Here is a 54,609-nt window from a genome sequence, read left to right as displayed (position 1 = left end):
ATCCGCGGCAAGTGCGGGAACGCGCACTCCAACTGGCGCAAAGCAGCATAGAAATCAAAACGTGCCGGGTGCGCTTCAAGGGCATCGAGCAGGGTCAGAGGATCTCGCATCGGCCCACCCGTGCTGGCCACTGCATGATCACTCCACGCGTGGTGCTTTTGATCAATGTTTCGGTGAAGCAATTAAGCGACACGTACGTGGCAAAAAACTGCTCCAGCACCGCCCCCAATACAAACACGCCGGCACCTTCGAACGCCGCTTCGTCCAGGGTCACGCAGACCTGCAAACCCCGCCCGTAAGTGATCGGCCCCGGCAATGGCAGGCGCCGCGCAATGCTCTGGGCACTCACCGAGCACAGGCCTTCGATCTGTTTGTGGGCCACCTCATCTTCGACACGGCAATACAGCCGCAACAGGTCGCGAAAGGCGTTGGCGCCCTGCTCCTTGTCCTGGCCCAGCAATGACAGGTAATTGAGGGACAAGTGGCTGACCAGCCGCCATGCCGTTTCGCCTTCGGCAAAGGATGGCGCGGGCATCGTGGGCCCGGTCATGCAACGCACCGCCTGCACTGGCGCGCCGGACTCAACACTGAAATCGGTACGGCCCCCGCCCACCGGCATGCTCAGCACCAAGTCGCGATTACTGCACAGGGTATCGATACCCAACTGGCGCAGATCACTGCTGTGAGGGGCGTCAAACGCGTCCACCAGGGACAGGAACACTTCGCTGCCCAGGTAGCTGGAGCGCGGGCCCTGGCGTTGCTGCTGCTCGGACAACACGCGCGCATCGCGGCGCACCTGGTAATAGGCGTTCGGCGGTGTGTGCCCTTGCAGGTCATTGGCGCGGTAAAACGACTCGAAGGTTTGGCTCGCCTGGGTATCACTGCCATAACCGGTCACGCCATCGATCTGGTAGATCTCGTAATCCATCGGACGGGTACGGTCAGGGACCACATGGTACTCCGCTTGCTGATCAGACAGGTGCACGCGCTCGGCGCGCATCGGGAACAGGTTGATCGCCGGGCTGCAGTACAAGGCGAAGTTGGCGGCGCTGAGACCTTGCTCCAGCAACGGATCGAGCTTTTTGAACAACACGATCACGTCCAGTTGCTCTGCGGTGCACCGGCTGATGCTGCTTGCCAGCCCGGTCACCTGCGCAAACATGAAACGCTCGGGCATGGCGAAGTATTCCTGCAACAGCCGATAGCCCTGAAACGAACGCGGACCGCAGGGCAGCAACGCTTCGCTATCGCTGTACCCGGCGCTGCGAATCGCGCTTTTGGGCAAGAAGTGGTGCCAGTCCACAGGCGCCTGTACGGGCATCACCAACACCCCGACCGCCTGGGCAAGCAGGTGTTCGAGGATGCGCGCGGGCATGGCATCGCCGCCACGCATGTGCAGCGGCAACTGATCAAGCGCCAGGTCGCTGAATACCAGGCCGGCACCGGTCCGAAGGCGCAGGCGCAAGGCGGCATTGACCGGGCCGAGACGCGACAGGTCGACACCCGCGACTTGGCTGCCACAGGCAAAGTAGCGCGCCTCTACCAGTTCTACTGGCCACAGGGTCACGTCGTGGGCGGTGCGAAATTCGCAGGCCGTTTGCTCACCTTTGCCCAGTTGGCTGTGCAGTGCAGTGCCACGGGGCACCTTGAAACCGGCGGCCAGGCTACCCTCGCTCAGGTCCGGCTGAAGCTGCACCACCGCCATCGATGGCGTGGGTGCCAGGTATTGTGGGTGGACCAGTTCCAGCAGGTGATTGGTAAAACGCGGGAACTCGGCATCGATCTTCAACTGCACCCGCGCCGCCAGAAAGCTGAACCCCTCCAGCAAGCGCTCCACATAGGGATCGGCGCAGGCGTAGGTTTCCAGGCCCAGGCGACCGGCGACCTTGGGGTAGTCACGGGCGAATTCGGCACCGCCCTCCCGTAGATGAGCCAGTTCACGTTCGTAATAGCGCAGCAGTTTGGCGTTCACCGCACGTCCCTTGTCTCGATATCGAATAGCCGAGCCTCACCTGCTTCCAGGTCGAGTTCGGTCTTGAGGTACAGGCGCTCGGGCAACGGTTGGCCCCACAGTTCGCCGTGAATTTCAAAGGCCATCTGGTTCGGGCCCGCTGCTTTACCGGACGGTGCGACCGGTATCACGCGCACGCTGTCACGCAAAATGCGTGGTTCAAAATCCCAGATTGCCTGACGAATACGCCGCCCCAATGCTTCACGATCCAACCCGGCGGCGGTTTTGCCGGCCAAGTCCAACAGGCCAAAATTGAGCACCGATTGACTGGCCAACGGGTAGGCACTGAGGTCGCGAAAACTGCCCAGGCTGCTGCTGTTGAGCAGCCAGCCGAGATCGCGCAGCACCGCCTTGCGCAAATCGCGCATGGACAACACGCGTTTGTCCCGTGGCTCTACGACCTGCTCGCGGTCGTCATCGCTCAGACGGTCAAGCAACGACGGCTGCAGGCGCTCCCGGCTAGTCAGCTCCCCCATGATTGATTGCTCCTGTAGTGAGCGGGCTTGTCGAATCGTCGCACCGCCCGCGCTGGGCTGCGAAGCGGCCCCAAAACCGGAAAACTGGGCTCTACCTGGCAGAACGCGTCGGCCAAATTAGGGCGGCTTCGCAGCCCAGCGCGGGGCAAGCCCGCTCACTACAAGGCTCAGATGGTTTGGTTCTTTTCCAGGTCCCACCTCTTCGGCGTGCCGGTTTTCACGGTGTCGCCGGCGAAGGCGTTGAACTCGTAGCTGATGGTGGTGAAGTTGATGGCAATGCTTTCAGTCGGGCGCTCGCCGTTACTGCTGGCGGAGTAGGCGCTGATGATCGCGCCGCCCAGGATGAGCTTGAGAAACACCTGCTGTTTCTTGTCCGAACCGCCAGTCTGGATGAAGTGGATTTCGGCATCCCCCAGGCTCTTGCCGCAGACTGCTTGCATAAACAGATCGGCAGAGGACAGGTCGGTAACCCGGGTCAGGGAGATTTCCGAAAACGATGGATTGCTGGTGTCGCGGTCGCCGCCGCCACTGGTGGAAATAGCCCGGCCCACGCCCATTTGAAGCGCGTCGAGGGTGATCCAGTCTTTGTGCGCGTCAACGGTGGAGGTGCCTTTGATTGGGGTGCCAGTGAAGTTCATCAGGATCATGCGGATTACCTTTCAGGTGGGTTAATTTGATTTGGTAGATGGCAGCTTCGAGACCAGGCGCAACGACACGGTCAGGCCTTCAAGCTGGTAGTGCGGGCGTAGGAAAAACTTGGCGCTGTAGTAGCCTGGGTTGCCTTCGATTTCCTCCACCACCACTTCGGCACCGGCCAGCGGTTTGCGCGCCTTGTCAGCGTCGGAGGCCGTGGCCGGGTTGTGCTCCACGTAGCGACCGATCCAGTTGTTGAGCCAGGTCTGCATGTCGTCACGCTCTTTGAACGAGCCGATCTTGTCGCGCACGATGCACTTCAAGTAATGCGCGAAACGGCAAGTGGCAAACAGGTACGGCAGGCGCGCGGCCAGATTGGCGTTGGCACTGGCGTCTGGGTCGTCGTACTCGGCGGGTCGGTGCATCGACTGTGCGCCGATAAAGGCCGCCAGGTCGCTGTTTTTCTTGTGCACCAGGGGCATGAAGCCGTTCTTCGCCAGCTCCGCTTCACGCCGATCGCTGATGGCGATTTCGGTTGGGCAGGTCATGTCCACACCGCCGTCGTCGGTCGGGAAGGTATGCACCGGCAGCCCCTCCACGACACCACCGGATTCGATGCCGCGAATCTGCGAGCACCAGCCGTAGTGCTTGAACGAACGGTTGATGTTCACCGCCATGGCGTAGGCGGCGTTGGCCCAGGTGAAGTCCTTGGCGCCAGTGGCGCTGGTGGTTTCTTCGAAATCGAACGAATCCACCGGGTTGGTCTTGGCACCATAAGGCGCGCGGGCGAGAAAGCGCGGCATTGCAAGGCCCACATAGCGCGAGTCCTCACTGTCGCGAAAACTGCGCCAGGCTGCGTGCTCCGGGGTCTGGAAGATCTTGGTCAGGTCACGCGGGTTGGCCAGTTCCTGCCACGACTCCATGAGCATCACGCTGGGGTCGGCGGCGGTGATCAGTGGGCAGTGGGCCGCAGCACTGACGCGCGCCATCTGGGTCAACAGCTCCACATCCGGCGCGCTGTTGTTGAAGTAGTAATCGGCGACGAACGCACCGTAGGGCTCACCGCCGAACTGGCCGTATTCCTCTTCATAGAGTTTCTTGAAGAGCGGGCTCTGGTCCCAGGCCACACCCTTGAACTTGCGCAGGGTCTTGTGCGCTTCGCTCTTGGAAATATTCATCACCCGGATCTTCAACGATTCGTCGGTCTCGGTGTTGTTGACCAGGTAATGCAGGCCACGCCAGGCGCTTTCAACGCCCTGGAATTCCGCGTGATGGAGGATGTGATTGATCTGCTCAGTGAGTTTCTGATCCAGCGCAGCGATCAACCCCTCGATAGTGCCCAATACGTCATTGGGTATCAGGCAGGTGCCTTGCAATGCCTGCTCAGCCAAGGTACGTACGGCAGTTTCCACGGCTTCCTGGGCCCTGTCGGTCTTGGGCTTGAACTCTCTTTGCAACAGGTTTGCGAAGTCGCCGGTGTCGAACTCAGCTGTGACTGGCGACTGTCCGGTCTGTTCCGATTGTGTAGCGGACATGGCGTTATCCTTCAATTTTTGGCAAAAGCGTCCTCGTGCCGGGGCAAACGAGGCTCCGGCAAGGTGAGCAGTCAGTCAGTTATTCCGGTTGCTTGGGCGCAGCGCTCAAGGCTTGCATCACACTCGGATCGGCCAGCACGCTGGCCAACAGCGCCTCGGCGCCGACCTTGCCGTCCATGTAGGTCAACAGGTTGGATAATTGGCTACGGGCGGTGAGCAATTGGTTGAGGCTTGGCACCTTGCGGGCGATAGCGGCCGGGCTGAAGTCGTCCATCGATTCGAAGGTGATCTCTACCGGCAGGTTGCCTTCGCCGCTGAGGGTATTGGGTACCTGGAATGCCACGCGTGGTTTCATGGACTTGAGGCGTTCGTCGAAATTGTCGACATCGACCTCAAGGAACTTACGCTCGGCCACCGGCGGCAAAGGGTCGGCGGGGTTGCCTGAGAGATCGGAAAACACACCCATGACAAAGGGCAATTGCACGGTTTTTTCCGCGCCGTAAACCTCCACGTCGTATTCGATCTGGACACGTGGCGCTCGGTTGCGCGCGATGAACTTCTGACTGCTTTCTTTAGCCACAAGACTGGCTCCGCTGAGTGAGATTGATCAAATGGATCAGTTGTCGCTGTCACGCGTACCGCTGACCACCGCCAACTGGGCAAGACCATCGGGAGCGAGGTCCTGCAACAATTCCATGAAGTTCTTGTCGATCAACTGCTTGGCCCGCTGCAGCAGGAACGGCACCGGGCTGGCAGGCTCGTGTGCCTGGAAATAGCGGCACACGTGGTCGATGGCTTGACGCGCGTCTTCGCGATTATGGATCTCGCCACGGATGAGCGGCGGCGTCGGCATACCAGCGCCAACCGCAGGCACATCGATTGGCGGTGGGTCACGCCGAGTGACGTGCAACGCACGCCGCAACAGAGTGACCAGACGGCTCAAATCGATGGCGCGATCGACACCAACCCTCTCCGTCAGTAAATGTTCGATCTGTATGCTCAGGGCCAGGGCCTGTGTCAAAGCCTGGGCAGTGGCACTCAGCTCCCGAGGGTCGGCCTCGGCCAGGGCGCCCTCAAGCATGGCCGGGCTGAGATCACAGTTTTGCTCATCAATGGCCAGATCTATCTGCCGCAGATTCAGGGTCCCAACACTGCGGGCGCGAACCAGTGGCGCATCCAGCAGATCACGCAGCAGACCGCCGGGCTCGCACAGGAACGCCAGGATATTGATGCGCAGCAGCGGATCGTTATTGTCGAGGGGGTCGAGTTGGGGGTGCAGGCCGTCCCAGCAGTTTTCCAGCAACCCATGGATCAACTGCAGGCCGGCAGCCAGGCCCGCAATGCCGTGCACGTTGAGCTGCGCACGGGTCAACCAGATGGCCAGTCGCAAGTCACGGCTGCGCTCCAGCAGCGGCAAGGCGAGCAGTGTCACCCGCTGCCAATTGGGGTCGATGGCCTGGGTGATGGTGTCGCCGTATTGCACCTCGGGTTTACCCAAGACCTCCTCTTCCAGTTCCAGGAATTCGGGGGCATATTCGATGTTGCGGCCACCGCCACAAGCCTCGGCCAAAGGCTGGGCAAGCGCGGTCAAATCCAGTGGTGGAGCTTCACTAGGCAGGTGCATCGCAAATCACTCATTCAAATTGCTCTGGAAGCAGAACTAACTTGCGAAGATTTATAGGGCAATGGACCACGAAGAAATGTAAGCGGATTCACGCAGAACTGTCGGATTTTACTCTGCGTGAACGTGAGAATTGACTATCCGGGTTGTAGTAATTCCCGAGGACGACTGATGGCACCAGTAGGACGCGAGGGTTTCCCCTCACATCCAGGAAGGCGTCTTAAAACGCGATACCCACCTTGAAACCATACTCATCACGCTTGAGCTTGGTGTTGTCCGCCACGTCCGAGTCTTCATCAAGCTTGTATTCGGTACGCGTGTAGTACAGGCCCGCCACCACCGGCAGGTCGCCGTTGCGGTTCATCAGCAGGCTGACTTCGGCGTAGGGGTTGGTGCGGTCCTTGAGGTCCACAGTGTCGCTGCCCAAGCCGTCCACCTTGATCTTGGCGCGGCTGTCGAGCGTACGACGCGCACCGGCTTCGACGCGCAGGGTCATGTCATCGAACTGATGGTTGTAACCCAGGGCCGCCTTGGCAAAGGGCGATTTGCTGGTGAGCTCCAGGTCGTAATCGTTGGAGTCCAGCTCGTAACGGGTCCAGCTGTAGCCGCCGCCCACAATCACGTCAACCGAATTGCGCGCATCCAGCGCAGCGCGCCAACCAAGGTCCAGGTCGGCCTGGCCGTCCTTGAGCTTGTTGTCGCTTTTCTTACCGTACTTGGCCTGGATACCGGCCTGGTAGATAAAGCCGGATTCGGCGGTGAGTTTGTTGCCAAAGTTATAGAAAAGACCGACTTCGGGCATGTCGTCCTTGTCACTTTCGCTGCCGCCTTCAAGCTTGAAGTCGTTGTAGCTGCCCAGCAGGCCAAAGGTCGAAATCGGCGCGGTGGACGGTGCGGCGAACACCACGGCTGGCGCAGCGACCAGCGCCAGCAACGAAGAACCCTTGAGGACTTTTCCGAATAGCTTGGACATCGTTTTACATCTCCTTGTCTGGTGAGCAAATTATTCAGGAACCGCTTCGAACCCAGGTAAAGGGAAAAGGTTCGGAATAATTTGCACGGATTTGGAGATAAAACGGTTCAGCGATGGCTCTATCTCAATATTTTCAGGAGTTAGCCAGCACCAAGCCATCAAAGGCTTGGCGCAGTTGCGCATGCTCCGGCACGCGAATGCCAAAAGTCTCCTGCAGCAAGGTCAGCAGCTCATCGGCACTCTGGGCCGTGTGTTTCTCGCTCGGTCGATCCAGGTAGTGCACGGCGTAGTTGGCATTGTTCAGGGTATGGCGTTTACCCTCGGCCAAGCGTGCAACCTTGAGCTGGCCTACGAACGGTGACTCCGGGTGCGTGGACACGTACCAATTGCCGATGGTGTAGTCGATATCCCCCTGCATTTGCAGGTCGAACACATACAGCCCCCGCCACTCCTCAGCGACCTGCGCCCACAAGGTGTAACTGCCCTGGCCGTCGAATGTCAGCCGATACGGCTCATGGGCCGTGGGCTGCACCGCTTCGCTGTCCAGCAACAACGGACTGCTGGGCACCATGCCGCCAAAGCCGACATCCGTGATGTAGCGCGCACCGTCCAGAGTCACCAGACTCAGGCGATGAGTACGCGCCGTGTGCGCATCTGCCGGACCGCCCATCACTACTCGGCCGGTGATACCACGGGCGTCGAAACCCAGTTCCTGCAGCAACGTCAGGAACATCTGGTTCAACTCATAGCAATAGCCGCCCCGCCCATCCAGCAGCACTTTCTGCTCCACGCTGGGCAGATCGATGGGGACCGGCAGGTGCAGCAGCGTCGACAGGCTTTCAAAGGCAAAGGTGCAGACGTGGCGCAGTTGCAGATCCTGCAGGGTTTGCAGGGTGGGCGGCGGCGGCGCGTCGTAGCCCAGGCGTTGCAGGTAGAGCGAGCGATGGGTCAGACGGGACATTGCACAATCCTTGGGCACGGGGCGAAGGCATCACTATGCCGCGCCTGCGTGCAGATTGTCATTTTGAATGAACCTTTTTGAACGCCCTCCTATCCATTGATAACAACACAGGGAGGCAACATGAGCACCGCAAAAATCTACACCATTAACTATCAACTGCACGGTCAACCGAAGTCCTTTGTGGTGCGCGCCGAGGTGATGAACAACGCCGAAGCCTGGCACTGGGCGGCGGTGGATGCGGATATTGCGCATGTGAGCCGCGTGGGACGCGTTGGGCATGAACAGGTGAAGAAAACGACTCGACCTTGGGCGGAGAAGTTTGGGATTACCGAGGTCACGTGGATCGCGCCTAAATGAACCATAAGCCCCGCACGACGGCGGGGCTTGGCTTACTTCTTCAGGTCGCCCAACGGATCGTAGGGCGGCTTTTTTTGAGGCGCCTGTTGCTTGTCCAACGGCGCGATGGCCGGACCGACCGGGTCCACCTGAGGATCGGATACATCCGGCGAATCCGGATCAAACCCCAACTCATCCTTACCACTCCCATGCTCACCCGAATGCGGGCCTTTCGCAGGATTATTCACAGCAATCTCCTCGCTTACAGTGGGCGGGCTTTGTCGTGCAGGTTTTCCAGGCTTTCCTCAACTTGCTCCACGTCGTCGTCCTGACGCTCCGCCGGGTCGTTGGGACGCAACGCATCGTTGTCGCGCTCCTCTTCGCCGGGTGTGCGATCAGGATTCGGGGTGCCGGGTGGCGGCTGTTTGTATTCGGCCATGATGGTTCACCTCAATGGGTCTACACAGGTTTAGAGAAACCGCGATGAAGCATCGTTCAACTTGTTTGCCCAGGCATGCGAAGATGCCACCCCGCACTTTCTGGAGACTTGAACCGGATGTTCGAACTCAAACCCTGCGACCCCGTCACTTTCCGCCAGCAAACCCGCCGCAGCACGTTGATCGTGGCCGTGCTGTTCCTGGTGCTGGCCATGGTGCTGTCGACTCTGGCAGTAATGCTGTTCGGTGAACCTGGCGGCGATAACTTTCGCTTCAATGTGGGCGGTGTATTTGCCGGCGTGCTGATTACCGTGGCGCTGGTACGGGGCCCGTTCTGGACACAGCCGTGGCTGGCGGCGGCGGTGTACGGCTGGCAGCTCAAGCGCTGCCTGATGAGCGTGACCAATGTGATGCACAAGGTCACTGAGCGGGTGCAGGTCAATGATCCGACGGCGATCAAAGTGCTGCGTTTCTATCATCTGGGGCTGACGCAGATGCACGAACTGGACGCCAACTCCAGCGCCCAGGCGCAGATGGTGAGTGAGATCGAAGCGCATAAGGCGAGGATGCAGGCGCTGGGCATCGATACCGAGCAAACGCGCTTTGACCCCGCATGGATCGAAACGCTGAAAAGCGTTTGAATGCTCTGCCTGATGTACGCTAATCCAAATGTGGGAGCGGGCTTGCTCGCGAAAGCGGTGGGTCAGTCAAAGATGTTCTAACTGCCCCACCACTTTCGCGAGCAAGCCCGCTCCCACATTTTTGAGTGGCTTACACCGTAGGAACCTTTGCTCGCCAGCAGAACACCGCGCTCACGGCAATCGCTGCGCCGGCCACGCCGAACACCCAGGGTGCCGAGGCTATCGGCAATAGCAGGCCGGCCAGCAACGGCCCCAGGCCCGCACCGATATCCCGCCAGACCGCGTTGGACGCCAGTGCCGAAACGCGCATCGACCCCGGGTTACGCTCGGCCACCAACGTCGTCACCAATGGCAGTTGCAACGCGCGCAGCACCAGCACCGCCGCTGCGCCGACAATCACCCAGTAGCTGCCAAATGCGCTCAGGGCCACGGCGCTTAGGAACGAAAACAGCAACAGCATCGAGGTGGCGCCAAAGCGCTGTGCCGCCCTGCCACCCAAGGGGCTCAAGAGCATTTCCGAGACATACCGCAACGCCATCAAGCCGCCAGCGATCAGCACCGCATCACCGCCCAGAAGCTTCTGCGCCTGGATCGACAGGCCGAAGATAAACAGCCCATCCAGCGCCACGCCTTCGATAAACGACCACATCGCCACGCTGTCCGGCCATTTGAAGCGCCGCCCCGGCGTGCTGTGCAGATTGTGGCCAAGTGTCGGCAAGCCGCGCGCCATCCACAAACCCACCAGGCAGCAACCCGCCAGGATCAGAAAGATTGGACGTGGCCCGGCCCACAGTGTCAGCCACCCACCCAGGGGCAGCGCGAGCATCGGCCCAAGGGCGATCAATGCCCGCGAACGCCCGGCTCGACGTGCGGCGCCCGTCGGTTCAGAAGTGGCCAATACCTGGGTCGACAGGTTCAGCGCTGCAAAACACAGGCCCCACACCAATCGCAGGCCGAGCAACGCGGCGAAGCCGGACAACATCGAATTACCCACGGCACACAGCGTCGCGGCGCCGGCGGCGATCATGCAGGTGAGACGGTCACCGTTGCGCGCGTAGAAATTGAGCACATGCCGGTAACCGAAAATCCGCACCAGGCGATTGGCGGCCAGCAGCACACCCGCCTGGGCCAAGGTGATACCGAAGGCCTGGGATTCCATGGGCAGCAGCAGGTAGAGCAACACGTCGCTGGGTAGGCACAACGCCAGGGTCAACGCGGCGCGGCGGGACTGGGTGTCGGCGGTGCGGAGGGCCTGACTGGTCATAATTCTGAAACATTCCGAAATATTCAGGCCGCCACGGTAGCCTTAATCACGCCCTTTTCCCATAGGGCAGCAAGCGCAAACCACTGGCAGCAGCGCCCACCAGAGCAAATCCGCAGCCCAACCACAGGGCATATTGCGGGCCGCTGCCCAGGGACAAGTGGAAACACAGCGCCACCAACGATGCCCCCAACGTCTGCCCCAGTAGACGCGAAACCGCCACGATGCCACTGGCCCCGCCACTGCGGGCAAGCGGTGCGCTGGTCATCAACGCCTTGAGATTAGGCGACTGGAAGAAGCCGAAACCAGCGCCACACAACGCCATGCGCCAACCGATATCGAAAGCCGAGGCGCCGCTTTCCAACGTGGCCAACGTCGCCATGCCCGCGCTGAGCAGCAGCAACCCGATGCCACACAGCACGCCCAACGACATGCGATCCGCCAGGCGACCCGCCACCAGCGCCATCACCGCAACAACGGCCGGCCAAGGCGTCATCAGAAAACCGGTTTCCACCTGGCTATGCCCTAACACCGCCTGTAACAGGAACGGCAACGACACAAATGCCAGGCCTTGGGCACTGAATGCGCAAATCGCAGTCAGGGAAGACAAGGCAAACACCGGCCGCTTGAACAGGTCCACGGCCAACATCGGCGCCGGGTGATCGGCCTGACGACGCAATAGCAACACGCCGCACACCAGCGCCACAGCGATCAGGCCCAGCGTCAACGCACCTTGGGCGCCGTGCACCGCAGACCCCAAACCCAGCACCAGTAGGGCAAACAACCCGGCACACAGCAACGCGGCGAAACGGTCGAACGCGTGTCCGGTAATCGGCAGCGCCGGCAGTGAGCGCACGCCCAGTACCAGCGCCAGCAACCCCAACGGCACATTGATCAGGTACAGCCAATGCCAGGTCGCGACCGACAGAATCGCCGAGGCAACAGTCGGCCCCAGCGTAAACGCCAGCCCCACCACCAGCGAGTTGTAACCCAGGCCCCGCCCGAGCATTTTCGACGGGTAGATATGCCGCAGCAGCGCAGTGTTCACGCTCATGATCGCCGCCGCCCCCAGCCCCTGCATCACTCGCGCAACGGTCAGGGTGACCAACGAGCCGGCCAACCCGCAGAACAGCGATGCGACGATAAACACCAGCAGCCCACCGAGGTACACGCGGCGATGGCCCAGCGCTTCACTTAACGACGCGAACGGCAGCACCATGGCGATAGTCGCCAGCTGATACGCATTGACCACCCAGATCACCGAGGCGGAGTCCGTACCGATGCCCTCGGCCAGGGTAGGCAATGCGGTGTTGACGATGGCCGTGTCCAGGGTCGCCATGCCGATCCCCAGAGAGATCGCGATAACAGCCGGCAGGCGTTTGTTCAGGGGCAACCCATCGGCAACAGAAGACATGAATGGTCCGCGCAGGTAACAAAGGCCATTAGATTACGGGGAGTCGGGATTTTTTTCAGTGAGGGATTGCTTGGCTGTCGGATTTTTCATGTTCAAGCCCTACAACCCTGGACGTTTATTAAAGGAAACCCCCTACATTTTTTGCGCAGCATTGTTTGCAACCTTGGCGCCTCTCTCCCTCCCCCGAGACCCAACCGATGCACAACAATCGCGACAAGGCTCCCTCTGACGATCGTCGCAACTTCTTGCGCCTGGCCACTGCCAGCGCCGGGGCCCTGCTGTTGTCGGGGGCGCTGCCGAACGCTATCGCCCATGCAGCGGCGCCCACGCCACTCACGGTAGTCAACCCGGAGCAAGCCTTGGCGCGGCTGATGGAGGGCAACAAGCGTTATGCCGCCCACGTGACAAAACGCCGTGACCTGATGGTCGAGCGCGTTGCGCTGGTAGACAGCCAGCACCCCTTCGCTGCAGTGCTGGCCTGCGCGGATTCAAGGATTGCCCCCGAATACGTGTTCGACACCGGCCTGGGCGAGCTGTTTTCGGTCAGGGTTGCGGGCAATTTCGTCACTGACGAAGGGCTCGCCAGCCTTGAGTATGCAATCGCGGTACTCGGTACACCGCTGATCCTGGTGCTGGGGCATGACAGTTGTGGCGCCGTTGCTGCCGGGGTCAAGGCCGTCAAGGACAACGCCACCTTCCCCGGCAAGATCCAGGGGCTGGCCGATGCGCTCAAACCCTCGGTGAGCAAGGTGTTGCAAGCTCCCGGCACTCTGTTGGATAACGCGATTGCGCAGAACGTCCGGGACACTGTGGCCCGGCTTAACAGTGAATCCCAGCTGCTGGCCGATGCCATTGGCGCAGGAAAGCTCACGATCGTCGGCGGCATTTACCGGCTGCACAGCGGCGCCGTGGAGTTGATCGCCTAATCAGGTCCGCCAGTATCCGGCCTTGGCCATCAACCTGACCGCCTCGGCAAAACCCGCCTGGGGTACGGTGTTCAACGTCAACAGCGCCACGCAGCGGCTCGGTTTCAGGCCAGCCGCTTGGGTAGCCACACGCCCGCCCTGCCCGGCTCCGGCCAGCACGGCTTCAGGGATATGCAGGGCGTTCATCAGCTCAAGCACATCCTGGCCAAGCACCGCATCGTCCTGCTCACGCAGGTACGGAACAATCACCCGAAACCCCTGGGCTGCCAACGGTGCAGTCACCTGGGCAAACACCTGCCCATCTGCGGCCAACAGGATAATCGCGCGCCCTTCCTCCGGTCCGAACTGTTCATAGCGGATCTCCCGGTCATCATCGGTACTCACCCGCTGCTCCGCCAATGCCGGTGCTGCTGCCACCACGGCGGCCAACAGCAAAAAACCACGACGATCAAACATGACTCACCCCCACGATCAATTCACTGCCCAGCCAAGTGGCCAGGTATTCACCGGCTTGCGTTACGCCTGCCTCTTCCCCTAGGCACGTCACCAGGAACTCACACAGGCCCGCGAAGCTACCGTCGGCCTGCAGGTGCAACAAGGCCTGCAACTCCAAGGCATCCACCTGACGCAGGCGCGAGGTGAACTGGCGGCGCCAGACCAGCAGCCCACCGGCGTGCGGCAGCATCACCGCGTCGGGCGCCGATGCTTCCTGCCACAGCGCCGACCAGATGGCTTCAGCGTTGGTGGTCAAGGCGCGACAACGCAGCGACGGAGTCAGTTGCAACACTGCCGTATCCCAATCCACGCTGGCCAAGGTTTCCAGCGGCAAGGCCTGGGCATCGGCGGCGACAAACGCTTCATTCAATGCCCCTTCGATCCAGGCCAACTCCAGTACGTCCGGGTTACGGGGAAATACTACGTTCAATGTCGCGTGAAACCCTTCGGGATAGGCGTCAAGCGTCCAGGCATGGGGCGGTTGCTGATCGATATGCGTAATGCAGGCTGCCAAAAACGCCTCCTCGCCAACCCAACGCCGCACGTTAGGAAACGCTTGCTCCAAGCACCCCACCAGTTGCGCGCGGTAGTTGTTCTGGTACACCGCCAGGCCTGCGTGGTTATTGCCCAGGCGCTGCGCAGACTCATCCGCCGCACTCACCAACCAATGGCGAAACGTGTGTTGCCACTGCGCCAGGTTCATCGCTGCGCTCCTAAGGCACGGGCCATGCCCAGCTCTTGCAGCAACTCCGCCAGTGGCGGGATTTCATCATCGCGCTCGATCATGGTTGCCACCGGGCCCAGCCTGGCCATGGCCTGGGCATACAGTTCCCAGACGCCTGCGCACACCGGGCTGTCATGGCTGTCGATCAACAGCCCACGGCCCTGGCTATGCCCAGCCAGATGTACCTGGCGCACCCGCTCGGCAGGGATGCCATCCAGAAACGCCAGCGCATCGAATCCATGGTTACTGGCGCTGACAAACACATTGTTGACGTCCAGCAACAGTTCGCAGCCGGTGCGTTTGGCCATGGCGGCGATAAATTCCCACTCGCTCATGGACGCGCCCTCGAAGGCGAGGTAGCTGGACGGGTTTTCAAACAGCATCGTGCGGCCCAGCAGGTCCTGGGCTTGATGGATATTGGCGCACACCCGGTCCAACGCTTCGTCGGTATAAGGCACGGGCAGCAAGTCATGGGAATTGAAGCCGCCACTGCGTGACCAGCTCAAGTGATCGGAAACAAACAGCGGGTCGATTTCATCGACCAACGCTTTGAGGCGGCGCAGGTAGTCGGCATCGAGTCCTTCGGCAGTGCCAATGGACATCGACACCCCATGCAGCGCCACCGGGTAGCGCTCGCGGACCTGGCGCAGGATGTGCCGGGGCTGGCCGCCGGCGACCATGAAGTTCTCGGAGATCACTTCGACAAAATCCACAGGCACGGTGGTTTCCAGGAAATCGCAGTAATGCTCCTTGCGCAGCCCCAGGCCGTAGCCTGAAAAGTGTGGGTTGGGTGTCGGCATGAGGGTTTCTCGATTGAACCTGTAGGGGCGAGCTCTTTGTGGCGCCCTCACCACAAAAAACCGCCCCTGGTGGAGGTTTGGTTATTTCGGCTCAGTCAGGGTGCCACCAGCCTTGAGGCACTCGGACGGCGTCTTGACGATCACGCCCTCGCCCTTGCAGCTGTTGAGGCCCTTGCAGTCGTTCTTGGCGGTGGCACACAGGCTGGTGCCTTTGCAGGTGTTGACGCCGTAGCAACGGCCGGGTTTTTCCTGCTGGTCGGCGGCGCTGGCAGCCGTGGCGAACGACGCAGACGCCATGGCGATCAAGGCAGCGGCAGCAGCGAGGCTCAAGCGGGTTTTCAGTGCAGTGTTCATGGGTATTGCTCCAGGGTGTGATGGGTTATTTGATAACGGAAGCCGCGTCTTCGATGACCTTCGCCACAGCCTCAGGCTGGGAGATGTACACCGCGTGGCTGGCTTTGATTTCGGTGACCTTGGAACCGGCGCGCTTGTACATCCAACGCTGCAGGTCGGGGCTCAGGGCGCGGTCTTCGGTGGACACCACGGCGTAGGTCGGTTTGTTATGCCAGGCGGCGGCCCACACGGTGCCGCCGAACAGCGTGGTGGTGGCCGGCACTTGGGAAGCGGCCATGAAGTCGGTGCGGTTGGTGGTCAGGTCGGCGGCAAAATCCGCGTTGAACTTGGCGCGATCGAAAAACAGGTGGCCGTCACGGCTCGGCTTGATGTCATCGCTTGGGGACGGCATGGAGCCGATCAACTGGGCCATGTTCTCGCCTACTTCCGGTTGCAGGGCCGAGACGTAGACCAGCGACTTGACCTTGCCACGGTCGCCGGCAATCGAGATCACCCCCCCGCCGGAACTGTGGCCCACCAGCACCACTGGGCCGACTTGCTGCTCCAGCACCTCACGCGCCTCGGCCACATCGGCGGCCAGGCTCTCGTGGCCCTGGTGCACCACGGTGACCTTGTAGCCCTTGTGAATCAGGATGTCGTGCACCACCCGCCAGCCGGAACCGTCGACAAACGAGCCGGGCACGATCACCACGCTTTTACCGGTGCCGGGCTGCGGTGCATCAGCGGCCTGTGCCAGTACGGGAACAGTCATGGCCACGGCTAGGGCCAGGGAAGAAAGCATGCGCATAAAAAGTCTCCATCAAAGTGATAAACGTTTGCCCGCTAACAGGCGATCCAGCGACCAAGCCCCGCCGCCCTTCGCCAGCAACGGCAGCAACAGGCCCGCCCAGGTCAGGTGCACCGGCCAGGCATCGGGGTACACAAACACCTCGATCACCAGCGTCATGCCCAGCAGCGCTGCGGCTGCCGGGCGGGTCAGCAGCCCCAACACCAACAGCAGTGGGAACAGGTGCTCGGCGTAGGTCGCCAGGTGTGCCGCCCACTCCGGTGGGATCAGCGGCAAGGCGTATTCCGAACGGAACAGCGTGTAGGTCGACGGTTTGAGCTCAAGAAACCCGGTGACCTTGGTGCGCCCCGACAGGAAGAACACCGCCGCGATCCCCAGGCGCGCCACCAGCAACAGCAGCGCTTCGGGCAACAGCCGCTGGATCACGGTTGCTCCGTCAGGCTGCCGTAGCCTTTGGGGGTCTTGATCTGGGTGCAGGTGCCTTTGTCCACCAGCACCCAAGCGTTGCCTTGGTAGTCGGCGGTGGCGGTGCCGGCGCACGAGGTGCCCTTACCGGCGGCGCAATCGTTGGCACCGGCCAGGGACACGCCGAAGCATTTTTCCTGGGGCTTGGCCTCATCGGCATGGGCCACCGCCGCGAAGGCGCTGAGGGACAGGGCGAGGGTTGCAGCGAGGGCAGCGTAAGGACGCTTCATGGGGTGAGTCTCCTGGCTTGTCTGAAGAAACCAGGGCGCGGTAGGTGCGCCAGCTGGTAGGCAGATTTAAAGCCAGGCGTGTATCCGGTCTGTGTCGCGAACCGCCCGCAAGATCATGGCGGTGTATCAGAGGGGCCCGGGGACACAGTGTGATACACAGCCATAAAAAAACGCGCCATGACCGTCGGGGTCATGGCGCGTTTTTTATGGCTTGGGGGTGAGTGATCAGCTTGCCACTGCACTCAGGTCCAGGCGCCCCGCGTTGATCGGCGGGCACCAGTAATAACCACCGGTCAACGGCGTGCTGATGCGATACAGGCCGTCGACGATCCCATCTTCCAGCCCGCTCATGCGGCGCAATTGCGCTTCGAATGCATCAAACGAATGACCGAACGCGAGGAACATCAAACCGGCCTGGCCGTTCTCGGCCCATGGCATCGAGCGGCGCACCACGAAGGCTTCCGGGGTGAAGCTTTCCTGGGCGGTGCGCTTGGTGTGCGCGGATTCGGGGGCGTCGTCGAGTTCTTCGTTGTCGCCATGGCGGCGGCCGATGATGTGGTCGCGCTCCTGGGCTGGCAGTGCGGCGAAACCGTCGAGGTCGTGCTGCCATTGCTGGATCGCGGCAAAGCTGGCGCCACTGTCGGTCAGGGCGGCTTCAACGGCGGCATCGTCGTGGGGGTTTTCGGTGCCGTCTTCGTAGTCGGTGAGGTCGAAACCGGTCTTGTAGCGGAAGCCTTCGGTCATCTGCACCAGGCTGAACGCCGGGGCCAGGGCTTTTTCAAACGCGCGGCTGCGCAGCAACAGTTCACCGCGGTCTACACCGTGCAACCACACCCACAACGCGTGCTGGGTGGATGGGTTATGCGCGCCGGGCCCACTGACCGCAGGGAAGCTGCGCAGGCCATCGATGCGTGCCCCCAGTGCGGTTACCAGCGGCTCGCCAAAACCAACCACTGCCGCCGAATCGGTCAACTGCACCAGCGCGTCCAGCGCAGCGGGTACGGCAGCCAGGGAATCCACGGCAAAAAACAGATGGCGTGCCTGCAACGGCACCGGTGCGGCAAGAATGCCCGGCTGGTAGTGACTCATGTGAACTCCTTCAAGAAAGCCGCGCAGTTTAACCGGCGATCAGCGCGCTGCGTAGGAGAAAGCGCACAAGCCTTGCCATAGAGCCCTGTGTTGGGTGACTCTCTAGTCATGTTTTGCAACTATTCCAGGGGTAGCGACATGACCACCAGCAACCTGCTCGCCCAGCTGTTTCCAGCCTCCGCCGCCGATATTCCCGAACAATTTCGCCTGGCGGCGCCCATTGAACAGCGTGATTACCTGGTCGACGGCCAGTTGCAGGTGTGGAACGGCCCGTTGGCCCAAGTGCAGAGCCCGGTGCAGCTTGGCGATACACGGGTGCATATCGGCAGCACGCCGCTGCTGGATGCCGAGACAGCCCTCACCGCCCTCGACGCTGCCGTGCGCGCCTACGACCGAGGCCAGGGAGAGTGGCCGACGATGCGCGTGGCCGATCGTATCCAGCACGTCGAGGCGTTCTTGCGCCGCATGCGTGAACAACGCGACGCGGTGGTCAAGCTGCTGATGTGGGAGATCGGCAAGAACCTCAAGGACTCGCAGAAAGAATTCGACCGCACCTGCGACTACATCACCGACACCATCAATGCGCTCAAGGAGCTGGACCGCCGCTCCAGCCGCTTCGAGCTGGAACAGGACACCCTCGGTCAAATCCGTCGCGTGCCGTTGGGCGTGGCGCTGTGCATGGGCCCTTACAACTACCCGCTGAACGAGACGTTCACCACGTTGATCCCGGCGCTGATCATGGGCAATACCGTGGTGTTCAAGCCGGCCAAGCTGGGCGTGCTGTTGATACGCCCATTGCTCGAAGCGTTCCGCGACAGCTTCCCGGCCGGGGTGATCAACGTGATCTACGGCAGCGGCCGCGAAACCGTCAGTGCGTTGATGGCCAGCGGCAAGATCGACATTTTTGCGTTTATCGGCACCAATAAGGCCGCCAGTGACTTGAAAAAGCTGCACCCCAAGCCCCACCGCTTGCGCGCGGCATTGGGCCTGGACGCGAAAAACCCTGGCATCGTGTTGCCCGAGGTGGACCTGGACAATGCCGTGAGCGAGGCAGTCACCGGCTCCCTGTCGTTCAATGGCCAGCGCTGCACTGCGCTGAAAATCCTGTTTGTGCACGAAGACGTGGTTGCCAGCTTCATCGAGAAATTCAACAAGAAACTGGCCACACTCAAGCCCGGCATGCCTTGGGAAGACGGTGTGTCGCTGACCCCGTTGCCGGAAGTGGGCAAGGTGGATTACCTCAATGGCCTGGTGGCCGATGCTGCGCAGCACGGCGCGCAGGTGGTGAATGACAATGGCGGCACCAGCCGAGGTTCGTTCTTCTACCCCGCGGTGCTGTACCCGGTGAACCCAAAGATGCGCGTGTACCACGAGGAACAGTTTGGCCCCGTGGTGCCGATCGTGCATTACCGTGACCTGGAGACGGTGATCGAATACGTACTGGACTCCGATTTCGGCCAGCAGCTCAGCATTTTCGGCACCAACCCTGAGGAAGTCGGGCGCTTGGTGGACACCTTTGCCAACCAAGTCGGCCGTATCAATATCAACGCCCAGTGCCAACGCGGGCCGGACACCTTCCCATTCAACGGCCGCAAGAACTCGGCCGAAGGCACGCTGTCGGTACATGACGCGTTGCGCGTGTTCTCGATCCGTACCCTGGTGGCGACCAAGTTCCAGGAGAGCAACAAGGCGTTGGTCAGCGATATTCTGCGAAACCGTGACTCGAGCTTCCTGACGACCGACTACATATTCTGAGTGCGACGCTGATTGAAAATGTGGGAGCGGGCTTGCTCGCGAATGCGGAGTGTCACTCAACACATCAGTGACAGAACCACCGCATTCGCGAGCAAGCCCGCTCCCACATTTAGATCGAGCACATCCCTGATATCGAGGCCCCTTAACTACCGATGAACCTGCCCATGTTTGCCCGGCGCCTGTTGCGCCCGCTGCTCGACCCGTACCGCCGCTACCGCCATGCCAAGCTGATCCACGCGGTGCGCGTGTCCATCGGCCTGCTGGCGACGATCCTGCTGACCACCGGCATCAACCTGCCCCACGGCGAGTGGGCGTCGGTGACCATGCTGATCGTGATCGGCGGTTTGCAGCACCACGGCAACATCGGCAAAAAAGCCGTGGAACGCGCCTATGGCACGTTGATCGGCGCCAGCGTGGGTCTGCTGTTGGTGGTGCAACAGGCGTACCTGGGCCAGCCGCTGCTGACATATCTGCTGATGTCTGTGGTGTGCGGGTTCTTTTCCTATCACGCCATCGGCAAGGGCGGCTACATCGCGCTGCTGTCGGCGATTACCGTGTTTATCGTCGCCGGGCATGGCGACAACCCGGTGTCGGACGGGCTGTGGCGCACCGTGGATATCCTGATCGGCATTGTGTTGGCCCTGGCCTTCTCGTTCGCCTTGCCGTTGTACGCCGTGTATTCGTGGCGCTACAACTTGGCCAGTGCATTGCGTGATTGCGCCGAAATCTATAGCCGGATCATCAGTGGCCGGTCGGTGACTGATGATGAACACTTCAAGCTGCTCAACCGTTTGAATGCGGCGATGCTGCAACTACGTTCGCTGATGCCCTCGGTGTCCAAGGAAGTGCGCATCTCCATGACGGAGCTGGATGCCATCCAACGCCATCTGCGCATGTGCATCAGCACCCTGGAGATTCTCGGCAATACCCGCCCAGACCCTCGGGACGAACAGGCAATGGCACGGATGCAGGTGATGCTGAAAGCCGAGCACCGGCAGATCCGGGTGCAACTGGTGGGAATGGCGCGGGCGCTGAAGTCGGGAGTGACGGAGCGGCTGGAGCGGCCGAGTCATGCCGCCATTGAACCCGCGCTGGATGCGCCGGTTTACAGCGCGTTGGATGGCTACCGGCTATTGACGTTGCAGCTGGCGCAAAATGTGGATGGCATGCGCCAGCGGCTGGCCAAGAGCGCTGGCCACTGGAAAATCTGAACCCGACAGGTGCAATCGTAAACTTCCGACTTTTTTACAATTCTCAAATTTTTCACACTTTGCCTTACAAAGTTTTCACGTTTTATTCACATCCCGGAACGTAGTGTGAAGCCTCATCCGTTACAAACGTTGCACATCAAACCCGCCGCCCCAGCGGGTTTTTTTTGCCTCGAATTTGGCTTATCGCGTCGCCTTTACAGCGGTGGGCGCCGCCGCTTGCTCACGAATGGCTCGCTGGGTATCCAGCACCTTGGCCAACGCGTTTTCGGCTTCCGGGCTTTGTTGTGGCACGCGAATCGCCGCCGATACCAGGGTAATCAGCTTGGCCATCACCTCGGCATCCGTAGCCGGGCGGCCCAGGCTCATGGAATTCATCAACAGCCGCAGCTCAGTACCGGCCATCACGCCGGAAATCGCCTTGAGGGCAAATTGCAGGCGCACCCCCAGTTCGTTACGCGGCAGGTCTGGCAAAGCCAGGGCGAAGGCTTCGAAGAAGCGCTGGAACACCGGCTGGTAGTGCACCTTGAGGTATTCCTGGATAAACGGCGACGTGTCGCTGTAGACACGGCCCAGGAACCGGATGAACGAACGCCCTTCCCCGTTGGCACTGGCCGGATCGCTACGCTCCAGGCCCATGGCCGGGGCAAACAGCACACCCAGCAGCGTGTCGCAGTCCAGCGGGCCATCGGACTCGGCCTCACAGCGCGCAAGCAGTTCCAGGCGCTGCTCGTTGAGCGGCTCCAGGCGCTGTTTCAGCAGGGTTTGCATCAGGGAATCCTTGTCCCCGAAGTGGTAGTTCACCGCAGCCAGGTTGACCTGGGCACGCTCGGTAATCTGCCGCAACAAAACAGCGTCGTATCCGTACTTAATGAAGAGGGCCTCAGTCGCATCCAGCAATCGAGTTTTGGTAACGTTTGGAGCGCTGAGTTTCTTCGCGACCATAAGAGTTCCACGACGGAAATATTGTTTTAAAAAATAATTTGATTTTTTATACCGGGGCCGTCCGTCGAAAGCAAGTAGTGACACACCGCCATATTATCCAAAGCCTTTGCCTGCGGGCTCGCTGAGGGTAGTCGAAGGGGTTTTGGAAGGCCCGTAACGCCCCTGGAAAAATCGTTTCAAAGGGTAAAACCGCTCTACCTCCACGGCTGGCGAACCGCATGGAAGGCGGTTACTATTCAAACAATATTTTAAAAACAAGAAATAAAACCAGTCCGTGACGCGTACCAGGCAGCTCCCGAACTTGTTACAAGCCTTTACCGGGGGCATGACGGCACCGTCGAGACTGAAGGCGTAGTCATGATGACAGATAACCCCGCGCACCCAGGCTTGATTTGCCTGCAAGGCATCGGCAAAAGCTATCAGCTGGCCGGGCAACACCTATCCATTCTCAATGACGTCTGCCTGTCTATCGACAGTGGCGACAGCTGCGGCATCCTCGGCGCCTCCGGCTCCGGTAAAAGCACCCTGCTCAATATCCTCGGCCTGCTGGACTTGCCCAACTGCGGCCAGTACCACTTTGCCGGCCACGACATTTTCAACGCCACCCCGGATGAATTGGCCGCGATTCGTAACCAGCAGATCGGCTTCGTGTTCCAGAGCTTCAACTTGCTGCCGCGCCTGAGCGCCCTGGACAACGTCGCCCTGCCCTTGAGTTATCGCGGCGTGTCGCGCCATGAGTCGGTGGAGCAAGCCCTGCGCATGCTCGATCAGGTCGGCCTGGCCGACCGCGCCCATCATCGCCCTGCCGACCTCTCCGGCGGCCAACGCCAACGGGTCGCCATCGCTCGCGCGTTAGTCGGCAAGCCCTCGGTGATCCTCGCCGACGAACCCACCGGCAACCTCGACAGCACCACCGCGCAGGACATCATGGACCTGCTCCTGGCGCTGAACCGTGAGCAACAGGTCACACTGATCATCGTCACCCACGACCCGCATATTGCCGAGCGCCTGGAACGCAAGATTCTGGTGCGCAACGGCGTCGTCCACGAGGACGCACGCCCATGAGCCTGCGGGTCGAGCAGAGCCTCAGCCAATTGCTGCATGAAGCGTTCGTCAGCTTGCGCACCCTGGGCAAGCGCTCGGTGCTGGCGCTGCTGGGCATCGTGATCGGCAGCTCGTCGGTGGTGGCGCTGATCAACATCGGCCACAACGCGGCGGTGGATGCCGCCATGATCTTCAAGGACATGGGCACCGACACCCTGGTGGCACAGTTCCCTAGCAAAGTCGGCAGCAACCGCCCCATGCGCACGCACCTGGACCTCGACGCCGTGCGCCAAGCCGTGCCGGGCATCGCCCATATCGGCGCAATCAGCCTGTTCAGTGGGCCGGCTGTGTTCAATGGACGCACCACCAATGCCAACTTTGTCGGCAGCACGTCCGACATCCAACAGGCCATGCGTCTGACCTTGAGCGAAGGCCGCTTCCTGTCGCACTTCGACGCCAATGAAACCTACGCCGTGATCGGTGCCCAGGTCGCTCAAGCACTGAGCTCCCCCAGCGCCCCGTTGAAGCTGGGCGACCGAGTGCGCATCAACGATTACCTGTTCCTGATTATCGGTATCTTGCACGACCAACCCCGCGCGCTGCTGATGCCCATTCAGGGCGGCGAATCATTGTTTATGCCCGCTGAAGGCATGCGCCGCATCTACGCCAGCCCGCAGATCGGCAACGTCATCATCCGCGCCCTGCCCGGCCAAGACATGGAACGCATGGCAGAGAACGCAGCGGCAGCGTTGCAACGCCAACTCCCCGACCACACAGTCGACATCCAGGTGCCCCAGCAAATGATCGACGGCATGACCCGCCAAAGCCGAACCTTCGCCTACCTGTTGCTGGCGCTGGGGGCGATTTCCCTGGTGGGCGGCGGCGTCGGGGTGATGAATGTGATGTTGATGAACGTCTCGGAGCGGCGCCGCGAGATCGGCATCCGCATGGCCCTGGGTGCGCGCCAGCGGGATATCCGCAACCTGTTCCTGCTTGAAGCCGTCACGCTCACCGCCGTCGGTGCACTGTGCGGCGCAGTGCTGGGCATGACCGCCGCGTGGTTCTACGCCTGGCTGTCGGGTTGGGCGTTCTCCCTGGCGGTCGCCGCGCTGCCCTTGGGGGTGGGCAGTACCTTGCTGGTGGGATTGTTCTTTGGCATCTACCCGGCGGTCTCAGCCTCACGGTTGCAACCGGTGGAGGCCCTGCGCGATGAATAAATGGCTCGTGCTGCTGACGTTTGTAAGCCTGCCTGCCATGGCCACCAACGTGGTGATCAACCCTTCGGCGCCCAGCAGCACCCGCAGCGGCTACGACCGTGGCGTGTCGTTGAATGCCCAGGTCACCACCATGACCTTGGGGGATGCGGTCTACCTGGGCCTGCGCAACAACCCGGCGATTCGCAGTGCTTACCTGCAGCGGGTGGCGCAGAAATTCGACCTGCGCGTGGCCGAAGACGCCTTCAACCCCAAGCTCACCCTCAACAGCTACTACCGCAGCAGCCGTGGCTCCGCCGACAACGCACGCAACGCCAATGTGGCGCCCGCTACCAGCCTGCTCGGCGAGTACGGCACACGCCTGAGCATGGCCTGGACCCAGCAACTGAACAACGCCGACCGCGCCGGCCGTTACCGCAGCGATGGCCTCGACCTGGCGATCATCCAGCCGTTGATGCGTGGCGCCGGCTGGGACGCCACCACCGCGCCGCTGCGCCTGTCGCGCCTGTCGGAGCAGGCCAACCGGCTGAACCTCAAGGCCACCGTGGCGCAAACCATCAGCCAGATCATCGCCACCTACCGCGAGCTATTGCGCGCACAAGAACAACTGACCATCGTGCAGGACGCGCTCAAACGCTCGGGCACCTTGCTGGAAGTGAACAAGGCGCTGATCGCCGCCGGGCGCATGGCCGAATTTGAAATCGTTCAGACCGAGGCCGATATCGCCACCCAGCAACTGGGTGTGGAAGAAGCGCAGAACCAACTCGATACCAGTCGCCTGTCCCTGCTGCGCCTGCTGGCCCTGGACCTGTCCACGCCAGTTCGCGCCAGCGAAGCCCTGGAAGCCAAGCCCATGCAGATCGACAAACGCCAGGCGTTCAACCTGGCGCAAAACCAGCAACCGGAATACCTCGCTGCCCTGCTCGGCAGCCAGCAGGCCGACCTCAACCTGGTGATCGCCAAGGATTCCGGGCGTTGGCAGGTCGACCTGGTGGCGGGTGCAAACCAGGTCCGTGATGCCTACAACAACGATGCCGGCAGCAGTAACAATCGCACCTGGGACAGCTATGCCGGTGTACAGGTACAAATCCCCATCGGTGATATCAGCACGCGCCAGGCCGAGGTGCGCGCCCGCGTCAACGTGGAAGACCAGGAGATCCGCATCACCGACGCCCGCCAGGCACTGGAACGCAACGTCAACGACGTGGTGCGCGACCTGGGCACGCGTTGGCGCCAATATGAAATCTCCCAGCGCGCCGTGGAATTGTCACGGCGCAAGATCGAGATCGAACGGGAAAAGCTCAGCGCCGGGCGCTCCACCAACTTCCAGGTGCTGAGTTTCGAGACTGATTTGCGCAACGCCGAAAACGCGCAGCTCAATGCGCTGATCGCTTATCTGAACGCCCAGACCCAGCTCGACTTGACCCTGGGCATGACGCTGGAAAGTTGGGAAATTGCCCTCAATGACTACTAATAAAAAACGCCTGCTCGGCGCTGCCGTAGTGCTAGTGCTTGTCGCTGTCGGGCTGCTCGGCCTGCGCAGTCCGGCCACCGAATCGTCCAACACGGCCGAGCAATGGCTGGCAGTCAAACCTGACCCGCTGGTGCACCAGATCGGCCTGGTGGGCAAGATCGAGCCCGACACCACCATCACCCTCACCGCGCCGTTCGACGGCAATGTGCAGGCCAACCTGGTGGAGCAAGGCCAACGCGTCGAGGCCGGCCAAGTGCTGTTGCGCATGGACCCGTCCACCCTTGAAGTGCAACTGCGTGACGCCCTTTCCACCCAGCTCAAGGCGCGGCGCACCGTGCAAGAGATGCAGGACTGGGACAGCAGCCCCGCCGTCGCCCGCGCCCGCCGCACCCTGCGCACCGCCGAAATGACCGCCGGCAACACTCAGCGCAAACTCACCGAAAGTGAAAACCTGTTCCAACGCGGCATCATCCCGCGCAACGAACTGGACGACCTCAAGCAACAAACCCAGCAACAACAGCTGGACCTCGTCTCGGCCCGCAGCGAGCTGCAACAGGCCCTCGACCAAGGCAAGGGCGAATACCGCCAGATCGCCGACATGGAATTGACCAACGCCACCGTGCGATACGACGCGCTGCACCAGTTGCTTGATGGCCGGGAGGTGAAGGCGCCGTTCTCCGGAATCGTGGTGCCTGCACCGGGCAATAGCTCCTCGTCCCAGGGCGGTGGCAACAACAACGCCCCGGTCCAGGCCGGCAGCAAGGTCAGCCAGGGTCAGGTGCTGTTTGGCCTGGCCAATATCGAGCGGCTTAAAATCACCGCCAAGGTGTCGGAGCTGGACATCAACCAGCTGCACCAGGGCCAGGCGGTGGAAGTGCTGGGTGACGGCTTCGATGGCGAACGGCTGACGGGGTCTGTCAGCGTGGTGAGTGGGCTGGCGATTGCCAACGATAGCCCGGGCAGTGCGCAGTTTCCGGTGACCCTGTCGATTCCCAAGCTTACGCCGCAGCAGTTGCAGCGCGTGCGGCTGGGCATGAGCGCGCGGTTGACCATTGTGACCTACAACAATGAGCAGGCGATTGTAGTACCGGCGCAAGCGATCACGGGCGGTGAGGTGGAATACCGGGAGACGATGGACAAGCCGGTGGAGCGGGTGAAAGTCACTACTGGACAGTCAACTCCGCAAGGCGTCGAGGTGTTTGGCCTGAAACCCGGCTTTGTGAAAACCTCACGGTAATGTAGTGAGCGGGCTCGCCCCGCGCTGGGTGGCGAAGCCGCCCCAATCGAGTCGACACGGTTTTCAAGTAAAACCGAAGTGCCAGGATTTGGGGCGGCTTCGCCACCCAGCGCGGGGCGAGCCCGCTCACTACAGGTCCATGTTTAGAGGGTAGTGAGCCTCAGGGCCAGCGCCTTGGCCTGAATCGCCACATCGGTCACCGCCGTGCTTTCCCACCACACCCCACGCAACGGCGGGCCCATGGCAAACAGTCTTTGGCTCACCTGCCCCGCCGCATCCACTACCGCCCCCGACTTATCCGCCGCAATCCCCAACGCCAACGGCCCGGGCTGGATCAACCCACGCTTGAGCAACTGCTGCGGCAACGGCCGGGCCACGCGGCGCCAGTCGTATTCGATGCCGCTGGAATTGATCAGCGCGGCACCTGACACTTGCGTAATGGCGTGCTCGCCACGGTGGCGCAAGCGGATGGTCACGCCGTCGGACGAAGGCTCAAGCCCCTTGAACGACGCAGCGCGAATCCGCAACCGCCCCGCTTCATGCAACCGCGCCACCAACTGCGCACTCAACGGCGGCGAACGGTGGTGATGGCTTTCCCACCACGGTCGCACATGCCGCACGAACTGACGTTTTTCACGCTCGCTGGCCTGGCTCCACAAGCGGCCGATATGCGCGCGAACCGTGTCCAGCGGCGACTGCCAATCAATGCCCTGCGCCTGCGCAATCCGGCATTGGCGGCGCACCTCGCGCAGCAACTGGCGAGGGCTGCGCAGGCGGTGGTCTTCGCCCAGAAAGTCGACCCAGCTCGGCGGCTGCCGACGCACATGGGGCAGCAGGCCGTGGCGCGAAAAAATCTCGATCGGACCGCGATGCCCAGCCTGTTCCAGGGACACCACGGCATCCACCATGGTCAGCCCGGAACCGATGATCAGCACCGTGGCGTGCGGGTCGATCCGCGTCATGGTTTGCACGTCCCATGGGTCTACCGCCGCCGCGTTCAAACCGCTGGACTCGGTCTGTGGCGTGCGCGCCGCCGGGAACATACCGGTGGCCAATACAGCAAACGCTCCACGCAGTTGCTGGCCGTTATCGAGGGTCAGCAGCGTCGAGGTTTCATCGACTTGCAGGTCGACCACTTCGCCGCGCACATGCGCAACCGTGGACGCCGACAGCGCCTTGGCTTCGGCCAGCCGTTGCTGCGCATACAAGCCAAAGATCCCGCGAGGCGGGAACAATTCGCTGATCGGCACGTGCTGCTGGTCCGACTCCGGCCAACCACCGGCGCCGATGTAGTCGGTGAGCCATTGCGTCAGGTCGTCGGGGTTGTCGGGATCGACGCTCATGCGCGCCGCATTGCCGTTCAGGGTGTGGCCCAGTTCGACGGCGCTGTAGGCCTCGCCACGGCCAAGCTCGGCGCGCGGTTCGATCACCAGGATCTTGCGCTGGCCCGGCAGGCGTAACAGTTGTACCGCGAGCATCGTGCCGCTTAGCCCGCCGCCGATGATCAGGACATCAGCGTTGCGGATGGATTCAGTCATGCAAGTTCGCCTTTACTGTTTACCCAGATAAATGTCATGCAAATCGCCCCGCGCCAGCAATTCGGCGGCGCTACCACTCAAGGCCACTCGGCCAGTATCCAGCACGTAGCCGTGGGACGCATAGTTCAGCGCGACGTTGATGTTCTGCTCGGCGATCAAAAAGCTCACCTGCTGCTCGCGATTGAGCTGCGCGATGATCGCGAAAATCTCCTGCACGATCATAGGCGCCAAACCCATGGACGGTTCATCGAGCAGTACCAAAGTAGGACGGGTCATCAACGCACGGCCAATGGCGACCATTTGCTGCTCGCCGCCGGAGGTCAGGCCGGCACGGGTGTGACGTTTGGTCTTGAGCCTTGGGAACCAGGCGTAGATACGTTCCAGGTCGTGCTCCATGTCCTTGCGGCTCAAGCGCCGTACAAAGCCGCCACTGCGCAGGTTGTCTTCCACGCTCAGTTGGCCGAACACATGGCGGCCTTCCAACACGTGGACCATGCCCTGACGCACGCGCTGGCTGGGATCGACACCCGCCAGGTCCAGGCCTGCATATTCGATCACCCCTCGACTGACCTCGGCGCGCTCGGCCCGCACCAACCCCGAAATGGCCTTGAGGGTGGTGCTCTTGCCGGCGCCATTGGCGCCGAGCAAGGCCACGATGGCACCCTTGGGCACCTGCAACGACACCCCGGCCACCGCCAGGATCGCGCCGTCGTAGATCACTTCAATGTCGTTGACGGTCAGTAGCGATGGGTTCGCAGCGTCGGTGGCGGGCTGGCTCATGGTTTATTCATCCCCGGTGCAGGTGCGTGGCGTCAGGCCTTTTTCCTTGGCAAACGCGGCAGACTTTTCGTCGATCAGCGGACGCAGTAATGCGCGGTCGGCAGCAATCCACTCGCTCACCAGGGTCCAGTTGGCCCCGTCCCACTGCTGCACCCTTGCCGAACCGCCGCCTTCGTGATCGCGGCACGAGAGCTTGAGGTTTTGCATCAGGCCCAAATAGCCCATGGCTTTCAACCGTGCGTCATCGATATTCAGGTGCTCCAGGCCCCAGCGACCTTCTTCACCATTGAGCGGGCGCTTGCCGAACTTGGCTTGGCCGGTGCGGATCGCTTCCACCGCCACGGCGGCGTTCACCAGGCCTGAGTTGTAGTAGACGCTGCCGAAGTTTTTCAAATCCTTGAGGTCGCTGTGACCCTTGTCGAGGACGTACTGTTTGAGGCGTTTGTGGATCTCGAAGTCGCTGCCTGCCGGGTACGGCGTCAGCGCCAGGTAGCCTTTGGCAGCGGCGCCGGCAGGCAATACGTCTTCGCTGGAACTGGCCCAGATATCGCCAATGATATGGTCCACCGGGAAGCCGAAGCGGGCGGCGGTCTTCACGGCGACGGGGGTGGACACGCCCCAGGTGCGCAGGAACACCCAATCCGGGTTGGCCTGACGTACCTGGCGCCATTGCGCGGATTGCTCGTTGCCGGGATCGGCGACCGGAATCTGGATGTTTTCAAAGCCGTACTTTTCGGCGAGCAATTTCAGCGGGCCGAGGGTTTCGCGACCGTAGGCCGAGTCGTGGTAGACCGTGGCGATCTTCTTGCCCATGAGCTTGTCGAACCCGCCCTCGCGCTGGGCGATGTAGTTCACCAAGGTCGAGGCCTCGCTGTAGAAGGTCAGCATCACCGGGAAGTTGTAGGGGAACACCGTGCCGTCGGTGGCTTCGGTGCGGCCATAGCCGAGGGTGATCAACGGGATCTTGTCCACTTCCGCCCGCTCGCTCAGCGCATAGGCTGCCGGCGCGCCATTGGGCTGGTACACCGCCACCGGCGCGCCATCCAGGCCATTCTTGAAGCGCTCGTAGCACTCGATGCCCTTCTCTGCCGTCCACTCGGTCTCGCATTCCTGCCACACCAATTTGACGCCGTTGATGCCGCCTTCGACCTCGTTGATATAACGCAGGTAGTCGATCATCCCGGCCCACACCTGCACGCCGCTGGAGGCATAGGCGCCGACGCGGTAGGTAGCCAAGGGAATGAACTGCTGGTCTGGCGAAGCCACGGCCTGGGGCACAGCACCGGCCAATGCCGCCAGTGCAAAGGCAGCACCGGCGAAGGAACGTTTCAAAGATGCACGCATGAAGGATTCTCTTGTGGGGTTAGAAACGCAGCGGCCACTGCCGCACACGGTCACGCAGGTTGTGCAACAGGCGAATCAAGCCCTCGGGTTCCTTGATCAGGAACACGATAATCAACACGCCAAAGATGATTTTCTGCAGGTTCTGCAACTGCCCCGCATCCACCGAACCGCCGAACAAGGCTTGCCCGGCGTGGCTGAGAAAGATCGGCAACAGGCTGATAAACGCCGCACCGACGAAGTTGCCGGCGATGCTGCCCATGCCACCGATGATGATGATGAACAGGATCTGGAACGAGCGGTTGATGTCGAAGCTGCTGGCACTGGCCGTGCCCAGGTAGGCAAAGGCCCACAGCGCACCGGCAATGCCCAGGTAGAACGAGCTGACCGCAAACGCCAGGCGCTTGTAGCGCACCACGGGGATGCCGACCACGGCGGCGGCGGTGTCCATGTCGCGGATCGCCATCCAGTTGCGCCCGACTTGGCTGCGCACCAGGTTGATAGCGGTCCAGGTCAGCACGACCACCGTCACCAACGTCAGCAAGTAGCGGCCCAGCGGCGTATTGAGGTCATGGCCGAACAGCGCAAGCTTTGGCGCCGAGATGGCCCCGGACGATCCATAGTTGTAAAACCAGGGGAATTTGACGAACAGCCATTCCAGGAAAAACTGCGCGGCCAACGTGGTGACCATCAGGTAGAAACCCTTGATCCGCGAACTGGGCAAGCCGAACAGCAAACCGACCAATGCGCTGATGATCCCGCCCCCCAGCAGCGCCACCGGCAAGCCCAACTCTGGCAGACGCAGCAGGAATCCATACGTAGCAAACGCGCCGACGGCCATGAACCCCGCCGCGCCCACCGAGGTTTGCCCGGTGTAGCCGGTAAGCAGGTTCAACCCCAGCCCAGCCAGGGACAGCACCAGGAACGGGATCAGGATCGCATTCAGCCAATAGTCATTGCCCCACAGCGGCACCACGATAAACGCCAGTGCCAACAGGCCGAGCAGGCCCCAAGGGATGCGCCGCTGGACCAGCAGCAACGGCGCGGTTTCTTGAGCAATAGGGATCGACATGGTTTCAGACTCGCTCGATGGCGCGCTCGCCGAACAGGCCGGCGGGACGGATATACAGGAAGGCCAAGGCCAATACATACGCGAACCACGGCGTGATACCGCCGCCGATCAACGGGCCGATATACACCTCGGCCAGGTTCTCCGCCGCGCCGACAATTAGCCCACCGACAATCGCCCCGCCAATCGAGGTGAAGCCACCGATGATCAACACCGGCAACGCCTTGAGCACCACCAGCGACAGCGAAAACTGCACGCCCTGGCGCGCGCCCCACAGCAGCCCGGCCACCAGCCCGACCACACCGGCCACCGCCCAGACGATCTGCCAGATACGGTTGAGGTTGATACCGATAGACAACGCCGCCGTGGTGTCATCCGCCACGGCGCGTAGCGATACGCCGATACGGGTCTTGTTGAACAGCAGCGCCAATACCGTCACCAACACCACCGCGGCGGCAGCGGCGATCAGGTCGAATTGGCTGAGCATCAGCGGCCCGATGAACAGAGGCACGTCGTCGATGCCCAGGTCCAGGGCGCGTACCTGCGAGCCCATCAAGCCTTGGGCCAGGCCCTCGATGATGAACGACAGGCCCAGCGTCGCCATGAACAAGGTGATCTGCGAACGGTTCACCAGCGGCCGCAGCACCAGGCGTTCGATAAGCAAGGCGCCGACGATCATCACGATGACCGTCAGCAGCAGCGCGAAGGCGAACGGAACGCCCTGGTCATGCAGGCTGACAAAGGTCAGCGCGGCGAACAGCAGCATCGAGCCCTGGGCAAAGTTGAACACGCCGCTGGCCTTGTAGATCAGTACGAAACCGATCGCGACCAGCGAATACATGGTGCCGGCCAGCAGGCCGCCGAGCAGGGTTTCAAAGAAGAAGGTCATCAGTGCACGGCTCCCAGGTAGGCGGCAATCACCTCGGGGTTGGCCTGCACCTCGGCGGGTGTGCCGTCGCCGACCTTGCGCCCGTAATCAAGTACCACCACATGGTCGGACAGGCCCATCACCACGCCGATGTCGTGTTCGATCAACACCACCGTGGTGCCGAGGTCGCGGTTGACGTCGGCGACAAAGCGCGCCATTTCCTGTTTTTCCTCGGCGTTCATCCCGGCCATCGGTTCATCCAACAGCAACAGGCTGGGACCGGCGATCAACGCCCGGCCAAGCTCCACGCGTTTTTGCAAGCCGTAGGACAGGTTGCCCACCAGCACATCGCGATGGGCTTGCAGTTCAAGGAATTCGAGGATGCCCTGGGCGCGCAGGCGGAAGGCTTGCGCCTCACGCCGGGCGCGGGGCAAGCCAAGGGCCTGTTCGATAAAGGTGCTGCGCATGTGCCGTGACAGGCCGGTGAGGATGTTGTCGAGCACGCTCATCTTCTTGAACAACGCGTTGTTCTGGAAGGTTCGGCCAATACCACGACGAGCAGCGCCCAACGGGTCGATGCGGTGAAAGTGCTGATCTTCGAAAACGATCTCGCCGGCATCAAAGCGATACACGCCGTTGAGCACATTGAGCAACGAACTCTTGCCCGCACCGTTAGGCCCGATCAGCGCGCAGATCTCGCCGCGCTGCACGTCGAAGGACAAGGCATTGATGGCCTTGACCCCTTTGAACGACAGCGAGATGTCTCGCACCTGAAGGATGGCTTGGCTCATGCGATATCCCGTTTGAATTCAGCCAGCCACGCAGGCGAAGGAGTGGATTTAAGGGGTTGCCAGATATAGGCCAGGCGTTGGAAGCCCAGCAGTTTGCGCACGCGGTTTTTCAGCAGGCGATGCAGGCCGCTGTGCGGGTGGGCGATGGCCCAGTCACACAAGCGTCGGCGCCAGGTGCCGTGGGGTGCGAGGCGGCTTTCGATCTCATCGGCCAAATGCTGCAAGCGGGCGGGCGACAACAGCAGGCCGGTGGGGGCCACTTCTCGACGATCACGTTGCGCCGAGCCCAGGCTTTCCGGGAAGGCCAACCCGTGGCCGCTGTTCAACCACTGCTCCAGCACCACCGCCAGGCCGCCCTGCCAATCGGTGCCCTCTTCACTCCACAACGCGGTTTCGCCGCTGGGTTGCCACCAGCGGATGAGATGTTGTGCGGGGTCCACAGGGCCGAGCAGTTGGGCAAAACCCAACGGGTTGGCCGTTTGCCAATGCCGTGCCTGTTGGCGATTTTGCACGTAGGAATGGGTGGGACGGATACGCCAGAGGTGCTGTTGCAACGCTTCCGGTTCCAGTGTGTCCGCCAGCGTCAGCACCTGGCCGCCGATAGTCTGGGCGGCCAGGGCCAACAGCAGCAGGTTCGGTTCGAAGGCGCCGCTGAGGGCCAGCCGCGATTGCTCGCTGAAACCGTGCTGGCGCAAGCCATCGGCCAGGCGCTCCACATCACGTAACACGTCGATCCAGCGCCACGCATACCACTGGCCCTGGCGTTTGTGGCGCAGGGCGGTGTGCAGCGGCGTGATCTGCGCCCAGTGGTGCAGTTGCTCCAGGGCCTTGGACAGATGGCCGAGCAGTTCGGCAGGCCATTCCAAAACCTGCGGGCGTTTGAGTTCGTGCACGCTCATAGGGGTAAAGCTCCTATTGGGGGGTGTGCGTGCGGTGGTCCGCTGGCCAAGTTATTTGAATTGACGCAGGGCAAAATTGTGGGAGCGGGCTTGCTCGAGAAAGCGGTGGTTCAGTCAGCAATCATGTTGAATGTCAGTCCGCATTCGCGAGCAAGCCCGCTCCCACATTGGTTTTGTGTGAACCCGACAAGTCGCGATAGCCGGCGCCTGGGTGATTGGCACCCAACCGCGCGCCCTCACCAAACAACTTCTCGCGCAACGTGCCCTGGGCGTATTCGGTCTTGTACACACCACGCTTTTGCAGTTCCGGCACCAACCATTCCACTGCGTCGACGAACGTCTCGTGAGTCAGCGCATACGCGAGGTTGAAGCCGTCCACGTCGGTCTCTTCGACCCACTCCTGCAGCAGGTCCGCCACGGTTTCCGGGCCACCGACGAACAACGGGCCAAAGCCGCCGATGCCGACCCAGTCGGCCAGTTCATTCGGCGTCCAGACCTTGTTCGGATCGGCCGTGGAGAAGGCCTCTACCGCTGACTGAATGGCGTTGGTGTGCACATGCTTGAGCGGCTCATCCGGTTTGAACTGGCTGAAGTCGATACCGGTCCAGCCGGAAATCAGCGCCATCGCGCCTTCGTAGCTGACGTAGGACTTGTACTCTTCGAACTTGGCCTTGGCCTTGGCGTCGGTCTCGTCGACGATCACCGTCTGCAGGTTGAAGATCAGGATTTTCTTTGGATCACGCCCGGCCTCGGCGGCGCGGCGGCGGATGTCGGCGACGGTTTTTTTCAGCAGCACCTTGGACGGCGCGGCAACAAATACGCACTCGGCCTGTTCGGCAGCGAACTGTTTGCCGCGGCTGGACGCACCGGCCTGGTACAGCACCGGCGTGCGTTGCGGGGATGGCTCGCACAGGTGAATGCCGGGCACCTGGAAGTGTTTGCCGACATGGCGGATCTCGTGGATTTTGCTCGGGTCACTGAAGATCCGCCGCTCGCGATCGCGCAGTACCGCGCCCTCTTCCCAGCTGCCTTCCCAGAGTTTGTAGCAGACCTCCAGGTATTCCTCGGCGTAGTCGTAGCGCGCATCGTGTTCGGTCTGGGCTTTCTGGCCGATATTTTTTGCACCGCTTTCCAGGTAAGACGTGACGATGTTCCAGCCGATCCGCCCTTTGGTCAGGTGATCGAGTGTCGAGAGGCGGCGGGCAAACGGGTACGGGTGCTCGAAAGACAGCGAGGCGGTCAGGCCAAAACCCAAGTGTTCGGTGACCAGCGCCATCGGTGCAATCAACGACAGCGGGTCGTTGACCGGTACCTGGGCGGCCTGGCGAATCGCTGCGTCGCCGTTGCCGTTGTACACGTCGTAGATGCCCAACACGTCGGCGATAAACAGGCCGTCGAACTTGCCGCGCTCAAGGATCTTGGCCAAGTCGGTCCAGTATTCCAGGTCCTTGTACTGCCAAGAGCGATCACGCGGGTGCGCCCACAGGCCAGGGGATTGGTGGCCGACACAGTTCATGTCGAAGGCATTCAAGCGGATTTCACGGGACATCAAAGCACTCCGTTGAGGTGGTAGTTGCCGACGATCTGGTATTTGGCGCGCAGGGGGTCGTCGAGGGTCGCGGGTAGCGCGGTGCGTTGGCCGGTGAGTTCGAATTCGGCGTTGCTGGCGGCAATCAAGGCTTCGGCAGCAGCGATTTGCGCTTCGGTCGCGGCCACGGGGCTTGGGTGGGTTCCGGCGCGTTCGAGCAAGGCGGCGGCCACATCGACGCGGATCTGCAAGTCGCCAAAGCGGCTGATCACGTAGGGGTCGGCGCTGGTCTCCACATGGCGGCGAGTGCTGTCCAGTAATTGGCGCGCAAGATTCAGGGCGGTCATGGGTAAGCTCCTCAGTTCCAGGCGTGGCGCGCAGGCTTCACGCCGTTGAGCACGAAATTGCCGATCAGGTGGTATTTCCAGCGGGCCGGGTCGTGCAGGGTGTGAGTGCGGGCGTTGCGCCAGAAGCGGTCGAGGTTGTGCTTGCCGGTGACCGAGCGGGTGCCGGCCAGTTCGAACAATTTGCTGCTGGCGAGCAAGGCGGTTTCGGCGGACAGCACTTTGGCCTGGGCGACGACCAGCGAGGCGTGGGCTACCGTGTCTTCGCTCGGTTCGGCGAGGGCGCGGTCCACGGCTTCACCCGCTTTGGCGAGGATGGCTTCGGTGCCGTGTACGCGCCATTCCAGATCACCGATGGCGGCGATGGTGAACGGGTCTTGCCAGCCGTGCTCCTGCTGGCTGTCAATCCACGGGCGCGCTTGGCGAGCATAGATTTTCGCGTGTTCCAGGGCGCCGAGGGCAATACCGGTATCGACGGCCGCCTGGATAATCTGCGAAATCGGACCGTTGGCGGTGGGTTGATCGAAGGCCAGGTGGGCCGGGATCACGGCACTGCGCGGCACGCTGACGCCATCCAGGGTCACGCCGCCACTGGCGGTGGTGCGCTGGCCGAAGCCGTCCCAGCTGTCGATCACGTTCAAGCCTTGAGCATCACGCTCGATGAACGCGATAAAGGCCTGATCCTGTTCGTTGTTGCCGACGGTGGGCACGATATGGGCGAACAGCGCGCCGGTGCAGTAGAACTTCTCACCGTTGATTTGCGCGGTGTCGCCGTGGAAGCGAATCTGCGTATCGAAGGTGCCGGCGTTCTTGCTCTTGGCTTCGGAGAACGCGTTGCCGAAACGGTAGCCGGCCAGGACCTTGCCGAAGTAGTAGCGCTTTTGTTCCTCGGTGGCGGTTTGCAGCAGGATGTCCACCACGCCCAGGTGGTTTTGCGGAATCTGCCCCAGGGACGGGTCGGCGGCGGAGATCAACTTGATCACCTCGGCCACCGTTACATAGGACACCTCGGCACCGCCGTAGGCTTTGGGAATGGTGATGCCCCACAGGCCACTGGCGGAAAATTCGTCAAGCTCGGCCACCGGTAAACGGCGCTCGCGATCACGCGCGCTGGCATCAACGGCAAAGCGTTCAGCCAGACGGGTCGCCACCTCGATGGCCTCCGCGTCCGAGCGGATGATGTGGGCAGGGTGTAGAGGGTGGGCTGACATGGGCCGACTCCAGGCTCCGAAGGAATACTGGAGTGATTGCAGGAGTCGTGCCCGTTATTGATCCTCAATAAAATCAGTCATTTACTGGAAAATTAACCAAACAACTGTAAGCATGAATCGACAAAGTGCCTAACTGCTGTTGCTCCAGCAACAGCACTGCATGCAACCAGACCCGCCTGCCGATCATCACCGTGCTTAATCGACCACCTTGTATTCCGTCGCGTCCGAACGGATTTGGCAATTCACGATGTAAGTCACCGTCGCCCGTGTAACAGGAGAGGCAAAGATCACGTCAGGCACTTCCACTTTGAATCTCTCAACCAGAGAAGTAATCTGGTCCTCTACCGCAAAATGCCAATCGCCATCGGTGCTTATATACCCACTCACCGTATCACCCATACTAATATCATCATAAATGGGGATATAAAACATCGCCTTGCCACCCGCGATGGCCGCACGTGAAATAACATTATTATTTGAAGGCTCAATTGTGCCTGCCTCCAACAAGTTGTTGCGTGGAATAATATATCCGCTCATCGAAATACCCTCATATGGTCTGGCACTTGGCTAATCATTAACAATTTCATAGCCAGCCGAGTGTGAAAAATACTTACGATCGTCAATGCGCACGTGATAGGCGGCCACGAACGAGCTATTGCTGAAAAGTAGCTGGGGCAAATGGACTTCAACCATTTTATTATCAGCCTATCGTTGATAACACCCTCTGCGGACGGCTGAATAGACGGTGCAATAAGCTGCTCTTTGAGTGATACAAAGAGATCGCCCATCATTAAATCTCATATCAAACATCTTGTTGAAACACTGTTACCCAACCAACACTTACCCTCATTTATGCCTGCGTCGTGGAACGATTTGATAAGTCGAAGTTGACGATTTTCCCACTGCGGTGCCATCAGAACGCTGTACAGAATACATAAGGGTCATGGTGGTGCTGACTAATTTGTACACCGCCACTTCAAGGGGCTGGTAGGATCCTTGACGATGAGCTGCCCAAACCATGTGCCGGCCGAAGACACTTGGCGGTAGTTGACATGGTCACCTTCAAGAAACTGAGGATCGATGACAATTTTGGCGAGCCCGGAATCGATGTCAGCGCGCCTGACATGCCCGTACTCATCTAACGGCTTGACCGTAGGTGGCTGAAATTCGGCTTTGTACTTTGAATTGATTTTAGGGACAAAAATATTCATTTCAACACCCCACGCAGATAGTTAAGGCACGAAAGTCGGAAGGTGATGAGCGCATCTACCGGCAGAACGACCATATCAAAAAGAGGGGTGCTGGAAACCTGTCAACATTGACAGTCAGAAATCAAATCACCACGTTGCGGATAAACCGCACCGCCACATCACCGTCATTGCGATAGGTGTGCTGCTGGTGACTGGCGAACATAAAGAACTCGCCAGCGCCGATAGCGTTCTCTACGCCTGCCACCACCAAGGTCAGGCGGCCCTCGAACACAAACAGCTGCTCGCTCCAGCCTTCAAGGTCCGGGTCGGGGCAGTAGCGATCACCGGGTTCCAGGCGCCACTCCCACAGTTCCACTTCGCGCCGTGCCGTGGCCTTGGCCAGCAACACCGCCTTGCTGCCCACGATTTCACCGGCCCAGGCCAACTCGTTGATGCGGCTGTGGTCGCGCACGTCCGGGGCCTGGATCAGGTCGCTGAAGGCCACGTCCAACGCTTCGGCCACCCGGTCCAAGGTGGACAGGCTGACGTTCTTCTCCCCCGCCTCGATGGCTACCAGCATGCGCCGGCTGACTCCGGATTTTTCCGAGAGCGCGGTCTGGCTCATGTCGGCGGCGTGGCGCAGGCGACGCACGTTCTGGCTGACGTGTTGCAGGACCGAGGCCCGGTGTGGATTTTCTTTGTGCACTATATTGCTCAATGGGTGGGTGTGCGCAGTATACTGCCCAGCGTGCGGCGCATTGTGCGGTCCGTACCTTTCCCTTGCAAGACCGAGCCGCCATGACTGCCCCCAAATCCCCCTCGCGTTTCAACCGTTTCAGCAAAGCCGAATGCATCCTGGTGTTTATCACCATGATCTGGGGCGGCACCTTTTTGCTGGTGCAGCACGCCATGACCGTCAGCGGCCCGATGTTTTTCGTGGGCCTGCGCTTTGCGGCGGCGGCGATTGTGGTGGGGTTCTTTTCCTTACGCACCCTGCGCGACCTGACCCTGTTCGAGTTCAAGGCCGGGGTGTTTATCGGCGTGGCGATCATGTTTGGCTACGGCCTGCAAACTATTGGCTTACAGACCATCCTCAGCAGCCAGTCGGCGTTTATCACGGCTTTATATGTGCCGTTCGTGCCGCTGCTGCAATGGCTGGTGCTGGGCCGTCGCCCGGGGTTGATGCCGAGCATTGGCATCATGCTGGCGTTTACCGGGTTGATGCTGTTGACGGGGCCTGCGGGCGCTTCGCTGAATTTCAGCCCCGGTGAGATTGCTACGTTGATCGGTGCGATAGCGATTGCCGCCGAGATCATCCTGATCGGCGCCTTTGCCGGCCAAGTGGACGTACGCCGGGTGACCGTGGTGCAACTGGCCACGGCGTCGGTGCTGTCGTTCATGATGGTGGTGCCGATGGGCGAGGCGCTGCCGGGCTTTTCGTGGTTGCTGCTGTTCAGCGCGGTAGGCCTGGGCCTGACCAGTGCAGTGATCCAGGTGGCGATGAACTGGGCACAGCAGAGTGTTTCGCCAACGCGGGCCACGTTGATTTATGCCGGTGAGCCGGTGTGGGCTGGGGTGGTGGGACGGATTGCCGGGGAGCGCTTCCCGCCGATTGCGATGCTGGGGGCGGTGTTGATAGTGGCGGCGGTGATCGTGAGTGAGATGAAAACCAAGGGGCAGAAGGCGGCTGAGTTGGAGAGTGACGTGGAACAGGAGCGTGTGGGGTAAGACCCATCAACACACCTTGTAGTGAGCGGGCTTGCCCCGCGCTGGGTGGCGAAGCCGCCCCAATCCAGTCACTGCATTCTTTCAGGCAAACCGAGTTGTCCGGGTTTAGGGCGGCTTCGCCACCCAGCGCGGGGCAAGCCCGCTCACTACAACGATTGCATTCCAACATTGGGTACGGTGTATCAGTGCGTAATGGGAGTTTTCAGCCTACCTTGTAGGATCCTGCCACATCTTGCCGTTTGGTGATCGAGAAAGCGGCACGTATGATGCATCCCAAACTCCCGCAGATTAGAAGCCTATGTCCCTGATAGTTCTACTGCTTCTGCCGTTCCTCGGCAGCTGTCTGGCGGCCTTGCTGCCGCACAATGCACGTAACACCGAATCCCTGTTGGCCGGCCTTGTGGCCCTGGTCGGCACCATTCAAGTCGCCCTGCTCTACCCCCAGATCGCCCACGGTGGCGTGATCCGCGAAGAATTCATGTGGTTGCCCAGCCTTGGGTTGAACTTCGTGCTGCGCATGGACGGTTTTGCCTGGCTGTTCTCGATGCTGGTGCTGGGCATCGGCACGCTGGTGTCGCTGTATGCGCGCTACTACATGTCGCCGGACGACCCGGTGCCGCGCTTCTTTGCGTTTTTCCTGGCCTTCATGGGCGCCATGCTCGGGTTGGTGATCTCCGGCAACCTGATCCAGATCGTGTTCTTCTGGGAACTGACCAGCCTGTTCTCGTTCCTGTTGATCGGTTATTGGCACCACCGCGCCGATGCGCGACGTGGCGCTTATATGGCGTTGATGGTCACCGGCGCGGGCGGCTTGTGCCTGTTGGCGGGCGTGATGCTGCTGGGGCATATCGTCGGCAGCTACGACCTGGACCTGGTACTGGCGGCGGGCGATCAGATTCGCGCGCATTCGTTGTACCCGGTCATGCTGGCCCTGGTGCTGATCGGCGCCTTGAGCAAAAGCGCGCAATTCCCCTTCCACTTCTGGCTGCCCCACGCGATGGCGGCACCGACGCCGGTTTCGGCATACCTGCACTCGGCGACGATGGTGAAGGCCGGCGTGTTCCTGCTGGCCCGCCTGTGGCCGTCGCTGTCCGGCAGCGAAGAATGGTTCTACATCGTCGGCGGTGCCGGCGCCATTACCCTGCTCCTCGGCGCGTACTGCGCAATCTTTCAGAACGACCTCAAGGGCCTCCTGGCCTATTCCACCATCAGCCATCTGGGCTTGATTACCTTGCTGCTGGGCCTCAACAGCCCGTTGGCCGCCGTCGCCGCGGTGTTCCACATCCTCAACCACGCCACCTTCAAGGCTTCGCTGTTCATGGCGGCGGGGATCATCGACCACGAAAGCGGCACCCGGGACATCCGCAAGCTCAGCGGCCTGGTTCGCCTTATCCCGTTTACCGCTACGCTGGCGATGGTTGCCAGTGCGTCCATGGCCGGCGTGCCGTTGCTCAATGGCTTCCTGTCCAAAGAGATGTTCTTTGCCGAGACCGTGTTTATCTCGTCGACGGCCTGGGTGGAATTCGCCCTGCCGGTGATCGCGACCGTCGCGGGTACCTTCAGTGTCGTCTACGCCCTGCGCTTTACCGTGGATGTGTTCTTCGGCCCCACCGCCACCAACCTGCCACACACGCCCCACGAGCCGCCACGCTGGATGCGCGCACCGGTGGAGTTGCTGGTATTTACCTGCCTGCTGGTAGGGATTTTTCCGGCGCAGGTCGTTGGTTCGATCCTGGCCGCTGCCGCCCTGCCGGTCGTAGGCGGCGTGCTGCCGCAATACAGCCTGGCGATCTGGCACGGCTGGAATGCGCCGATGATCATGAGCCTGGTGGCCATGAGCTGCGGCGTGGTGCTGTATTTGATCCTGCGCAAGCAACTCAAGCGTGGCCGCTTCAAATACCCGCCCCTGATCAGCTACTTCAACGGCAAGCGTGGTTTTGAGCGCTGCCTGGTGGTGATGATGCGCGGCGTGCGCAAGATCGAAAAACGCATCAGCACCAAGCGCCTGCAAACCCAGCTGTTTCTGCTGGTGCTGGCGGCGGTGGTCGCCGGTGTGATCCCGATGTTGCACAGCGGCCTCAGCTGGGGCGACCGGCCGAAAATCCCGGGTTCCATCGTGTTCGTGACCCTGTGGCTGCTGGCGATTGCCTGCGCCCTGGGCGCCGCTTGGCAAGCCAAATACCACCGACTGGCGGCCCTGACCATGGTCAGCGTGTGCGGCCTGATGACCTGCATCACCTTCGTGTGGTTCTCGGCGCCGGACCTGGCGCTGACGCAACTGGTCGTGGAAGTCGTGACCACCGTGCTGATCCTGCTGGGCCTACGCTGGCTGCCACGACGGATCGAAGAAGTTTCGCCACTGCCAAGCTCCTTGCGCAAGGCGCGCATCCGCCGCCTGCGCGACTTCCTGCTGTCCACCGTGGTGGGCGGCGGCATGGCGCTGCTGTCCTACGCGATGCTGACGCGCCAGACGCCCAACGATATCTCCTCGTTCTACCTCAGCCGCGCGCTGCCCGAAGGCGGCGGCAGCAATGTGGTGAACGTGATGCTGGTGGACTTCCGGGGCTTCGACACCTTGGGCGAAATCACCGTACTCGGCGCCGTAGCGCTGACGGTGTACGCCCTGCTGCGTCGCTTCCGCCCGTCGAAAGAAAGCATGCAACTGCCCGCCCAACAGCGCCAACTGGCGCCGGACGTGGCCACCGACCTGGTCAACCCGCGCCAGGCCAGCGACACCGCCCTGGGCTTCATGATGGTGCCGGCGGTGCTGGTGCGCCTGCTGCTGCCGATTGCGCTGGTGGTGTCGTTCTACCTGTTCATGCGCGGCCACAACCAACCCGGCGGCGGTTTTGTCGCCGGCCTGGTGATGTCCGTAGCATTCATCCTGCAATACATGGTGGCGGGCACGCAGTGGGTCGAGGCGCAGATGAGCTTGCGTCCGATGCGCTGGATGGGCTTCGGCCTGTTCTCGGCGACCCTTACCGGTCTCGGTGCGCTGTTTGCCGGTTACCCGTTCCTCACCACACACACCTGGCATTTCAGCCTGCCGCTGCTGGGGGATATTCATGTCGCCAGCGCCTTGTTCTTCGACGTCGGCGTATACGCCATGGTCGTCGGCTCGACGCTGCTGATGCTCACCGCCCTCGGTCACCAGTCGGTACGCGCGCATAAACCGAGCAACCAGGCCAAAGTGGTTGCCGCAACAGAAGGAGCCGCCTGATGGAAGAAGTCATCGCAATCGCCATTGGGGTCCTCGCGGCCTCCGGCGTGTGGTTGATCCTGCGGCCACGGACATTCCAGGTGGTGATGGGCCTGTGCCTGTTGTCGTACGGGGTCAACCTGTTCATTTTCAGCATGGGTAGCCTGTTTATCGGCAAGGAGCCGATCATCAAGGACGGCGTACCGCAAGACCTGCTCAACTACACCGATCCCCTGCCCCAGGCCCTCGTGCTCACGGCGATCGTGATCAGCTTCGCCATGACCGCCTTGTTCCTGGTGGTGCTGCTCGCCTCCCGGGGCTTGACCGGCACGGACCATGTAGACGGCCGGGAGCCCAAGGAATGACGTGGATGAATCAACTGATCGTCGCGCCGATCCTGCTGCCGCTACTGACCGCCGCGTTGATGCTGATGCTCGGCGAAAAACGTCGGCCGTTGAAGGCCAAGATCAACCTGGTCTCCAGCCTGATCGGCCTGGGCATCGCGGTGTTGCTGCTGTACTGGACGCAAAAAGGCGGCCCCGGTTCGATTGGCGTGTACCTGCCGGGAAACTGGCAGGTGCCGTTCGGCATTGTGCTGGTGGTGGACCAACTGTCGGCGCTGATGCTGGTGCTCACCGGAATCATCGGCGTGAGCGCGCTGCTGTTCGCCATGGCCCGCTGGGACCGCGCGGGCACCAGTTTCCACGCGTTGTTCCAAGTGCAGATGATGGGCCTGTACGGCGCATTCCTTACCGCGGACCTGTTCAACCTGTTCGTGTTCTTCGAGGTGCTGCTGGCAGCGTCGTATGGCTTGATGTTGCACGGCTCGGGCCGCGCACGGGTGTCGGCGGGGTTGCACTACATTGCGATCAACCTGTTGGCGTCGTCGCTGTTCCTGATTGGCGCGGCAATGATCTACGGCGTTACCGGCACCCTGAATTTCGCTGACCTCGCGTTGAAAATCCCATTGGTGCCGGAAGCCGATCGCGGCCTGTTGCATGCCGGGGCGGCGATTCTTGCCACGGCGTTCCTGGCCAAGGCCGGCATGTGGCCGCTGAACTTCTGGCTGGCGCCCGCCTATTCCTCGGCCAGTGCGCCGGTGGCGGCGATGTTTGCGATCATGACCAAGGTCGGTGTGTACACCGTGTTGCGCCTGTGGACGCTGTTGTTCTCCGGACAGGCCGGTGCGTCGGCACTGTTTGGCGGCGACTGGCTGGTGTATGGCGGCATGGCGACGATCATCTGCGCCGGGTTGGCGATGGTGGCGGCGCAGCGGCTAGAGCGCATGGCCAGCTTGAGCATCTTGGTGTCGGCGGGGATTCTGCTGTCGGCCGTGGGTTTTGCTCAACCCAGCCTGACCGCTGGCGCACTGTTCTATCTGGTCAGTTCGACCCTGGCATTGAGTGCGCTGTTCCTGCTGGCTGAATTGATCGAGCGTTCGCGTTCGGCCAACGACCTGCCGCTGGACGAAGAAATCGATGCGCTGCCTAAAGCCATGGAATCCCTGCATCCGCGTCCTGGCGTGAACCTCGACGATGAGCAACAGGCGGTGGTTGGCCAGGTGATTCCCTGGACCATGGCATTCCTGGGCTTGAGCTTTATCGCCTGCGCCCTGCTGATCATCGGCATGCCGCCGCTGTCCGGGTTTATCGGCAAACTCAGCTTGTTGAGTGCGCTGGTCAATCCGCTGGGCCTAGGGGTCAGCGTTGACGCACCGATTCGCCCTGCTGCGTGGGGCCTTGTGGCGCTGCTGATCCTCTCCGGCCTCGCCTCGCTGATCGCCTTCGCCCGCCTCGGCATCCAACGCTTCTGGACCCCGGAAGAGCGCCCTTCGCCACTGCTGCGCCGCTACGAGTGCGTACCGATTTTCTTCCTGCTGGGCCTGAGCATCTTGCTGACCTTCAAGGCCGAACCGCTGATGCGCTACACCCAGGACACCGCCGTCAGCCTGAACAACCCGGAACACTACGTGATGGCGGTGATGGCCACACGTCCCGTGCCGAGCCCTGAAGCCAAGGCCGCCGCGCTGGAGGTGCAACCATGAAGCGCCTGTTCCCTGCCCCATGGTTGTCGTTGGCGTTGTGGTTGTTATGGCTGGTGCTGAACCTGTCGGTAAGCCTCGGCAACCTGTTGCTGGGCGCGCTGCTGGGTTTTCTGGCGCCGCTGCTGATGGCGCCGCTGCGCCCGTTGCCGATCCGCATCCGCCGTCCTGGGGTGATCATCCGCCTGTTTTTCCTGGTGGGCCGCGACGTGATCGTCTCCAACCTGCAAGTGGCCTGGGGCGTGCTGACCTGCGGCTCACGCCCGCCGCGCTCGCGCTTTATCAAAATCCCCCTGGACCTGCGCGACGCCAACGGCCTTGCCGCGCTGTCGATGATTACCACGGTGGTGCCTGGCACCATCTGGTCGGAACTGGCGCTGGACCGCAGCATTTTGCTCTTGCACGTGTTCGACCTGGAGGATGAAGCGCCGTTTATCGAGCACTTCAAGACCACCTACGAGCGGCCCTTGATGGAGATCTTCGAATGAGTGCCCTGCTCTCCAATGCGATCCTGTTCAGCCTGTTCCTGTTCTCCCTGGCCATGGTATTGACCCTGGTGCGCCTGTTCAAAGGCCCGTCGGCCCAGGACCGGGTACTGGCGCTGGACTACCTGTACATCTTGGCGATGCTGATGATGCTGGTGCTGGGCATTCGATATGCCAGTGATACCTACTTTGAAGCGGCGCTGCTGATTGCGCTGTTCGGTTTTGTGGGCTCGTTTGCCCTGGCGAAATTCCTGCTGCGTGGCGAGGTGATTGAATGATGCCGTTATGGGTGGAAGTGATCGTGGCGGTGCTGTTGGTACTGAGTAGCGTGTTTGCGTTGATTGGCGCAATTGGATTGCTGCGCATGAAGGACTTCTTCCAGCGCATGCACCCGCCGGCACTGGCCTCGACGTTGGGGGCATGGTGCGTGGCGTTGGCGTCGATTGTGTATTTCTCGGTGCTCAAGTCCGGGCCGGTGTTGCACGGCTGGTTGATCCCGATTTTGCTGTCGATCACCGTGCCGGTGACCACGTTGCTGCTGGCGCGTACGGCGTTGTTCCGCAAGCGCATGGCGGATGATGATGTACCGGCCGAGGTCAGCAGCCGCCGCTGATTACTCAGGCAAACACAGTTCAAAATGTGGGAGCGGGCTTGCTCGCGAAGGCGGTGTATCAGTGAATATATCTTTGACTGACACACCGCATTCGCGAGCAAGCCCGCTCCCACATTTGGCTTTGCGCTAGGTGAAGGATCGGATTCGCGCTGCCAATTCCGCCAACTCGGCATCATCCGCCCGCACATGATCGTGGGACGAGATATAGCCTTCATACGCCTCAAAAAACTTGTCCACCTTCGAACTCAGCGGCTTGAACGTACTGTCCGAGCCCGTGCCATGCATGGGAAACAACTTCGCATGCAGGTGATCCACGCCATAGCCTTCCAGCATCATCCCCGTGCGCGCCACATCGGCAAACGCCCGGTCGATCAGCAGCGCAGTCTTCTTGGTCGCCACGATGAGATCCGCAAGCACTTCATCCGACTGCGCAAACGCATAACTGCCGTAATGCTGCTTGGGGATCACCACGCTGAAACCGGGGGTATTGGGGAAGATCGAGAGGAAGGCCATGTGCTGGTCGTCTTCCCAGAGGATGTGGGCTGGGGAGGTTTTGCGGACAATGCTGCAGAAAATACAATCCATTTTAATCACTGCCATTTCAGTCGTGGGTTTGCTCGTGGAGAGCATCTAAAGCTAGGATTCGGCACACGTCAAAACAAAAGGAGTTTCAGCCTGCCATGGATATCAAGTGTTCCGTATTTATCGCAGCCAGCGTTGACGGTTTCATTGCACGACCAGACGGCGACATCGAATGGCTTCACCGCCCGGAATACGAAACTGCAGCCTTGAACGGCGTGACGTATGAAAGCTTCATCGCCACCGTCGACACGTTGGTCATGGGGCGCAAGACCCTGGAGAAAGTCCTGTCGTTTCCAGAGTGGCCGTATGAAGGTTTGCCCGTCATAGCGTTGTCTCACCAACCGCTGGAGATTCCCGCGCATTTGCAAGGCAAGGTGGAAGTACGGGCGACGGATGTCAGCGCGCTGGTCGAGCAGTTGGCCGGGCGCGGCATGAAACATCTGTATATCGACGGCGGGCAGACGGTGCAGTCGTTTCTTGAAGCGGGGTTGATCAACGAGTTGATCATCACGCGTATTCCGGTGTTGCTGGGCGAAGGAACTTCGTTGTTCAGCCAGGTGGGCAGCGAGCATGAACTTCGCCATCTCGGCACCTACGCGTCGGACAATGGTTTTGTGCAGAGCCGCTATGCCATTGCGAAGGCAGTGACTTCATGATTGGCATTCCCCTCGCACTGGTGGCCGGCATGGGCCGCCACAACCGCTCCATCGGCAAAGCCGGCGGGCTATTGCGCAACGTCCCCGATGACATGCGCCGTTTCGCTGCCAAGACCATCGGCAAACCGGTGATCATGGGGCGCAAGACCTTTGAGTCGGTGATTGCGCTTAGCGGGCGACCGCTTGTGGATCGGCCCAATATCGTGCTGTCGCGCAATCCTGCGTATCGGCATGAGCACGCGATTGTCTGCCGGTCGTTAGCCTCGGCCCTGGCGTGTGCTGCAGCCTTTGCACCCGAAGAGATTCATATCGGCGGCGGGCCGGAGCTTTATGACCAGGTGATAGGCCAGGTGGACAGGCTGTACCTCACCCTCTTCAATGATGATCATGAAGGTGAGGCCAAATTCCCCAGCTTTGAGAACGAGTTCACCGAGGTCCGCCGCCATGGCGTCAGGGAACACCAAGGCCTTGAATATGAGTGGGTGGATTACGTGCGCCGCGCGGTAGAAAAGGCGAATCCACATAACTGTTGATAGCTGCGCGCCCTGCGTACTTCCACCTGCAAACCTCGAACATTCCTACATCCAACTCGCACTATAAAAAGCGAAGCGTCCGATATTTCCTATTTCATTTTTTCCGTATGTTCGGGGCAGACAACTCAGAGTGTTTACCCCATGGCATACCACGGCTACATGTCCATCAAAGGACAATCCCAAGGCCTGATTTCGGCGGGCTGTTCGACCCAGGACTCTATCGGCAATAAGTGCCAAGAGGGTCATAAAGACGAAATCATGGTGATGTCCTATAACCACAACATGCTCAATACGGGCAACGTCAGGGCATCCACCCACGGTCCGGTGGTCATCACAAAAAACATTGATAAATCATCGCCCTTATTGGCCGTGGCTTTATCGAACAGAGAAGAACTGGACTGCGTAATTAACTTTTATCGCACGTCACCGTCGGGTCAGCGCGAGAAGTACTACACCGTCGATATCAGGGGCTGCATCATCGCCAACCTGACGGTCGAGGTGCCGCACGCTGTCCTGTTAACCGATGTAGAAGCGCAGGAGCACCTGGCCCTTCGTTATCGAGAGATCATCTGGACCCATCATCTCGCGGGCACCAGTGGTTATGGCTCATGGGAAGCCGGGCGATGACATCGAAAAGCAAAAACCAGGCCCCAACGTTTCAAGGCTTATGGGAAGTCAGCCAAGCTGCGGGAAAACTGACAAGCCAAGCGTGCACCATCAGCGCGCGCCATCTGCAGGATGGTATGACACGGTCAATATTCAATCGGGAAGTTGCGTATTACGCGCGCAGTATCGTTCGCGATGTGGAGCAGGGAAAAAGGACAGTTGCACAGGGGCTCGTGGCGATAAAAGCCGAGCAGCAAAGCCTGCTGGATCAGTCACTGGAGATTGGCCGTAAAGGCATTGGAGTTGTAGCAGGTGCATTGCAAATGGCCACAGGTGCTGGAATTTGCTACGCCTCCGTTGGCACGCTCTGCCTTATTGCCGGGGTGCCGCTGATGGCGCATGGCGCAAACAACGTATACGAGGGTGCGCGTAACCTGATGACGGGGCAATCAGATGCTTCCGGCCCTGTTCGCAACGCCTACCAGGCAGCAGCATCCGCCATGGGCCATGGTGAGCGAGAAGCGAACATAGCCTATGGTGCAGTGGATATTGGGTTATCCGTCTACAGTGCCGCGAGGCACGTGCTGAAGCCTGATGCTTGGCGCCTATTTAGATACATCCCAACTGATTACATTCGAGCGTATAGAACGATGACTCCAACTACGATGAGCGTCGAAGCTTACACAGATTTTCAAACGATAAAACAAATGTATAAAGAGGAGAAAAATTGATACTTTGGTTCGTCTGGGTTTTTCCGTTATTCGCCACATGGGGAGTCCTTTGCGCATACACACTCAAAATACGTTTTTCTGGGACCCAATACTTTTTCGCAAAGTTCTCACTCTGCCTAGCATTCAATGGTTTTTTTGCGATCACATACTTAGGCATGATCGAACAACATCAATTCCTTTTACTCGGGCACCAGCCAGATCTTATTTCCAACTACCCATTCATTGGATGGATTGCTTTTTTCTGTATTCCTATTCACGCAGGAGCATTACCTGTCAGATGGGAAATCAGATGGTGGTTTTGATGAAGAAGCTATAAATCAAGATGATTTAAAGCACACTAATTCACAAACAAAAAACGCCCCAAACCAGTCGGGGCGTTTTTTATTCAGCGTGTACCGATCAAGCCTGATCAGCCAACCGCCACGTCGTCCCACCCTTGCCGTCTTCCAACACCACGCCCATAGCGGTGAGTTGGTCGCGGAGTCGGTCGGATTCCGCCCAGTCCTTGTTGGTACGTGCAGCCAAACGCGCCTGGATCAGCGCATCCACTTCTGCCGCATCCACACGCCCTGCGTACCTCCAGCTGCAAACCTCGAACATTCCTACATCCAACTCGCACTATAAAAGGCGAAGCGTCCGATATTTCCTATTTCATTTTTTCCGTATGTTCGGGGCAGACAACTCAGAGTGTTTACCCCATGGCATACCACGGCTACATGTCCATCAAAGGACAATCCCAAGGCCTGATTTCGGCGGGCTGTTCGACCCAGGACTCTATCGGCAATAAGTGCCAAGAAGGTCATAAAGACGAAATCATGGTGATGTCCTATAACCACAACATGCTCAATACGGGCAACGTCAGGGCATCCACCCACGGTCCGGTGGTCATCACAAAAAACATTGATAAATCATCGCCCTTATTGGCCGTGGCTTTATCGAACAGAGAAGAACTGGACTGCGTGATTAACTTTTATCGCACGTCGCAGTCGGGTCAGCGCGAGAAGTACTACACCGTCGATATCAGGGGCTGCATCATCGCCAACCTGACGGTCGAGGTGCCGCACGCTGTCCTGTTAACCGATGTAGAAGCGCAGGAGCACCTGGCCCTTCGTTATCGAGAGATCATCTGGACCCATCATCTCGCGGGCACCAGTGGTTATGGCTCATGGGAAGCCGGGCGATGACATCGAAAAGCAAAAACCAGGCCCCAACGTTTCAAGACTTATGGGAAGTCAGCCAAGCTGCGGGAAAACTGACAAGCCAAGCGTGCACCATCAGCGCGCGCCATCTGCAGGATGGTATTACACGGTCAATATTCAATCGGGAAGTTGCGTATTACGCGCGCAGTATCGTTCGCGATGTGGAGCAGGGGAAAAAGACGGTTGCAGAGGGGCTGATTGAGATAAAGAACGAGCAACGTAGTCTGCTGAATCAGTCAATGGAAATCGGGCAAAAAGGAATAGGCGTTGTCGCTGGCGCACTTCAAATGGCCACGGGGGCTGGAATTTGCTACGCCTCCGTTGGCACGCTCTGCCTTATTGCCGGGGTGCCGCTGATGGCGCATGGCGCAAATAACGTATATGAGGGTGGGCTTAATCTGATGACAGGGCAATCGGATACTTCCGGCCCTGTTCGTAACGCTTACCAGGCAGCAGCATCGGCCCTGGGTCACGGTGAGCAAGAAGCGAACATAGCCTATGGTGCCGTGGATATTGGACTGTCGGCCTTTAGCGTTGCGAGGCGTGTACTAAAGCCAGACGCTTGGCGTTTGTTCAGATACATCGATACAGACCGTATTCGAGCCTATAAAAGCATGCATCCCATTTCATTGACGACTGAGGCGGCTGTAGACACCCTGACACTCCGACAAATACACCAAGAGTTGAAGAAATGATTATATGGGCCTTTCCGGCATTTTCAATTCTGGGCCTGCTATTTGCTTATATCACAAAAGTAATCCTTTCCAGCAAAAACCTCGGATACACTAAGTTCTACATAGGTTTTGCAATAAATATATTTTTCATGGTCACACTCTTGGAGGCTGTTAAATTTGATAACTACATCTATTTTGGAAGTTGCCCTGAACTCATTGATACCTACCCGTCAATCGGTTGGTTCGCGCTCGTATGTTTCTTCCTGCACACACTGGCGCTTCCGGTAAAGAATGATTTGAATTGGTGGTGGAAACGCTAAGGGGGCATCGCTATTTTGCAAAAAAAACGCCCCGAACCAGTCGGGGCGTTTTTCATTCAGCGCTTACCGATCAAGCCTGATCAGCCAACCGCCACGTCGTCCCACCCTTGCCGTCTTCCAACACCACGCCCATAGCGGTGAGTTGGTCGCGGAGTCGGTCGGATTCCGCCCAGTCCTTGTTGGTACGTGCAGCCAAACGCGCCTGGATCAGCGCATCCACTTCTGCCGCATCCACACGCCCTTCAGCGCCAGCCTGCAGGAAGTCATCGGCTTCCATCTGCAACACGCCCAGCACGCTGGCCAGTTCTTTCAGGCGCGCCGCAAGGCCTGCCGCTGCATCGAGATCGCTCTCGCGCAGGCGGTTGATCTCGCGCACCATTTCGAACAGCACGGCGCAAGCTTCGGGGGTGCCGAAGTCGTCGTTCATCACCTGGGTGAAGCGCTCAACGAACGCTTCGCCACCGGCTGGGGCGACAACGGGCAAGCCTTTCAACGCATGGTAGAACCGCTCCAGGGCGCCTTTGGCGTCCTTGAGGTTATCTTCCGAGTAGTTGATCGCGCTGCGGTAGTGGCTCGACACCAGCAGGTAACGCACAACCTCTGGATGGTACTTTTCCAGCACGTCGCGAATGGTGAAGAAGTTGTTCAAGGACTTGGACATCTTCTCGCCATTGATGCGGATCATGCCGCAGTGCATCCAGGCGTTTGCGTAGGTCTTGCCGGTGGCGGCTTCGCTTTGGGCGATTTCGTTTTCGTGGTGCGGGAACTCAAGGTCGCTGCCGCCGCCATGAATGTCGAAGGTCTCGCCCAGGCAGCAGGTGGACATCACCGAGCATTCGATGTGCCAGCCCGGACGGCCCGCGCCCCATGGCGACTCCCAGCTCGGCTCGCCCGGCTTGGTGGCCTTCCACAGCACGAAGTCCAGCGGGTCTTGCTTGGCTTCGTCCACTTCGATCCGTGCGCCAATGCGCAGGTCTTCGATTTTCTTGCGCGACAGCTTGCCGTAGCCCATGAACTTGGCGACGCGGTAGTACACGTCGCCATTACCTGGGGCGTAGGCGTAACCCTTGTCGATCAGGGTCTGGATCATGGCGTGCATGCCCGGGATGTGGTCCGTGGCACGCGGTTCCATGTCCGGCTTGAGGATGTTGAGGCGTGCCTCGTCCTCGTGCATGGCGGCGATCATGCGCTCGGTCAGCGCGTCGAACGACTCGCCGTTTTCGTTGGCGCGGTTGATGATCTTGTCGTCGATGTCGGTGATGTTGCGCACGTACGTCAAGTCATAGCCGCTGAAACGCAACCAGCGGGTCACCAGGTCGAAGGCAACCATGCTGCGGCCGTGGCCGATGTGGCAGTAGTCGTACACGGTCATGCCGCACACGTACATGCGCACCTTGTTGCCATCGAGCGGCTTGAAGACTTCTTTGGTCTTGCTGAGTGTGTTGTAGATCGTTAGCACGATGAACCCTTCTGACTAATCACTGGCCCCACGAATCACGCAAGGTCACGGTACGGTTGAATACCGGAGCACCAGGTTTCGAGTCCTTGATATCCGCGCAGAAGTAACCTTCGCGCTCGAACTGGAAACGGTCTTCCGGCTGTGCGTCGCCCAACGAGGGTTCGGCACGACAACCAGTGAGAACTTGCAGGGAGTCAGGGTTGATGTTGTCGAGGAAGCTCGCGCTGTCTTCGGCCTTCTCAGGGTTCGGCGAGCGGAACAGGCGATCGTACAAACGCACTTCGCATTCGATGCTGGCCGCGGCCGGCACCCAGTGAATCACGCCTTTGACCTTGCGGCCTTCCGGGTTCTTGCCCAGGGTTTCCGGGTCGTAGGAGCAACGCAGTTCGACGATGTTGCCATCGGCGTCCTTGATCGCTTCGTCGGCGCGGATCACGTAGCTGCCGCGCAGGCGCACTTCGCCGGCCGGTTCCAGGCGCTTGTAGCCTTTTGGCGGCTCTTCCATGAAGTCATCGCGGTCGATGTAGATTTCACGGCTGAACGGCAGCTTGCGCACGCCGAGCTCTTCTTTCTGCGGATGACGCGGCAGTTCGAGGTGGTCGACCTTGTCTTCCGGGTAGTTGGTGATGACGACTTTCAGCGGACGCAGCACGCACATGGCGCGTGGAGCGCTGTGGTCGAGGTCGTTGCGGATGCTGAATTCGAGCATGCCGAAATCCACCACGCCGTCAGAACGGTTGGTGCCGACCATGTCGCAGAAGTTGCGGATCGATGCAGGCGTGTAGCCACGGCGACGGAAGCCCGACAGCGTGGACATGCGCGGGTCGTCCCAGCCATTCACGTGCTTTTCATCGACCAGCTGCTTGAGCTTGCGCTTGCTGGTGATGGTGTAGTTCAGGTTCAGACGGCTGAATTCGTACTGACGCGGCTGAGCCGGCACTGGCAGGTGCTCCAGGAACCATTCGTACAGCGGGCGATGGCTTTCGAACTCCAAGGTGCAAATGGAGTGCGTGATGCCTTCGATGGCGTCCGACTGACCGTGGGTGAAGTCGTAGTTCGGGTAGATGCACCACTTGTCACCGGTCTGGTGGTGATGGGCGTGGCGGATGCGGTACATGATCGGGTCGCGCAGGTTCATGTTCGGCGAGGCCATGTCGATCTTGGCGCGCAGCACGCGA

At 60.5% G+C, this 54,609-nt stretch carries 60 protein-coding genes and 1 pseudogene (2 of these 61 cut by a window edge); 22 read left to right on the top strand and 39 right to left on the bottom strand.

The genetic code is table 11. From position 1 onward, the window contains the following. The 9 genes from tssG to HF257_RS14380 form a co-directional block, all read right to left on the bottom strand. Positions 1–110, bottom strand: partial view of a type VI secretion system baseplate subunit TssG gene (tssG, locus tag HF257_RS14420; protein ID WP_198913549.1) — the 5' end (the start) only. 910 nt of this gene lie to the left of the window's left edge; 110 of the gene's 1,020 nt are visible here — the first part of the coding sequence; its start codon is at positions 108–110; its stop codon lies off the left edge, out of view. Beyond that, entirely contained in the window at positions 95–1,972 is a 1,878-nt protein-coding gene (gene tssF / locus HF257_RS14415; protein ID WP_185706610.1) for a type VI secretion system baseplate subunit TssF, read from the bottom strand. The genes tssG and tssF overlap by 16 nt, the downstream gene beginning before the upstream one ends. Beyond that, complete coding sequence (tssE, locus tag HF257_RS14410) at positions 1,969–2,487, bottom strand: type VI secretion system baseplate subunit TssE (RefSeq protein WP_185706608.1); 519 nt, start codon at positions 2,485–2,487, stop codon at positions 1,969–1,971. The genes tssF and tssE overlap by 4 nt, the downstream gene beginning before the upstream one ends. Before the next feature lie 167 nt (positions 2,488–2,654). After that, positions 2,655–3,134, bottom strand: a complete 480-nt coding sequence (locus HF257_RS14405; RefSeq protein WP_185706606.1) for an Hcp family type VI secretion system effector — start codon at positions 3,132–3,134, stop codon at positions 2,655–2,657. 21 nt (positions 3,135–3,155) lie between these two features. Further along, positions 3,156–4,655: a type VI secretion system contractile sheath large subunit gene (gene tssC, locus HF257_RS14400; protein WP_185706604.1), complete on the bottom strand. Its 1,500-nt coding sequence runs from the start codon at positions 4,653–4,655 to the stop codon at positions 3,156–3,158. Positions 4,656–4,734: 79 nt separating this feature from the next. Next, on the bottom strand, positions 4,735–5,235 hold the full coding sequence (tssB, locus tag HF257_RS14395) for a type VI secretion system contractile sheath small subunit (protein ID WP_185706602.1): 501 nt from the start codon (positions 5,233–5,235) through the stop codon (positions 4,735–4,737). 36 nt (positions 5,236–5,271) lie between these two features. Beyond that, positions 5,272–6,279: a type VI secretion system protein TssA gene (locus HF257_RS14390; protein ID WP_185706601.1), complete on the bottom strand. Its 1,008-nt coding sequence runs from the start codon at positions 6,277–6,279 to the stop codon at positions 5,272–5,274. Between the two features lie 217 nt (positions 6,280–6,496). Beyond that, complete coding sequence (locus tag HF257_RS14385) at positions 6,497–7,249, bottom strand: outer membrane beta-barrel protein (protein WP_185706599.1); 753 nt, start codon at positions 7,247–7,249, stop codon at positions 6,497–6,499. 133 nt (positions 7,250–7,382) lie between these two features. After that, entirely contained in the window at positions 7,383–8,210 is an 828-nt protein-coding gene (locus HF257_RS14380; RefSeq protein WP_185706596.1) for an arylamine N-acetyltransferase family protein, read from the bottom strand. Positions 8,211–8,330: 120 nt separating this feature from the next. Between HF257_RS14380 and HF257_RS14375 the strand changes: the two genes are divergently transcribed. Then, positions 8,331–8,567, top strand: coding sequence for a DUF6555 family protein (locus HF257_RS14375; RefSeq protein WP_135288835.1), 237 nt, complete (start codon positions 8,331–8,333; stop codon positions 8,565–8,567). 32 nt (positions 8,568–8,599) lie between these two features. On the opposite strand, the gene HF257_RS14370 is transcribed toward HF257_RS14375, so the two are convergent. Beyond that, positions 8,600–8,794: a DUF6021 family protein gene (locus HF257_RS14370; protein WP_185706594.1), complete on the bottom strand. Its 195-nt coding sequence runs from the start codon at positions 8,792–8,794 to the stop codon at positions 8,600–8,602. A 14-nt stretch (positions 8,795–8,808) separates the two neighbouring features. Next, on the bottom strand, positions 8,809–8,985 hold the full coding sequence (locus HF257_RS14365; RefSeq protein WP_185706592.1) for a hypothetical protein: 177 nt from the start codon (positions 8,983–8,985) through the stop codon (positions 8,809–8,811). Positions 8,986–9,102: 117 nt separating this feature from the next. On the opposite strand from HF257_RS14365, the gene HF257_RS14360 reads away from it, so the two are divergent. Next, on the top strand, positions 9,103–9,624 hold the full coding sequence (locus HF257_RS14360; RefSeq protein ID WP_185706590.1) for a DUF3087 domain-containing protein: 522 nt from the start codon (positions 9,103–9,105) through the stop codon (positions 9,622–9,624). Positions 9,625–9,754: 130 nt separating this feature from the next. Here HF257_RS14360 and HF257_RS14355 read toward each other — a convergent pair whose 3' ends face one another. Together HF257_RS14355 and HF257_RS14350 are read right to left on the bottom strand one after the other, a co-directional pair. After that, entirely contained in the window at positions 9,755–10,888 is a 1,134-nt protein-coding gene (locus tag HF257_RS14355; protein WP_185706588.1) for an MFS transporter, read from the bottom strand. Positions 10,889–10,934: 46 nt separating this feature from the next. Next, complete coding sequence (locus HF257_RS14350) at positions 10,935–12,299, bottom strand: MFS transporter (RefSeq protein ID WP_185706586.1); 1,365 nt, start codon at positions 12,297–12,299, stop codon at positions 10,935–10,937. Positions 12,300–12,496: 197 nt separating this feature from the next. On the opposite strand from HF257_RS14350, the gene HF257_RS14345 reads away from it, so the two are divergent. Next, complete coding sequence (locus HF257_RS14345) at positions 12,497–13,225, top strand: carbonic anhydrase (protein WP_185706584.1); 729 nt, start codon at positions 12,497–12,499, stop codon at positions 13,223–13,225. On the opposite strand, the gene HF257_RS14340 is transcribed toward HF257_RS14345, so the two are convergent. From HF257_RS14340 to HF257_RS14305, 8 genes are all read right to left on the bottom strand, one after another. Beyond that, positions 13,226–13,681 (bottom strand): alpha/beta fold hydrolase, encoded by a 456-nt coding sequence (locus HF257_RS14340; RefSeq protein ID WP_185706582.1) that lies wholly within the window; start codon positions 13,679–13,681, stop codon positions 13,226–13,228. It abuts the gene before it with no gap. Then, entirely contained in the window at positions 13,674–14,423 is a 750-nt protein-coding gene (locus HF257_RS14335; protein WP_185706580.1) for an HvfC/BufC family peptide modification chaperone, read from the bottom strand. The genes HF257_RS14340 and HF257_RS14335 overlap by 8 nt, the downstream gene beginning before the upstream one ends. Further along, the gene (gene bufB, locus HF257_RS14330) at positions 14,420–15,244 is read right to left on the bottom strand and encodes an MNIO family bufferin maturase (RefSeq protein WP_185706578.1); all 825 of its coding nucleotides are present in this window, start codon (positions 15,242–15,244) and stop codon (positions 14,420–14,422) included. The genes HF257_RS14335 and bufB overlap by 4 nt, the downstream gene beginning before the upstream one ends. An 81-nt stretch (positions 15,245–15,325) precedes the next feature. Continuing rightward, positions 15,326–15,598: a BufA2 family periplasmic bufferin-type metallophore gene (gene bufA2, locus HF257_RS14325; protein WP_185706576.1), complete on the bottom strand. Its 273-nt coding sequence runs from the start codon at positions 15,596–15,598 to the stop codon at positions 15,326–15,328. A gap of 25 nt (positions 15,599–15,623) precedes the next feature. Further along, positions 15,624–16,385 carry an alpha/beta fold hydrolase gene (locus HF257_RS14320; RefSeq protein WP_185706574.1) on the bottom strand — a complete coding sequence of 254 codons (762 nt, stop codon included), beginning with the start codon at positions 16,383–16,385 and terminating at the stop codon, positions 15,624–15,626. A 12-nt stretch (positions 16,386–16,397) separates the two neighbouring features. Continuing rightward, positions 16,398–16,811, bottom strand: coding sequence for a DoxX family protein (locus HF257_RS14315; RefSeq protein ID WP_185706572.1), 414 nt, complete (start codon positions 16,809–16,811; stop codon positions 16,398–16,400). After that, positions 16,808–17,080 carry a BufA1 family periplasmic bufferin-type metallophore gene (locus tag HF257_RS14310; protein ID WP_178922626.1) on the bottom strand — a complete coding sequence of 91 codons (273 nt, stop codon included), beginning with the start codon at positions 17,078–17,080 and terminating at the stop codon, positions 16,808–16,810. Before HF257_RS14310 ends, HF257_RS14315 begins: the two co-directional genes overlap by 4 nt. Positions 17,081–17,305: 225 nt before the next feature. Beyond that, complete coding sequence (locus HF257_RS14305) at positions 17,306–18,169, bottom strand: Dyp-type peroxidase (protein ID WP_185706570.1); 864 nt, start codon at positions 18,167–18,169, stop codon at positions 17,306–17,308. A gap of 138 nt (positions 18,170–18,307) precedes the next feature. On the opposite strand from HF257_RS14305, the gene HF257_RS14300 reads away from it, so the two are divergent. Next, complete coding sequence (locus tag HF257_RS14300) at positions 18,308–19,924, top strand: NADP-dependent glyceraldehyde-3-phosphate dehydrogenase (protein WP_185706569.1); 1,617 nt, start codon at positions 18,308–18,310, stop codon at positions 19,922–19,924. Positions 19,925–20,076: 152 nt separating this feature from the next. Beyond that, positions 20,077–21,135, top strand: coding sequence for an FUSC family protein (locus tag HF257_RS14295; RefSeq protein ID WP_185706567.1), 1,059 nt, complete (start codon positions 20,077–20,079; stop codon positions 21,133–21,135). A 180-nt stretch (positions 21,136–21,315) separates the two neighbouring features. On the opposite strand, the gene HF257_RS14290 is transcribed toward HF257_RS14295, so the two are convergent. Next, complete coding sequence (locus tag HF257_RS14290) at positions 21,316–22,077, bottom strand: TetR/AcrR family transcriptional regulator (RefSeq protein WP_185706565.1); 762 nt, start codon at positions 22,075–22,077, stop codon at positions 21,316–21,318. Positions 22,078–22,434: 357 nt separating this feature from the next. On the opposite strand from HF257_RS14290, the gene HF257_RS14285 reads away from it, so the two are divergent. The 4 genes from HF257_RS14285 to HF257_RS14270 are packed head-to-tail and all read left to right on the top strand — an operon-like array spanning position 22,435 to position 27,046. Next, entirely contained in the window at positions 22,435–23,142 is a 708-nt protein-coding gene (locus HF257_RS14285; RefSeq protein WP_185706563.1) for an ABC transporter ATP-binding protein, read from the top strand. Next, the gene (locus HF257_RS14280; RefSeq protein WP_185706561.1) at positions 23,139–24,338 is read left to right on the top strand and encodes an ABC transporter permease; all 1,200 of its coding nucleotides are present in this window, start codon (positions 23,139–23,141) and stop codon (positions 24,336–24,338) included. The genes HF257_RS14285 and HF257_RS14280 overlap by 4 nt, the downstream gene beginning before the upstream one ends. Beyond that, positions 24,331–25,809, top strand: a complete 1,479-nt coding sequence (locus tag HF257_RS14275) for a TolC family protein (RefSeq protein WP_185706558.1) — start codon at positions 24,331–24,333, stop codon at positions 25,807–25,809. The genes HF257_RS14280 and HF257_RS14275 overlap by 8 nt, the downstream gene beginning before the upstream one ends. Further along, positions 25,799–27,046 (top strand): efflux RND transporter periplasmic adaptor subunit, encoded by a 1,248-nt coding sequence (locus HF257_RS14270; protein ID WP_185706556.1) that lies wholly within the window; start codon positions 25,799–25,801, stop codon positions 27,044–27,046. The genes HF257_RS14275 and HF257_RS14270 overlap by 11 nt, the downstream gene beginning before the upstream one ends. Positions 27,047–27,189: 143 nt before the next feature. Here HF257_RS14270 and HF257_RS14265 read toward each other — a convergent pair whose 3' ends face one another. The 13 genes from HF257_RS14265 to HF257_RS14205 form a co-directional block, all read right to left on the bottom strand. Further along, positions 27,190–28,584 carry an FAD/NAD(P)-binding protein gene (locus HF257_RS14265; protein ID WP_185706554.1) on the bottom strand — a complete coding sequence of 465 codons (1,395 nt, stop codon included), beginning with the start codon at positions 28,582–28,584 and terminating at the stop codon, positions 27,190–27,192. A gap of 12 nt (positions 28,585–28,596) precedes the next feature. After that, positions 28,597–29,364 (bottom strand): ABC transporter ATP-binding protein, encoded by a 768-nt coding sequence (locus HF257_RS14260; RefSeq protein WP_185706552.1) that lies wholly within the window; start codon positions 29,362–29,364, stop codon positions 28,597–28,599. Between the two features lie 3 nt (positions 29,365–29,367). Beyond that, positions 29,368–30,708, bottom strand: coding sequence for an ABC transporter substrate-binding protein (locus HF257_RS14255; protein WP_185706550.1), 1,341 nt, complete (start codon positions 30,706–30,708; stop codon positions 29,368–29,370). Positions 30,709–30,727: 19 nt separating this feature from the next. Next, on the bottom strand, positions 30,728–31,777 hold the full coding sequence (locus HF257_RS14250; protein WP_185706548.1) for a branched-chain amino acid ABC transporter permease: 1,050 nt from the start codon (positions 31,775–31,777) through the stop codon (positions 30,728–30,730). 4 nt (positions 31,778–31,781) lie between these two features. Further along, a complete protein-coding gene (locus tag HF257_RS14245) occupies positions 31,782–32,663 on the bottom strand; it encodes a branched-chain amino acid ABC transporter permease (protein ID WP_185706546.1) in 882 nt (293 codons plus the stop codon). After that, the gene (locus HF257_RS14240) at positions 32,663–33,433 is read right to left on the bottom strand and encodes an ABC transporter ATP-binding protein (protein ID WP_185706544.1); all 771 of its coding nucleotides are present in this window, start codon (positions 33,431–33,433) and stop codon (positions 32,663–32,665) included. Before HF257_RS14240 ends, HF257_RS14245 begins: the two co-directional genes overlap by 1 nt. Beyond that, positions 33,430–34,332: an AMP-binding protein gene (locus HF257_RS14235; protein ID WP_185706542.1), complete on the bottom strand. Its 903-nt coding sequence runs from the start codon at positions 34,330–34,332 to the stop codon at positions 33,430–33,432. The genes HF257_RS14240 and HF257_RS14235 overlap by 4 nt, the downstream gene beginning before the upstream one ends. Positions 34,333–34,465: 133 nt before the next feature. Continuing rightward, the gene (locus HF257_RS14230) at positions 34,466–35,881 is read right to left on the bottom strand and encodes an LLM class flavin-dependent oxidoreductase (protein ID WP_185706540.1); all 1,416 of its coding nucleotides are present in this window, start codon (positions 35,879–35,881) and stop codon (positions 34,466–34,468) included. Next, positions 35,881–36,207, bottom strand: a complete 327-nt coding sequence (locus HF257_RS14225; protein WP_185706538.1) for an acyl-CoA dehydrogenase — start codon at positions 36,205–36,207, stop codon at positions 35,881–35,883. The genes HF257_RS14230 and HF257_RS14225 overlap by 1 nt, the downstream gene beginning before the upstream one ends. Before the next feature lie 11 nt (positions 36,208–36,218). Continuing rightward, positions 36,219–37,415 carry an SfnB family sulfur acquisition oxidoreductase gene (locus HF257_RS14220; protein ID WP_185706536.1) on the bottom strand — a complete coding sequence of 399 codons (1,197 nt, stop codon included), beginning with the start codon at positions 37,413–37,415 and terminating at the stop codon, positions 36,219–36,221. Between the two features lie 195 nt (positions 37,416–37,610). Further along, complete coding sequence (locus HF257_RS14215; protein WP_185706533.1) at positions 37,611–37,952, bottom strand: hypothetical protein; 342 nt, start codon at positions 37,950–37,952, stop codon at positions 37,611–37,613. A gap of 419 nt (positions 37,953–38,371) precedes the next feature. Then, complete coding sequence (locus tag HF257_RS14210) at positions 38,372–38,626, bottom strand: hypothetical protein (RefSeq protein ID WP_185706531.1); 255 nt, start codon at positions 38,624–38,626, stop codon at positions 38,372–38,374. A 121-nt stretch (positions 38,627–38,747) separates the two neighbouring features. Beyond that, a complete protein-coding gene (locus tag HF257_RS14205) occupies positions 38,748–39,311 on the bottom strand; it encodes a helix-turn-helix domain-containing protein (protein WP_185706529.1) in 564 nt (187 codons plus the stop codon). Positions 39,312–39,403: 92 nt separating this feature from the next. Between HF257_RS14205 and HF257_RS14200 the strand changes: the two genes are divergently transcribed. The 7 genes from HF257_RS14200 (at position 39,404) to HF257_RS14170 (ending at position 46,671) form a co-directional block, all read left to right on the top strand. After that, positions 39,404–40,333: a DMT family transporter gene (locus HF257_RS14200; protein ID WP_185706527.1), complete on the top strand. Its 930-nt coding sequence runs from the start codon at positions 39,404–39,406 to the stop codon at positions 40,331–40,333. Positions 40,334–40,631: 298 nt separating this feature from the next. Continuing rightward, positions 40,632–43,553, top strand: coding sequence for a monovalent cation/H+ antiporter subunit A (locus HF257_RS14195; RefSeq protein ID WP_185706525.1), 2,922 nt, complete (start codon positions 40,632–40,634; stop codon positions 43,551–43,553). Further along, the gene (locus HF257_RS14190; RefSeq protein WP_003192163.1) at positions 43,553–43,897 is read left to right on the top strand and encodes a Na+/H+ antiporter subunit C; all 345 of its coding nucleotides are present in this window, start codon (positions 43,553–43,555) and stop codon (positions 43,895–43,897) included. Before HF257_RS14195 ends, HF257_RS14190 begins: the two co-directional genes overlap by 1 nt. Then, a complete protein-coding gene (locus HF257_RS14185; protein ID WP_185706523.1) occupies positions 43,894–45,576 on the top strand; it encodes a monovalent cation/H+ antiporter subunit D in 1,683 nt (560 codons plus the stop codon). The genes HF257_RS14190 and HF257_RS14185 overlap by 4 nt, the downstream gene beginning before the upstream one ends. Continuing rightward, the gene (locus tag HF257_RS14180) at positions 45,573–46,061 is read left to right on the top strand and encodes a Na+/H+ antiporter subunit E (protein ID WP_185706521.1); all 489 of its coding nucleotides are present in this window, start codon (positions 45,573–45,575) and stop codon (positions 46,059–46,061) included. Before HF257_RS14185 ends, HF257_RS14180 begins: the two co-directional genes overlap by 4 nt. Then, positions 46,058–46,336, top strand: a complete 279-nt coding sequence (locus tag HF257_RS14175; protein ID WP_003211751.1) for a K+/H+ antiporter subunit F — start codon at positions 46,058–46,060, stop codon at positions 46,334–46,336. Before HF257_RS14180 ends, HF257_RS14175 begins: the two co-directional genes overlap by 4 nt. Further along, positions 46,333–46,671: a Na+/H+ antiporter subunit G gene (locus HF257_RS14170; protein WP_185706519.1), complete on the top strand. Its 339-nt coding sequence runs from the start codon at positions 46,333–46,335 to the stop codon at positions 46,669–46,671. The genes HF257_RS14175 and HF257_RS14170 overlap by 4 nt, the downstream gene beginning before the upstream one ends. 126 nt (positions 46,672–46,797) lie before the next feature. On the opposite strand, the gene HF257_RS14165 is transcribed toward HF257_RS14170, so the two are convergent. Continuing rightward, on the bottom strand, positions 46,798–47,256 hold the full coding sequence (locus HF257_RS14165) for an HIT family protein (RefSeq protein WP_185706517.1): 459 nt from the start codon (positions 47,254–47,256) through the stop codon (positions 46,798–46,800). 95 nt (positions 47,257–47,351) lie between these two features. Between HF257_RS14165 and HF257_RS14160 the strand changes: the two genes are divergently transcribed. From HF257_RS14160 to HF257_RS14145, 4 genes are all read left to right on the top strand, one after another. Beyond that, a complete protein-coding gene (locus HF257_RS14160; RefSeq protein ID WP_185706515.1) occupies positions 47,352–47,909 on the top strand; it encodes a dihydrofolate reductase family protein in 558 nt (185 codons plus the stop codon). Beyond that, positions 47,906–48,442: a dihydrofolate reductase gene (locus tag HF257_RS14155; protein ID WP_185706513.1), complete on the top strand. Its 537-nt coding sequence runs from the start codon at positions 47,906–47,908 to the stop codon at positions 48,440–48,442. Before HF257_RS14160 ends, HF257_RS14155 begins: the two co-directional genes overlap by 4 nt. 141 nt (positions 48,443–48,583) lie before the next feature. After that, complete coding sequence (locus HF257_RS14150) at positions 48,584–49,069, top strand: Hcp family type VI secretion system effector (RefSeq protein ID WP_185706511.1); 486 nt, start codon at positions 48,584–48,586, stop codon at positions 49,067–49,069. Beyond that, on the top strand, positions 49,066–49,779 hold the full coding sequence (locus tag HF257_RS14145; protein WP_185706509.1) for a DUF4225 domain-containing protein: 714 nt from the start codon (positions 49,066–49,068) through the stop codon (positions 49,777–49,779). The genes HF257_RS14150 and HF257_RS14145 overlap by 4 nt, the downstream gene beginning before the upstream one ends. 399 nt (positions 49,780–50,178) lie before the next feature. Here the strand turns inward: HF257_RS14145 and HF257_RS14140 are convergent. Further along, positions 50,179–50,349 (bottom strand): annotated as a pseudogene (locus HF257_RS14140) (CysS/YqeB C-terminal domain-containing protein); the annotation flags it as partial. 128 nt (positions 50,350–50,477) lie between these two features. Between HF257_RS14140 and HF257_RS14135 the strand changes: the two are divergent. Both HF257_RS14135 and HF257_RS14130 read left to right on the top strand, forming a co-directional pair. Next, the gene (locus tag HF257_RS14135) at positions 50,478–50,963 is read left to right on the top strand and encodes an Hcp family type VI secretion system effector (protein WP_185706507.1); all 486 of its coding nucleotides are present in this window, start codon (positions 50,478–50,480) and stop codon (positions 50,961–50,963) included. Next, a complete protein-coding gene (locus tag HF257_RS14130) occupies positions 50,960–51,673 on the top strand; it encodes a DUF4225 domain-containing protein (protein ID WP_185706505.1) in 714 nt (237 codons plus the stop codon). Before HF257_RS14135 ends, HF257_RS14130 begins: the two co-directional genes overlap by 4 nt. Positions 51,674–52,042: 369 nt before the next feature. Here the strand turns inward: HF257_RS14130 and cysS are convergent, their stop codons facing one another. Next, positions 52,043–53,431 (bottom strand): cysteine--tRNA ligase, encoded by a 1,389-nt coding sequence (gene cysS / locus HF257_RS14125; RefSeq protein WP_185706503.1) that lies wholly within the window; start codon positions 53,429–53,431, stop codon positions 52,043–52,045. Between the two features lie 19 nt (positions 53,432–53,450). Next, positions 53,451–54,609, bottom strand: partial view of a glutamine--tRNA ligase/YqeY domain fusion protein gene (locus HF257_RS14120; protein WP_185706501.1) — the 3' portion only. The gene runs 542 nt beyond the window's last position; the window shows 1,159 of its 1,701 coding nt (coding positions 543–1,701); its start codon lies off the right edge, out of view; its stop codon occupies positions 53,451–53,453.

This window comes from Pseudomonas cremoris (assembly GCF_014230465.1).
This window is presented reverse-complemented; position numbering and strand designations above follow the sequence as displayed.

What these genes read in the sequence shown, in the direction of transcription:
- tssE (WP_185706608.1), bottom strand. Translation starts at nt 2,487, where the DNA reads ATGGGGGAGCTGACTAGCCGGGAGCGCCTGCAGCCGTCGTTGCTTGAC.
- HF257_RS14405 (WP_185706606.1), bottom strand. Translation starts at nt 3,134, where the DNA reads ATGATCCTGATGAACTTCACTGGCACCCCAATCAAAGGCACCTCCACC.
- tssC (WP_185706604.1), bottom strand. Translation starts at nt 4,655, where the DNA reads ATGTCCGCTACACAATCGGAACAGACCGGACAGTCGCCAGTCACAGCT.
- HF257_RS14390 (WP_185706601.1), bottom strand. Translation starts at nt 6,279, where the DNA reads ATGCACCTGCCTAGTGAAGCTCCACCACTGGATTTGACCGCGCTTGCC.
- HF257_RS14385 (WP_185706599.1), bottom strand. Translation starts at nt 7,249, where the DNA reads ATGTCCAAGCTATTCGGAAAAGTCCTCAAGGGTTCTTCGTTGCTGGCG.
- HF257_RS14380 (WP_185706596.1), bottom strand. Translation starts at nt 8,210, where the DNA reads ATGTCCCGTCTGACCCATCGCTCGCTCTACCTGCAACGCCTGGGCTAC.
- HF257_RS14375 (WP_135288835.1), top strand. Translation starts at nt 8,331, where the DNA reads ATGAGCACCGCAAAAATCTACACCATTAACTATCAACTGCACGGTCAA.
- HF257_RS14365 (WP_185706592.1), bottom strand. Translation starts at nt 8,985, where the DNA reads ATGGCCGAATACAAACAGCCGCCACCCGGCACCCCGAATCCTGATCGC.
- HF257_RS14360 (WP_185706590.1), top strand. Translation starts at nt 9,103, where the DNA reads ATGTTCGAACTCAAACCCTGCGACCCCGTCACTTTCCGCCAGCAAACC.
- HF257_RS14355 (WP_185706588.1), bottom strand. Translation starts at nt 10,888, where the DNA reads ATGACCAGTCAGGCCCTCCGCACCGCCGACACCCAGTCCCGCCGCGCC.
- HF257_RS14350 (WP_185706586.1), bottom strand. Translation starts at nt 12,299, where the DNA reads ATGTCTTCTGTTGCCGATGGGTTGCCCCTGAACAAACGCCTGCCGGCT.
- HF257_RS14345 (WP_185706584.1), top strand. Translation starts at nt 12,497, where the DNA reads ATGCACAACAATCGCGACAAGGCTCCCTCTGACGATCGTCGCAACTTC.
- HF257_RS14340 (WP_185706582.1), bottom strand. Translation starts at nt 13,681, where the DNA reads ATGTTTGATCGTCGTGGTTTTTTGCTGTTGGCCGCCGTGGTGGCAGCA.
- HF257_RS14335 (WP_185706580.1), bottom strand. Translation starts at nt 14,423, where the DNA reads ATGAACCTGGCGCAGTGGCAACACACGTTTCGCCATTGGTTGGTGAGT.
- bufB (WP_185706578.1), bottom strand. Translation starts at nt 15,244, where the DNA reads ATGCCGACACCCAACCCACACTTTTCAGGCTACGGCCTGGGGCTGCGC.
- bufA2 (WP_185706576.1), bottom strand. Translation starts at nt 15,598, where the DNA reads ATGAACACTGCACTGAAAACCCGCTTGAGCCTCGCTGCTGCCGCTGCC.
- HF257_RS14320 (WP_185706574.1), bottom strand. Translation starts at nt 16,385, where the DNA reads ATGCGCATGCTTTCTTCCCTGGCCCTAGCCGTGGCCATGACTGTTCCC.
- HF257_RS14310 (WP_178922626.1), bottom strand. Translation starts at nt 17,080, where the DNA reads ATGAAGCGTCCTTACGCTGCCCTCGCTGCAACCCTCGCCCTGTCCCTC.
- HF257_RS14305 (WP_185706570.1), bottom strand. Translation starts at nt 18,169, where the DNA reads ATGAGTCACTACCAGCCGGGCATTCTTGCCGCACCGGTGCCGTTGCAG.
- HF257_RS14300 (WP_185706569.1), top strand. Translation starts at nt 18,308, where the DNA reads ATGACCACCAGCAACCTGCTCGCCCAGCTGTTTCCAGCCTCCGCCGCC.
- HF257_RS14295 (WP_185706567.1), top strand. Translation starts at nt 20,077, where the DNA reads ATGAACCTGCCCATGTTTGCCCGGCGCCTGTTGCGCCCGCTGCTCGAC.
- HF257_RS14290 (WP_185706565.1), bottom strand. Translation starts at nt 22,077, where the DNA reads ATGGTCGCGAAGAAACTCAGCGCTCCAAACGTTACCAAAACTCGATTG.
- HF257_RS14285 (WP_185706563.1), top strand. Translation starts at nt 22,435, where the DNA reads ATGATGACAGATAACCCCGCGCACCCAGGCTTGATTTGCCTGCAAGGC.
- HF257_RS14280 (WP_185706561.1), top strand. Translation starts at nt 23,139, where the DNA reads ATGAGCCTGCGGGTCGAGCAGAGCCTCAGCCAATTGCTGCATGAAGCG.
- HF257_RS14275 (WP_185706558.1), top strand. Translation starts at nt 24,331, where the DNA reads ATGAATAAATGGCTCGTGCTGCTGACGTTTGTAAGCCTGCCTGCCATG.
- HF257_RS14270 (WP_185706556.1), top strand. Translation starts at nt 25,799, where the DNA reads ATGACTACTAATAAAAAACGCCTGCTCGGCGCTGCCGTAGTGCTAGTG.
- HF257_RS14265 (WP_185706554.1), bottom strand. Translation starts at nt 28,584, where the DNA reads ATGACTGAATCCATCCGCAACGCTGATGTCCTGATCATCGGCGGCGGG.
- HF257_RS14260 (WP_185706552.1), bottom strand. Translation starts at nt 29,364, where the DNA reads ATGAGCCAGCCCGCCACCGACGCTGCGAACCCATCGCTACTGACCGTC.
- HF257_RS14255 (WP_185706550.1), bottom strand. Translation starts at nt 30,708, where the DNA reads ATGCGTGCATCTTTGAAACGTTCCTTCGCCGGTGCTGCCTTTGCACTG.
- HF257_RS14250 (WP_185706548.1), bottom strand. Translation starts at nt 31,777, where the DNA reads ATGTCGATCCCTATTGCTCAAGAAACCGCGCCGTTGCTGCTGGTCCAG.
- HF257_RS14245 (WP_185706546.1), bottom strand. Translation starts at nt 32,663, where the DNA reads ATGACCTTCTTCTTTGAAACCCTGCTCGGCGGCCTGCTGGCCGGCACC.
- HF257_RS14240 (WP_185706544.1), bottom strand. Translation starts at nt 33,433, where the DNA reads ATGAGCCAAGCCATCCTTCAGGTGCGAGACATCTCGCTGTCGTTCAAA.
- HF257_RS14235 (WP_185706542.1), bottom strand. Translation starts at nt 34,332, where the DNA reads ATGAGCGTGCACGAACTCAAACGCCCGCAGGTTTTGGAATGGCCTGCC.
- HF257_RS14230 (WP_185706540.1), bottom strand. Translation starts at nt 35,881, where the DNA reads ATGTCCCGTGAAATCCGCTTGAATGCCTTCGACATGAACTGTGTCGGC.
- HF257_RS14225 (WP_185706538.1), bottom strand. Translation starts at nt 36,207, where the DNA reads ATGACCGCCCTGAATCTTGCGCGCCAATTACTGGACAGCACTCGCCGC.
- HF257_RS14220 (WP_185706536.1), bottom strand. Translation starts at nt 37,415, where the DNA reads ATGTCAGCCCACCCTCTACACCCTGCCCACATCATCCGCTCGGACGCG.
- HF257_RS14215 (WP_185706533.1), bottom strand. Translation starts at nt 37,952, where the DNA reads ATGAGCGGATATATTATTCCACGCAACAACTTGTTGGAGGCAGGCACA.
- HF257_RS14210 (WP_185706531.1), bottom strand. Translation starts at nt 38,626, where the DNA reads ATGAATATTTTTGTCCCTAAAATCAATTCAAAGTACAAAGCCGAATTT.
- HF257_RS14200 (WP_185706527.1), top strand. Translation starts at nt 39,404, where the DNA reads ATGACTGCCCCCAAATCCCCCTCGCGTTTCAACCGTTTCAGCAAAGCC.
- HF257_RS14195 (WP_185706525.1), top strand. Translation starts at nt 40,632, where the DNA reads ATGTCCCTGATAGTTCTACTGCTTCTGCCGTTCCTCGGCAGCTGTCTG.
- HF257_RS14190 (WP_003192163.1), top strand. Translation starts at nt 43,553, where the DNA reads ATGGAAGAAGTCATCGCAATCGCCATTGGGGTCCTCGCGGCCTCCGGC.
- HF257_RS14185 (WP_185706523.1), top strand. Translation starts at nt 43,894, where the DNA reads ATGACGTGGATGAATCAACTGATCGTCGCGCCGATCCTGCTGCCGCTA.
- HF257_RS14180 (WP_185706521.1), top strand. Translation starts at nt 45,573, where the DNA reads ATGAAGCGCCTGTTCCCTGCCCCATGGTTGTCGTTGGCGTTGTGGTTG.
- HF257_RS14175 (WP_003211751.1), top strand. Translation starts at nt 46,058, where the DNA reads ATGAGTGCCCTGCTCTCCAATGCGATCCTGTTCAGCCTGTTCCTGTTC.
- HF257_RS14170 (WP_185706519.1), top strand. Translation starts at nt 46,333, where the DNA reads ATGATGCCGTTATGGGTGGAAGTGATCGTGGCGGTGCTGTTGGTACTG.
- HF257_RS14165 (WP_185706517.1), bottom strand. Translation starts at nt 47,256, where the DNA reads ATGGATTGTATTTTCTGCAGCATTGTCCGCAAAACCTCCCCAGCCCAC.
- HF257_RS14160 (WP_185706515.1), top strand. Translation starts at nt 47,352, where the DNA reads ATGGATATCAAGTGTTCCGTATTTATCGCAGCCAGCGTTGACGGTTTC.
- HF257_RS14155 (WP_185706513.1), top strand. Translation starts at nt 47,906, where the DNA reads ATGATTGGCATTCCCCTCGCACTGGTGGCCGGCATGGGCCGCCACAAC.
- HF257_RS14150 (WP_185706511.1), top strand. Translation starts at nt 48,584, where the DNA reads ATGGCATACCACGGCTACATGTCCATCAAAGGACAATCCCAAGGCCTG.
- HF257_RS14145 (WP_185706509.1), top strand. Translation starts at nt 49,066, where the DNA reads ATGACATCGAAAAGCAAAAACCAGGCCCCAACGTTTCAAGGCTTATGG.
- HF257_RS14135 (WP_185706507.1), top strand. Translation starts at nt 50,478, where the DNA reads ATGGCATACCACGGCTACATGTCCATCAAAGGACAATCCCAAGGCCTG.
- HF257_RS14130 (WP_185706505.1), top strand. Translation starts at nt 50,960, where the DNA reads ATGACATCGAAAAGCAAAAACCAGGCCCCAACGTTTCAAGACTTATGG.